The sequence below is a fragment of the Streptomyces sp. NPDC002845 genome, assembly GCF_053591955.1.
On record NZ_JBSFUU010000001.1, the window covers coordinates 1 to 57,671 of the forward strand.

The following is a 57,671-nucleotide window of genomic DNA, read 5'->3' on the forward strand; positions in this document are numbered from 1 at the left end:
ACGGTCAGCCCGCCACCCGTCGCGTACCGCATACCACCGGCATACCTGATGGATCATCAGCTGTCGCCAGGTCTACCTCAGGAATTTAAGATCAGGTACATCATCGAATAGGACTTTTGGGTTTCAGATCAACAGCAATCAACTGAATCATCCATGAGCTGCTGCACGGACTCACCGAGGTAGGATTGCTGGTAGGTGCCGTCAAGGAGGCCGACTTCACGCGCCTCATCAAGTCCGATCAGGCGAATACTTCCAGCCGCAGTTTCGGCAGCACCGAACTCGCCCAAGTCGACGCCAGGCCATTGCAGATCCGGCGCATGATAAATCTCCGGCTCCGCAGGAAATAGAGAGAGGAGACTCTCGTCATGAGCGACGACATTCCAGACTCCTGTCGAGACGAGACGGTCATCGGTGTAGACAGGGAACCGACGCGCCACTGAAGAATCCCTACTCTTGGGTTTTGGAACGAGATACTTCCCGCGCAGGAATCCAAGTGCAGTGCCAAAGCGGTTCCGCGCCACAATCAAGGCCATATAGTAGCTGCCCCCCTTGGCGGGGATGGCCAAGATATCGCCGATCTTGGGCTTGGTAATCCTCTTCTGGGGATTTACAGTTAGCCTCACCCATTCTTCACTTTCGACATCCTCAAGAGAAATTCTGGGATCGTTGAGTGTTGCAGCAAGAGCTGAGGCCATGCCAGATGTCGACAGTAGCTGACCGCTTGGCTCTCTCGCCAAGACATCCAGAAAAGCAGCTCCATCAACAAAGATGGAATCGTTGAGTTCATCCACGAGTGAGTCGCTGCGGCGCTCGTAGCTCCTATTCCCCTTTAGCTTCGCTTTGAAGGTGAGCGGAGCCGGGTAAATGCCATACGACGCCCACCCGAGGATCTCCAGAAGCTCTCCAAGCGATGGCAGCTTTCCTACTTGCTCGAAGAATTCAGTCGAGAGCGCCGTAAGCCGAGAGACGGAATCTTCCAGAGCGTCGGCAGAAAATGATGCGTCACTCACGGGCATCCTCCAAGCTTCTTCGCCTCGTAGGCTTCGTACTCCGCAAGCTTGCTACCGGCCAGCGGGTTCTGACGGTTACCACGATAGTTGCTGCCGTCGCGGCCGATGTTCGTGCCGTGCTGCTCGGAGAGTCGCTGCTCCATCAGACGAGACTCGCCGTACGTCCTTGTTCCGGGCACAACCCTCATTGTGTCGCCGTTGGCCGGATCGAACCTGTTGCGGTTGTTGCCATGCCGATACTGCACACCTGCCGGTGTATCACCGGGACCGAACATGCCGGAGTAATAGACGCTGCCACCACGATCAACAAGCACGTAATTGCTGTATCCGGAGCGATCGAGGTAATTAAACCTGTCGCCCCCTCCGGCGTTATGTACCAGGACCGGGGTGGCCCCAGCGAGGACATAGTACGTGTGCTACGCGGTACCCCTCTACCTGCTTCTTCGCAGGTCAGCGCGTGATTTGCGTTCCGCTGGTGTCCGTGGATGTGCGGGGAAATCCGTGGGTGTTGCCGTCGCTACTGCCGTCAGGAGTCGGGCGGCGGTGCTGGTGCCATTCTCGCTCCGCCGGTCACCGCGAATTTTGTCGGGCCACCGTGTATGCGGTGGGGCCAGTAAGCCCTGTCCCTGTGCCGTCGAGCATGTCCAGGACCTCGAAGCCGGCGGCCTCCGCGTAGCGTTCGAGCTCCTGGGGGAACAGGACACGTCTGCGGATCTCGTCTCGGGCCTCGTCGCCCGAGGGGAGCATCCAGTGCCGGTGCATGGTGTTGATCTGGGTACGCAAGTCCCACGTGTGGCGGATGGTGACGGTCGCGGATCCCGTCGGGGTGTCGACCATAGCGGTGGTCGGCTCGGCCTGGGTGATCGGGGCGACGGGGGAACACAGCACGAGCAGCGCTCCTGGCCGGGCGTGGGCGGCGAAGGTGGCGAAGACCTGGCTGATTGCCTCGTTGTCGTGCACGTAGGCCAGGCTGTTGCCCATGCACGTCACCACGTCCATGCGGCTGCCGAGTCGTGCGGTGCGCATGTCGCCGGTGCGGATGTCCAGCCCGGGCCGGGCCTGGTGGGCGTACTCGACCATGCCGGGCTGGAGGTCCACGCCGATGCACTCGAAGCGCTTGGCGAGGATCTCCAGGTCGCGGCCGGTACCGCATCCGAAGTCGACCAGGGTCCGGGCGTCCGGCCTGTGCAGCTCGATCAGGGTCTGGCACATTCCGGCGCTCGTGCTGTCGGACTGGACCACGTCGTAGAGTGCCGGATCGCGGTACAGGAGGTTGGTGGCTTCCACGTGCTCGGCTTCCGTGTCGGGGCTGGTCACATGAGGCTTCGCAGTCCGACCTCCAGGGCGAGCACATCGCACAGCAGATCGGGGACGACCGGCGCGGAGTCGGCGTTCCTCCCCGCCTTGGCGAGAGCCTTGCCGTCAACGTAGCCGAGGTCCATCAGGATTGACTCCTTCAGCATGTCGTCCAAGACCGGCAAGCCGTAGGAACGCAAACCCTTCTCCAGGACGGCCAGGAAGTTCTCCGGTTCGGTCGGCGCGGCCACCCACCCGGGCAGCCCGGCCCGCCGGATCCGCTCGCGGAACAACGCCTTGCCTCGCTTGTGCTCGTGCGGTAGCTGCTCCATGAACCGCACGATCCGCGGGTGCGCGAGCGGACTCACCGGCCAGATTCCGGCCTGAAGGAATCCGGGGTTGTGCATCCCGAACGCCATCAGGGTCGGTACGGGCAGCACTGGGATGGGGGCCAGGTGCTCGTTGACTTCGGCGAGCGCTCGGATTGCTTTGTCGCCGAGCCACGGCACGGGTTCCGGTGTCGGCAGTTCGGCCTGTGTCCTGGAGTGGTGGGCGTTGATCTCGTCCCCGCCGCTGCCCGTGAACATGACCTCGCACCGCCGGGCGGCTGCCTGCTCGCGCACGACATTGAACGCCTCCTGGTAGAAGGCTCCCGCCGGATCGTGCGGCCTGCGCAGAGCGCGCACGCCGCCAGGGCAGAAGGGTGGGTGCTGCATGGCGGGGGTGGCCGTGTCCCGGAAGCCGCAGTGCTCCACAAGGGCCCGACGCCGCTCGCGCTGCTGCCTGCCGGTGCTCCCTCCCACCAGCAGGCCGAAGCTGTACACCTCGGGGAAGCGGGCTGCTTTCACGGCCAGGGCGACGTTCCCGGAGTCCGCGCCGCCGGACAGCTCAACACCCACACATCCGGTTGCCGTCGGCGCCTGGCGGATCACGTCGGTCAGCAACTCGTCCAGAGCGGCGAGTGGATCAACGCCGGGCCGCAGCGTACGTGGCTCAAGTACGTGTTCGGCGGGGTCGGGGTAGTGGATGCTGAGTCCCGAAGGGGTGAACGTGGCCGTTGCCCGTTCGGTGAGGCGGTAGACGCCTTGGAAGAGCGTCTCGGACGTGTAGCGGTGCTGCCTCGTCAGCGTGCGGGCGACGACACGCGCCACCAGACGGTCGGCCCGCAGATGCGGTCGCAGCAGTGTCAGGTCCCACGAAGCGTGCAGTTCGCCGGCCTTCTCTGTCAGATAGAGCGGAGCTGTACCGAAGACACCCGCCGCCAGGCGGGCTTGTCCGGGCTCCATGGTGAGTTCGACGAAGTCGGCCTCGTCCCGCTTGCACTCCTTCACCCGGACCCGTACGCGCGGCGCTTGGTCGTCGTTGACCTCCATGACGAGAGTGGACACGTTCGCGGGCTCGATCCAGCTCTCGCCGTTGATCCAACGGCCGCCCTGTGATCTCCACTTGGGCTCCTGGAGATCGGCCAGGCGCAGACGCATCGACAGCATGTCGTCCCTTTCCGATGTCGTGCGGCGGGGCGGGGCCGCGTATGGCCCCGCCCCGCCTGGCGTCAGCCCTGGATCACTTGCTGCAGTGGTCGCCGTTGTTGTCGCCGCCGCCCGGCATCTTGTCGAGCAGCGCGGCTTCGACGGCCGGGACGCCGGTGATCAGGTCGCCGGTGAACAGCTCGTCCACGTTCATCGTTTTCTCCCTTACGGTTTTCAGTGGACTCCGCGGCGGATGCTGCGGAGTTGGACCCGTCCGGCTGCCGGACCCTTGCGAAGAAGGCAGCCGGACGGGGTGCCCACCGCTTCCGACGGCGGGCCCTCCCTCATCACAGGTGGGGAGCCTGGATGCGTGACGGGGAGGAGTCAGGTGGGGGTGGATGCGGCGGCGACGCCCAGGACGAAGCCGGCCGATCCCGAGATGATGATGATCAGGAGTGGTCCGACGTAGCGGCCGACGGCTTCGGCTATCCGGCTCACAGCCGCTCTCCGCGGCTGCGCTGGTTGGCCTCGCGTACTGCGACGCTCAGCTTCTCCGCGCCGTACTCGGGCGTGGCACTGCCGTGCTGCGGGCAGAGACACGGCGAGAACCGGTTCGAACCCGGCGGCAGGTCCGCGCCCTCGTAGGAGTCGATCCTCAACACCCCGTCCATGCCCCGCTCCTCGGTCATCCGAGCCAGACGGGCCCGTGCTTCGCTTCTCATCCCTCAGCCCTTCAGACGACGGCTGCGGCGAGGACTCGCCGTTGCCTGCTGTCTCTACGCAACCGCACGACCACGCTCAGCGGTACCGTTGCCGCAGCACCAGGACTTGAAAGCCATGAAAGTTCGCAAGGTCACGGGGAGTTGAGGGCATGGCCAAGCGTGAACCGAACGCGGCGCTCGGGCGCCTGCTCGCCGAGAGCCGCTGGACTCACCGCCAGTTCGCACGGGCGGTGAACCGCGTCGGTACGGAGACCGGGATCCCTCTGCGTTACGACGAGTCGGCGGTGAGCCACTGGCTGGGCGGCACCGTCCCTCGGGGTGCGGTGCGCGGATGCATCCTCGAAGCTCTCTCCCGCCGCCTCGGCCGCCCCGTCACCCATGCCGAGGCCGGGCTGCCCGTTCCACGCAATCGCTCCTCCGCGGCTGCGGATACCGTGGAAGGGGTGATCGACCTGGGGAGGCTGGATATGGACCCGTCCCGCCGGAGTGTCCTGGGTGCCGGCCTGTTCTCCGTGGCCGTCACCATTCCCGGCTGGCCTGATGTAGTCGGGCGTGCCGATGCCATTCAGTTTGGCCGCACGAGTCGCATCGGTATGAACGAAGTGGACATGGTCATCGCCATGACCGAGCGTGTTTCGGAACTGGACGACGAGTTCGGCGGTCGTCACGCACGCCCCATGGCGGCCTCGTTCATGGTCAACACCGTGGCCTCCTACCTGCGCGCCGACGCACCCGAGGACGTACGCAAGGCGATGCTGTCCGCCGCCTCGGACCTGCTCTACCTGACCGGCTACATGGCCGTGGACGAAGGTCTGCACGGTCTCGCGCAGCGCTACTACGTCAAGGCCCTGGAGCTGGCGGGCGCGGCCGAGGACCACCTGACGTACTGCACCACCCTGCGGGGCATGAGCGTCCAGGCGGTCGACCTCCGCCACGGGGCGAAGGCCATGGAGCTGGCCGACGCCGCTGCCGCCGCCTCCCCGAAGGCCGGCCCTCGGATGCTGGCCTTCCTCGTCGGCCAGCAGGCACACGCCGCCGCGCAGACCGGCGACCGTACGGGTGCGCTGCGCTGCATCCGGGAGGCCGAGGCGGCCATGGACCGTGCCGAGTCACGCGGTAAGGCGTTCGGCTCGTATGACCCCTCTTCGCTCAACTACCACGTCAGCCAGGTCCGTTACGAACTCGGTGACAAGGCCGGAGCCGTCGACGCCATGCAGCAAGCGGACCGGCTCCGCCCAAGCGTGTACCAGCGCACACGAGTACACCGTCGTGGCCTGTTGGCAGAGCGGCAGTTGGAACTCGGCCACCTGGAAGCGGCCTGCGCCACCTGGCACCAGGCCCTCGACGACTACCCCAAGGTGCAGTCCGGCCGCGCCGACGACCGCGTGAAGGCGATGTTCGGTCTCCTGCGCCCTCATCTGAAGAACGCGACGGCGCTCGACCTGTACGACCGAGCACGGACGATCGCACCACCGTCGCTGGTCGCCTGATCCCCGTCGCACCTTCAACCTCAGCCACAGAAAGTCAGCCACGACGGCGGGCGCGCCGAGAGATCACCCGCCACGTGTGCTTCCAGCAACCCCGCACCGGCCTCAACCACGCCTCTTCCTTCCGCCACAGCATCCGCCCCGCTCCGGCCTGGCCGCTCGGCAGCGGGATGGGCTGCTCGATCTGTGGCTTCGCCTGTGACCCACGCCGACGACGATCGATCGCGGCCTTCGGTTGCCGCAGCCTGACGTGGTGCTGTGCGGCGTTCGGCGGAGTCGGCCTGGCGGCGCCGCTGCGGTTGCTTCCGGGATCGGAGTCGGCTCGCTTGTCTGCCACTGCGCGCCGAGTGGCCGGTGGCCGTCGCCAGCGGGGCGGCAGACAGGAGCGGGCGGCGGCCACCGGCCGCCGACGCGCGGCGGCCCGCGCAAGCGGGACGCCCTTCTTGATCAAGTAAAGAAACTCTGAACAGCTCGCCCTGTCACCCCATCTGGCCAAGGTGCCAGGCTGACCGTCAGGGGCGCTGTTGCCGTCGCTTCTTCGACTCGGCCAGTGCGGCTTCGAGTTTCTCGCGCGGCGATGCGTCCGAGTCGGCGTCGTCGTCATGGAGGGGAGGCAGGAACAGGCCGCGTCGGCTCGTCTCGCGTTTGATTTTCCGGCGCTCGTTGAAGATCCGCTGGTGTTCCTCACGGATCGTGGCCCATCGCTGGTCGAGTTCCGCTTCCCGTGCCAGGAGCTCGTCATCGGTGAGGTCGGCGAAGTCGGCGGCGGCTGCGCGGGCCTCACGGACGATCTCCTCCCGTAGCAGGTAGTTCGTGATCGGCCCGTGGCGCTTGCCCGGCTCCGGGGCCTGGCGCACGAAGACACCGCGGCCCTTGACCGAGTACACGAGCCCTTCCTGCTTGAGGCTCCGGTAGGCGTTCTGCGCGGTGGAGTTGGCGACTTGGAAGCGCTCTTGGATCTCACGGGCGGGCGGGAGCTGGGAGCCCGGAGGATAGGTGCCCTCCGCGATGTCGCGGCGGAGGAAGTCGGCCACCTGAACATAGGGCGGGCGACCGTCGTCGTTACGGATGAGATCGGCCGGCCAGTCCGCGCCCGGCTCCTCTCCGTCCGCGTCCGCTACTGAGGTAGCCGGCGCATCGCCCTCGCTGGCCGTCGAGCTGACGAAGCTGCCTCGGCCGAGCTGGGAGTAGACCAGCCCTTCCTGTTTGAGGACCCGCAGGGCGTTCTGGACGGTGGAGCTGGAGACGCCGAACCGCTCGCCGAGCACGTTCGCCGAAGGCAGGCGCTCGCCCGATGTGAACTCGCCGGTCAGGATCGCGTCGCGCAGGGCGGCAGCGGCCTGGAGATAGGGGGGCCGGGAGTCCTCGTCCAAGGGCAGGGTCATGACCCCACGGTATCGCCTGCCCGGCAGGCCGCTACAGGTAGATGCCTGCACTTCCCGCCTGACCGCCTACCCACCTAATCGCTTCACAAGGTGATCGTGGTTGCAAGATCTACGTTCACCTCCCTATGCTCATGGCGAGTCGATCAAGCGGCTCCATCTCGAACGATGAGGATGTGATGGCATGGCCATGTCTCGAATCCGTGTTGCCCTGCTGCCGTCGGCGGTGTGCATCGCGGGCACCGAGCCGGTGCTGAAGATCAAGGACCAGCAGACCGGGGAGGTCGCCACCGACCGGGAGACTGGCGCATCGCTGTACACGGTGACCGTGATGCTCATGGAAGAAGGCCGGGCCGAGGTCCTGAAGATCACGGTTCCGGAGACGGGCCTGGCGGCCGGGCTCAAGCCGGGCGCGATGGTGCGGCCGGTGGAGCTGTTCGCGACCCCGTGGGCGCGGATCTTCAATGGTCAGCTCTCCGACGGCGTCGCCTACCGGGCCGCCCGCCTGGAACTGGTGACGGTGGAGGCGGCCCAGTGACCCGCTTCGAAAACTCCGTGCCGGAGCGGGAGTTGTATCCGCTCCGGCCCCTGCCGGGAACCGAGGGCAAGGCCACGTTCGCCGTCTCGGCCGCGGCGCTCGATCTGCTCAGCCTGAGCCCCGAGCAGGCGGCCCGCCTGGACCTGGGCTATGTGCTCCGCCTGATACGCGAAGAGGGGGCCTGACGTGGAGGCCGTGACGGGTTACGCGCCGGACGCCTTGCTGGCTGTGGTCGTGGTGGTCGGTGTGTGGCTGCTGGTGACGGTGGTGCGCTACGCACGGGCCGACCGGGGCACGAGGGTCAGCATGCGGCAGGCCGTCCGGGTTCGCTGGGGCTGGGTGCGCCTGGCTCGGATGGCCGGACTGACGGTCACCGACAAGACACCGGGTCTGCTCGCGCAGCTCACCGCCCAGAAGGACAGTCCCGCCCCCGCGCCCCGGGTACTGACTCCCAGGATCAAGGTGAAGCCGGACCGGTTCGGGGTGATTGTGCGGGCCTGGACGCTGCCGCAGGTCGGTCTGGAGGAGTACCAGAAGGCGGCACGCTTCCTGGCGGACGCCTGGCGGTGCACGCGGGTCTCCGTCCTGCCCGACGGACCCGGCAAGGTGGTGATCCGTGGCGTGCGCTCCGACCCGTTGACCACGCCGACCAAGCACCGGCCCACCGGCCGCCCTCCGGAGGACGTGGCGCGCTGGGAACTGGGCGTGGACGAGTACGCCGCACCCGTCTGCGTGTCCCTGGCCAACGTGCCCGGGGTGACGGTGGCCGGCACACCCGGCGCGGGCAAGACCTCGGGGATCAACAAGTTCGTCTGTGACCTCGCGCCGTCGGCGGCCGTGCAGTTCGTGGGCTTCGACGGGAAGGTGTCGCGAGCCTCGGAGGGCGACTACGCCGACCTGGTCAAGCGGATGTTCGCGTTCTGCGGCGACGACCTGGACGAAGCCAACGCGTTGTTCAAGCGCCTGGTTCAGCTGCGCCGACGGCGGTCGTCGGTGATCCGGGACGTGCTGGGCGTGAAGAACATGTGGCATGTCGGCCCCTCGCGGTTGTGGCCGCTCACGGTGGTGCTCATCGATGAGGCGCACTCGTTCTTCCGCGAGTACAAGGGCGGCGACGCCGAGACGAAACGTTTGGCTGCGCTGACGGCGGAGAACGCCCGGCTGGTGGAGGACCTGGTCAAGAAGGGCCGCAGCGTTGGCATCCTGGTGATCCTGATCAGCCAGAAGACCACCGGGGATGCCATCCCGACCTTCATCCGCGATGTGTGCCCAGTCGGGCTGTCGTTCGCGCAGAAGACGGTGGAAGCCGCGGTGGCCGCGCTGGGCGACGACATCCGCAACTGGCCCGATGCCAGCCCGGTGACGTTGCAGGACCCCGCCTATGTCGGGGTCGCGGTGATGGCGATGCAGGGACGCCCCGGCTTTACCCGCATCCGCACCCCGTACGTCTCCGACGCCGACGCCGCCCGTATCGCGGAAGCCACCTCGCACCTGACCGCCGACCCCGCCCTGTGCCTGGACGCTCTTCTCGACGCCACCGGCCACACGACCCCCGGCGACGAGGGGCCGGACGGTCCGGCCGTCCCCCTGGCCAAGCCCTGAACGCCCCCGATCCCCACGCCCTGAGAGTAGGTTCCGCGCATGGCGGAGGAACGGTTCACCCGGCGCACCGTGACCGTGGTCATGGCGGTCATCGCGGTCCTGGCCTTCGTCTTCTCCTTCGGTAACGTCTGGGCGCTCGCCCTGCGGCTCGGCGTCCCCCGCCCGATCGCCCCGCTGATCGCGCCCATGGTGGACCTGTCCGTCGTCGGCCTCCTGGTCGCGCTCCGGTTCCTGGCCCTGCGCGGCGTCCCCAAGGCGGAGCTGAAGGCCGGCACCCGGCTGCTCCACCTGTGCGGGCTGCTCACCCTCGCCCTCAACACCGCCGAACCCCTGCTGACCGGACGCTACGGACGCGCCTGCCTCGACACCGTCGCCCCGCTCCTACTCCTGGGCTGGGGCCACGTCGGCCCCACCTTCCTCGCCCACTTCCACACCGCCGCACACCGGGAGGACACCACCGCAACCATCACCCCCGCACCCCTCGCTGAGCCGGTGCCCACCTCGGCGCCCGCTCCCGAAACGGCGGCTCCGGCCCCTGAGCCGGTCCCCGCCTCGACACCTACGCCGCCTCCGGCCGCAGTGCCTACCGTGCTCAAGGTCCCCGACTCCGCCCCCGCCCCGGCCGTCACCACGGCGCCTGCCACCGGCTCCCGCCCGGCCCTGCCCGCCGCACTGCTGAGTGCGGCCCGGCGCATCGCGGACACCCACCACGCCGAGCATGGGGCGCCGGTCACCGCCGCCCAGCTCGCAACCCGCATGGGCATCGCCCTGCCGGTGGCCACCGCCGCCCTCGCCCAACTCTGAGCCACCCCGGCCACCGGCCGGATCACCCCTCCCCGAAATCCACGCCCACCCCATGGGCCTGGTTCGTCATGCCCTGAGCAGCACCAACACGCCCACAACCATGTTCGGTTGCTGCTCGGGGCCAATCCACCCCGACAGAAGGGACACGCCCCGAATGGTCACCCTGGACCTGCGCCACGTGGCAAGCCCCGCCGTGCGGGACCTGCTCCACCTGGTCAACCACCCCGAATTCGACCGCGCACAGCAGCAGATCGAACGCCTCGGAGGCTGCACCGAACCGGTCCGCCTGACCGGCCGCACCACCACCGTCGACACCACAACCGGCGAGGTACTGCGCTCCTACACCTCTTCCACCGAGCCCACGGGCAGTCTGCTCACCGCGTGTGGCAATCGCCGCGCCTCCCGCTGCCCGGCCTGCTCCCGCCTCTATGCCGCCGACACCTACCACCTCATCCGCGCCGGCCTGTCCGGTGGCAAGAACGTCCCCGACACCGTCCGCACCCACCCCCGCGTCTTCGTCACTCTCACCCCACCGTCCTTCGGCCCCGTCCACAACCGCCTCACCACCCCCGGCGGCGACATCCGGCCCTGCCGCTGCCGCAAGCTCCACGATGTTGACGACGCTCTGATCGGAACGCCGCTGAACCCCGCGACGTACGACTACGAAGGCGCGGTCTTGTTCAACGCCCACGCCTCCGCCCTGTGGGCCCGCTTCACCACCTACCTGCGCCGCGAGATCGCCGCCCGACTCGGCATGACCGAAAAGGCCGCCCACGCAGTCCTGCGGGTCTCCTTCGCCAAGGTCGCCGAGTACCAACAGCGCGGCCTGGTCCACTTCCACGCCGTCATCCGACTCGACGGCCCGGACGGCACCAGCCAGCCCCCGCCGCCGTACGCCACCGTCGCCGTACTCACCAAGGCCGCCCGCGCCGCCGCCGCGCGGGTCCGCATCACTGTCACCTCGGATGCGGTCGGGGAACGCGAACTCACCTGGGGCGAACAGTTCGACGTACGCGAGATCACGGCCTTCGGGACCGACGCCGAATTCACCGATCAGGCCGTGGCCGCCTACGTGGCGAAGTACGCCACCAAGTCCGCCGACGCCTCCGGCACCCTCGACCGCGCCCTCTTCTGCCGCCCCTGCCAGGGACGCGGCGCCACCGTGCTGCCCCACGGAACGCCGCTCCCGTGCACCGCGTGCGACGGCACCGGGCAGGCTCTGCCGCTGTCCCGGCTCGCCGTCGCCCGGCACGTGCGGCAGATGATCCGCACCTGCTGGGAGCTGGGAAAGCTGCCGGAGTTCGCCGACCTCAAGCTCTGGAAGTGGGCGCACATGCTCGGCTTCCGGGGCCACTTCTCCACCAAGTCCCGCGCCTACTCGACCACCCTGGGCGCGCTGCGCGCCGCCCGCCGCGCCTGGCGCACCGAACAGGCCCGCGCCCACGCCGGCCTGCCCGCCTCCGACCCGGACACCACCCTCGTCATCGGCCATTGGGCCTACCAAGGCTCGGGCTACAGCCCCGGCGGCGCGCTCCTCGCAGCCCACCTCTGGCACCGCAGGGAACTGGAACGCCGGTTCATCGCCGAAGGGGGCTGCGGATGAACGCGCAGGAACCCGCCCCGACCCGGCGGGGACTGAGGGCGTCGGAGGAACTGCTGACCGTGCCCCAGGTCATGGCCCGCCTCCAGCTCGGCCGTTCCGCCGTCTACGACCTGCTCCGCACCCGCCAGCTCGCATCGATCACCCTTGGCCGCGCCCGCCGCATCCCCGCCCACGCGCTGGCCGACTTCATCCACACCCGCCTCGAACAGGAAGCCGCCGCCTGATGACCACGCCCCGCGACACCCCCGCCTCCCGCCGCAGCCGTGCGAACGGCGACGGAACCGTTTACCAGCGCAAGGACAGCCGCTGGGAGGCCGCTGGATACGTCCTCGCCCCCGGTAACACTCGCAAGCGCGTACGCGTCTACGGCAGCACCCGCAAGGAAGCACTGGCCAAGCTCACCGAGAAGATCGCCGCCAGCAACCGCGGCCTCCCCGTGCCCTCCGCGCAGGGCAGCGTGGCCGCGTACCTGACGTACTGGCTGGAGAACGTCGCTGTCCACCAGCTACGCGAGAACACCCACACGCGATACGCCGCCTGCGTCGACCGGTACCTGATCCCCGGCCTGGGCAAGAAGAAGCTCACCAAGCTCACCGCCAAGGACGTCCGCACCTGGCTCAACCAGCTCCGCACCACCTGCCAGTGCTGCGCACGCGGCATCGATGCCCGGCGTGATGAGCCCCGTTGCTGCGCCACCGGATCATGCTGCTCCAAGCGGCTCTCTCCGCTGACCCTGACCTACATCCACTCCGTGCTCAAGTCCGCCCTGGAGCACGCCGTCCGCGAAGAGGAAATCCCGCGCAACGTCGCCCGCAACGTCCGCACCGGCACCCCACAGCCCCGACGCTTCGAACCCCTCACCACCGACGAAGCCCGCCGACTCCTCACCACGGCCCAGGGTCACCGGCTCCATGCCCTGTTCGAACTCGCCCTTCACACCGGACTCCGCAAGGGCGAACTCCTCGGCCTGCGCTGGGAAGATCTCGACCTTGATCGGGGCACCGCTGCCGTCCGCCGCACATTGCAGCGCACCAGCACCGGCGGACTCACCACGTTGCCCACCAAGACCCGTGCCTCCGAACGCCGCATCGCCCTCCCCACCCGCTGCCTCCACTCGCTGAAGCACAACCACGAGCAGCAGCAGCGCGAACGGGAAGCCGCAGGCACCACGTGGCAGGACAGCGGGCACGTGTTCGCCACCGCGCAGGGCAGAGCGATCGACCCGACCAACCTCACCCGCGCCTTCACCACGCTCCTCCGCAAGGCCGGCCTCCGCCGCATCCGCTTCCACGACCTCAGACACTCCACGGCCACCCTGCTCCTGGAACAGGGCGTCGAGCTCGTCGTCATCAAGGAACTCCTCGGCCACGCCCACATCGGAGTCACCGCCACCGTCTACGCCCACGTCCGACTTCGCCTCCAGCGCGACGCCATCGACACCCTCAGCATCGCCCTTGACGGCCCTGCCAACGACGAGTCGACCCGCGACGACGGCGACGACTCGCCGCTGTACGGAGCCACCGTCCACTGACGTTGCCGTCAACTACTGCCGTCACCCACCGCAGAAGCCCCGTCAGGACGCACCTGACGGGGCTTCAAGTTTGCTGTCGCTATCCAGCGCGAGGGTTGCGAGATCGGGCAGCGAGGCTACACCTCACCCTCCAACCAACGCTCGAATGGTGCGACCTCCGAAAGTTCGGAATTGATCGCCTTCAACCCTCTGGCGAAGTCTTCGGCCAATTGCGAGAGCATCGCGACTAGCTCACTCTGTGCAATGCTCTCGCGCTCCGGGTTCGGAGCCCAATTGGTCCGCGACTCGCAGTGAATCATCACGAGATCCCCGCTTGGGCGGAAGGTCAAAGTCCTCTCGATGCCCTGCGAGTAGAGATCTACCTCGACTTCGCGACGGTCACGCACACCCACCAGAAGCGACGGGAGCTGCTCCATGAAGGCAGACAAGTCATACGCGACATCGAGTGGCCACTCATCACTCCCGAAGCCGCCCAGGTGGAATGTGCTGCCTCCAGCGTCAGAGAGGACGCTACACGCCTCCATGACCAGGGTTTCGTAATCGTCACCCTGCTCCACACCCGCTGAAGCAGGAGATACAGCACCTGACGGCACGGCCGGATTGAATGACACGGAGAAGCTCATCTCTCCAGCCTCCTAGTTCGGGCCAATGATCGGAAATCCCGTTTTGTACAGCCCATTTGGACTCGGGACGATGGTAGCTGCCCGCGCTTTCACAATGCTCCCGTCAGGCATAATCACCTGCCCCATGCCTTCCGGAATCCGCACCGACCTGGGCCCGGCACCTTCGACATGGAGTCCCTTCAAAAACTCTGCCGCGGCATTATCGTCCAGCCACTGGCCTTGCTGATTCCCGGTGGTACGAGCGCGATCTGTCAGCTTCTTCGTGTTCTTCGCTCCAGCGCCATGAGTCTTGAAGGTATGACCCCACGTTTTCACGCTGTTGGCTGCCCAATTGGGGCAGTTGCTGTTGTGAACGAGCACCGGAGTCCCGCCCGCCAGCACATAGTACGTGTGGTGGTCGCTGATGGTGAGGTTGTGGACGGTGGCGGTGGCTGCTGTCCAGCGTTGGATGGCGGTGATCTGGACGTGGGTGCCGGTGCCGGTCTTCAGCCACTGGCCGGTTGTGAGGTCGGTGGCGTTGATCCATTCGCCGAGTTCGGGGACCCAGAAGGGGTGTCCGTCGGTGGCGGTGACCTCGGCCGTCTCCCCGCTCTCTCCGCTGTCACTGCTCGTGCTGATGGTGATCTTGACGAGGTGCTTGACGCCGTTGCCGGTGATTTCGGCGGTGACGGTCTCCACGCTGGTTTCGCCGGTTTCGGGGTCGGTGGCCAGGACCTGGTCGCCGTTGCGGATGTCTTCGATCGGTTTGGTGGTGCCGTCGGCCATCAGGACCAGCGTGCCCGGAGGGAAGCTGTTGTCGTTCTTCTTGCACGTCTTGGCGGCCTTGCTGAGCCTATTGAGTTTGGCTAGCTTGGCGAGTTTGGTCCAGGGAAGATCACCGAGAGTCGAAGCACACTCCATGGTGAGGCCGATGTCCGTCGCGCACTCTTTCCAGTCCCCGAAGTCCGGGAGCACCAGAGTCTTGACAAACTCCCAGGTCGAGATGGGGGACTCTGGCACCGGCTGGTAGCTGCTGGCGCAGTTTCCTACCGTGTAGGAGCAGACACCATCGGAGCCGTTGCCGGTCGTTGTTCCGGTTGTGGTGGTGCCGGTGCCGCCTCCGCTGCCGGACGGGGTGACGACGGATTCGATATTGCCGTTGTCGTCGTAGCAGTGGTAGTGGGTGCAGCCGGGGCCGTGGTCCGGGGTCCAGACGGAGTCCGGGTTGTCTATGCTGCAGCCGTCGCAGAACAGCCCGGAGGGGTCGGAGTGCGTGGTGGGGTTGTTGTTGGCGTAGGCGTACCCGTTCATCTGCAGCGGGTCGGTGAGGACCAGGATCGGGTCGGCGGACAGGAACCGTCCGGTGGCCGGGTCGTACTCGCGCGCCCCCAGGTGGACCAGGCCATGCGCGGTGTCGTCGTCGCCGCCCACGTAGCTGCGGTGGGAGCGCCAGTTGGTGTGCTCCGCCCGCTCGTTGCCGAAGGGGTCGGTCCTGGAGAACTTGACCTTGTTGCCGGGGGTGAGGGCCACGTTGGCGTAGGCGGTGCCGTGGTGGTCGGCGGCCTGGACGGACAGTTCGGGTGTGCCGGTGGCGTTGGCGTGGCGCATGACGGTGGGGGCGCCGGGCTGGCTGTAGTACCGCTCGGTGTAGGCGGGCGCTCCGGCCGCGTTCACCGCGATGGTGGCCTCGCCCAGGTACAGCGTCCGCTCCGAGGCGGACACCGCCATCAGGCGGGCGCCGGTGCCGTCGTAGACGTACTTCGTCTGCGTGTCTGGCACCCACGACTGCCGCTCTGCACCACTGCCGCAGGCGGCCAGCTGCACATGAGTGCTGTCGGCCGTGCCGGCGCCGGTCACGTCCAGGCACAGGCCGGACGCCACGTGCTTGAGCGTGCCCTCGGCGGTGGCCGTCCACCGCTGACCCGCCTCCCCGGTGCAGCCGGCGATCGTCACCGGCGTGCCGTCGGCCGTGCCCCCGCCGGAGGGTACGGCGCACATGCCGAGGATCTTCAGCGCACCCGTCGAGGGGTCCGAGGCCCCGGCGGCCGGGTCGATGCGGAACTTCTGTGCCTTGGAGCCGTTGCACGCGAACAGCTGCACCGGCGTGCCCGGGGTGGTGTCCGCCTTGTTCAGGTCCAGGCACTTGCCCGCCAGGCCCACCCACGCACCGGCCCCGTTCTCGCCGAACCCGGTGACGGTCTCGACCTGGCCGTCCCACGTCCACGACAACGCCTGCTCCATGCCGTCGGCCGAACGCGCCGTGGTCTGACCGGCGGCGTTGTAGCCCGCCGCCGAAGCTGTGGTGACCTGCGCCCCCGCCTCGGTCGTAGACGTACGCGACATGCCCGTCAGCGTGTGCGGCTGCGACCCGTCCGACGCCCCGTACTCATACGCCGTCGTCGCGTCCTTTGACGCATCCAGGCCCGGATCGTGCTCCACCAGCTTCGTCCGGTTGCCCAGCGCGTCATACGTGTACGACTGCCAGTAACCCGCACCCGCCGCCGTCACATTCACCGTGCCGTCCGCATACGAAGGCGCCGCCACCGTCTTGCCCACCGCCGCGCACGCACCCCCCGGCGCCGTCCACGCCTCGGTCAGCTGCCCCAGCCCGTCATAGGTGAAGCACTGCCGGTCCGTCACCCCCTCCACCCGGTCCGCGACCGAGGTGACATTGCCCGCCAGGTCATACATGTACGACCGCCAGCTGACCCGGTGACCGGTCACCGCCGTCGTATCACTGACCGACTCCCGGTCCACATAGCTGTCGGTCAGCTCACCGGTCGTCTCGTCGAACAGGTTCGTCGTCCACACCCGGTACGGCTGCTCCCCGCTCGCGGTACGCAGCACCTCCCCGTACGGCGAGTACGACGTCTCCGCCGTATACCAGTCGGCGCCCGAGGTCGTGATGGGCAGCCCGTCGGCGTTGTAGCGGACCACCACCTCCTCCTCCGGCAGCGTGCCCACCCCCGGCAGCCTCATCGACTCAAGCAGACCCATCCGCGAGTACGAGTAGCCGTAGGCGTACACGGCCTGAAGGCCGTAGGACATCGCCACCGACTCCGGCAGCCTCACCCTCCTGCCCAACGGCTGGTAATCCGCCGTGTAACCGGTCACCTCCGTCGTGTACGCCAACCCGTCCGTGAACCGCGTCGTCGACGCCGGCAGGCCCACACCACCGATCAGCGAGTCGTACACCGTCCTCGTCAGCGGCTCACCCGCCGTCCCGTCCAGACGCTGCTCGACCGGGCGCGACAGCTCGTCGTAGCCGGTCCACACCTTCACCCCGCGCGCGTCCGTCACGGTCTCCGGGCGGTTCAGGACGTCGTACGTCGTCTTCGTCGTGCCCGTGTCCGGGTCCGTGGCCGACACCTGCCGGCCCCGCGCGTCGTACGTCCACGACCAGACGTTGCCCTCGGAGTCCTTCGCCTCGACCTGGTCGCCGCGCTCGTCGTACTCGTACGTCGTCGAGAGGTACTCGGTGCGGGCCGCGTCCTTGAAGGTGTCCACCCTCACCACCCGGCCCAGCGCGTCCGTGTAACTGCGCTGCGACGCCGCACCCTCCGGGGCGATCACCGTCGAGTTGTCGTAGCCGTACTCGTACTTGGTCGCCTTGCCCGGCTTCTCCACGCCCGCCAGATACGGCGTCTCCGACAGCACCCGGCCCAGGCCGTCGTACGCGTACAGCGTCGCGTTGGCCACCTGGAACTCCGAGGCCAGCTCGAACAGGGTCTTCGAGGGCTCGCCCGTCTGGAAGTACGCGTTGTTGGTCTGCGCGATCGTGCCGTTGGCGGAGTAGAGGACGTCCGTGATCAACCGGCCGCCGCCGACCGCCGGGCTCTGCTTCTGCCGCTCACGGCCCAGGCCGTCGTAGATGACCGTGCTCGTGTCGTACGAACCGTCGTCCTTCAGCACCCTGGACACCACCGACACCGGCTGCCCGAGGGCGGTGTTGTACGTGAACTTCACCGCGGGCTCGGCAGACGTCGTCCGCGAGGCGTCGCCCCAGGCGGACTTCGTGCGGCCCAGCGGGTCGTAGGCGTACTCGGTGGTGTGGCCGTTGGGGTCCGTCTCCTTCAGCGCCGTGCCCCGGCCCGGCTCGATGACCGTCGACTCGCTGTGGCCGAGGGCGTTGGTCGTGGTCACCTTGTGCACCTGGCCCGTGCTCGGGCTGTACGCCGTGGTGTCCTCATGGCCCAACGCGTCAGTCGTGGAGGTGACCCGGCCGATGCCGTCGTAGCCGATCGTGCCGGTGTCGTCGTCCGACCTGTCGATGTCGCCCTTCGACTCGACCCTGCCCTGAAGGCCGTAAGTCCCGCTTTCCCTGTGTTTCCGCAGGTGAAACGGGGTTCCACTAGTCCCTGGAAGTCCGCTGGCGCACGCCGTTGACGGGTCTGGTTACCGTCGGATGGCTGCTACTCGACGCCGAGGATGCGGAGGCCGTGGTGGAGGCGGAAGTCCTCGTAGTCCTTGAGGTTGAGGGTGGCCAGTGGCAGGTCGTAGGTGAGAGCGCTGGCGGCGATCCACATGTCGTTCGTGGGGCGGGGACGGCCACGCTGTATCCCAGCTGCCGAAAGCCGTCCCCAGGTGGTGGCGACGGTTTCGTCACCGGGCAGGACCGGGATGTCGGCGAGTCAGTCGGCGAGTTCCTGGCGGCTGCGGGCGCCCCAGTGGCGGATCTCCATCCACTTGGTGAGCTCGCCGTAGGTCACGAAGGTGATCAGTGGCTTGCGGCCGATGACGCGAGTTGCCAGCGGACCGGTCAGCTTGCGCTGTGCAGCAGGGACGCGACGTCGGTGTCGAGGATGACGGGTTGCCTGCAGCGGTCTCAGGCTGCGTCTCGGCGACGCTCGGCGTACGTGAACGCGAGGAACTCCTCCAGTTCCTCGTCCGACTCGAACGTGTCGGCGGCGAGGTCGTCCAGGGAACGGATCGGCTGGGTATTCTTCGCCGCCAGCAACTCATCGACCGACAGGCGTGGCCTTGGCTGCGGGTAGCTGAAGTCTTCAGGGGCGGGCGTACTCATCAGGACCTCCAGCAGGGCGGGAACCGGCTCCACGGACAGCATACGGGCGCTCTCACCTGCTGACATCTGGGTTCGTTGCAGCCAGCGACTCATCGAACACGCGTGCCGTGGCGCTTCGCTGAAGGCGGCGTCGGCGTGGGCCTGGGCATGGCTGGCCTGATCTGCCAGTGCTGGTAAGTCGGGGGATTCCTGGTGGCTGCCAAGCCGTCCGCAGTGCTGGTCTGCGCAGCCAGGGGCCGGGTTCGGGCAAGCGGGGCGGCGCCGTAGCGGCCGGGCCCGCGACCCGGCTGCGCACGGGTCCGCGTCAGAGGGCCCGCCTTGAAACCGCATAGAAACAGAGATGGCCGACGCCGAGCGAGGACATGAACTGGCCGCTCTCCGCAAGGTCCAAGGCTTCACGCAGGTTCAACTCGTTGCGCCGCCCGCTGCTGCTGGCGATCGTCAGCCGAACCTGCGCAGTTGAGCCTCGATGACCTCGGCGGGAACCGCCGAGCCCTCTCCGGCTCCGCCTCGGGCGCTCACGTAACCGACCGTCCCCTCATCGCGCAGGACGACGGCCGCCATGGACGCCCGCGACCCGTCCCGCTCGACCTGGGCGCCGAGCGCCATGGCCTGGTCGGCTCCTTCGGGCGCCAGTTGTCTGGTCAACTCGGTGACGTGCCAGTCCTGCCCGTGCACGGTGGTGGTGAAGCCGGCGGCACAGGCGTCCACCGACTCGCTCAGGGTCTCCAGCGCGGCTTGGGCGGCCGTCCCGTCGTAGGAGGCGAGGGTCACCGTCACCCTCGTGTCCTCGCGGGCGTGGACAGCCCGGCGGACCTCGGTGGCCGACGGTTTCCCGATCACCGTGCCTGCCAGCGCGTACGCCACCGGAGCGCACGGCGCTTCGGACGTCTGCACATCCTGCTGCCCGGCCGCCTCGTCCGCGGTGGGGACCCGCACCGTGAACCCGTCCACGTCTCCTGCCGTCAGGGCCACCCCAGCCAGGCCTCCGGCGGGCACCGCCCCGGCGCTCGACTCCGTCACGGGCTTCTTCAGGCCCAGGTCCGAAGTCCCGCCTCCGCCCCCGCCCCCGCCGACCGCGCTGCAACCGGCGGCCGGCAGCGCGAGACACAACCCGAGGCCCGCCCCGAGCAGACGGCGACCCAGATGGGCCCTGCTCATCGCGTTCCTCCTTCCTTTTCTTCGGCCTGAACACGCCCTGAACACGCCCTGGACAGTCATCGGTCCGGTCAGCCGAAGGTGAGCATCCTGGTGCCCCACTTGCCGCCCGCAGTGATGGCCGTGGCCCCGCTGCCCAAGGTCGAGGCGCCGCCCTTGTAGATCTTGACGGTTCCGTCGCCGGCCAGGCTCCAGATGTCGGGGATGTCGTCGCCGGTGACGTCCGGCGTGCCGTAGAGGTGAGTGATGGGCATGGTGTTCTCGGACCAGCCCTCGGCGTAGATCTCGTCCTTGCCCGTCTTCGATGCCGCCGGACCGCTGGTGAGGGAGGCGAAGGTTGAGCCGGCGCCGGCGGAGTCCTTGATGCCGTAGCGGATGAGGAGACGGTCGTTGGCCTCGTTGCGCCAGACCAGGTCGGGGGCGCCGTCCTTGTCGTGGTCGCCGATGGAGATCACGTCCTTGTTCGCCCAGAAACTGGTGGCGACCTGCTCGGCGCTGGTGAAGGAGGCACCGGTGTAGCCGGTGAAGACCCAGAAGCCGCCGCCTTCGAGCGTGACGAGGAGGTCGAAGCGGTCGTCGAGGTTGTAGTCGCCCACGATCATCTGGTCGAAGGTGGCCGGGTCGGGGGAGCCGGAGGGCAGCCGGACCGTGATGCGGCGGGAGATGTCAACGCTGCCGTAACCGTCGCCCGGGTAGATGTACAGCTTGCCGTCGGGCATACGGGCGAACAGGTCGCTGATGCCGTCGCCGGGGTAGCTGTCGGCGCCGTGGGCGATGAGGGCGGGGTTGCCCGCGGAGTCCTTCCAGTAGCCGGGGAGATCGGCCTTGCCGAGCAGCGGGTTGCCCTTCTCGTGGGCCGCGTCCAGATACCAGTGCAGATCGCCGGCCGCGTTGGAGGGATACATCTCCAGATCGCCGTCCGAGTTGATGGTGAACAGGTCCGGCATGGCGTCACCCGTGACATCGCCCGGCTCGTCGGCCTTGTCGCGCGGCGTGACGTAGAAGAGGTACTTGGTGCCGAGCGAGGTGTTGCCCGCGCTGTCCATGGCCCGTACGTACAGCACGTTCGGCCCTGCGAAGGGGGGCTTGAGGTTCACCCAGGCGGTGTCGCCCGCGCTGACGGTCTTGTTCTTCGAGTAGCTCGCGTCGTTGAAGGAGTACTGGTACTTGGTGATGTCGTCGTCCTCGTCGGGGGCGAAGGAGAACCAGGCCTCGTGGCCGAACGTCTTCGTGGACCAGACCGAGCCGTCGTCGTCCGCCTCCGGGTACACCGTGGAGTTCACGATGGGTTCGTTGGGCTTGGAGCTGTCGTAGACGAACCGGCATGTCTTCGGGGCGGCGGTGGGTGCGTAGGCGGAGGCCGCTCCGAAGTCGTCGATGGCCCGTACCCGCCAGGAGTAGGTGTAGCCGTCGGTGAGCCTGCTCTTGGAGACGGTCACGGAGGCCTTGCCGCCGCCACCGGGGATGCCGGTGATGGTCTCCTTCTTGTCCAGGATCTTGTTGTCGATGTGGCCGGTGCGCCACAGCTGGAAACGCAGTTGCTTCAGGTCTCCGTCGGGATCGGAGGACTCGGCGTACAGCACCAGGTCGCGCTTGCCGATGTGCGCGTACGGGGCGGAGCGGTCGCAGTTGGGGCCGGGCACCTGGTCGAGGGAACTGGGGACCCTGGGTTTGCGGTTGTAGATGATCTCGATCTTCGGCGCGCTCTGGCCCTCGGCCCGGAACTTCTTCCACGCGTAGGCGGTTGTTTCGCTGGAGGCGCGCAGTCCGATGGTGAACATGGTCCAGCCGCCGTCGGCCGCCTTCTGCGCGACCGACTTCGCGTTGTACGTCACGTACGCGTCCGGGCAGGACGAGTTGTAGCCGTGGGCGAAGGACTTTGTGCCGATCTTCGTCTTCCAGGCGGGCTGGTTGTTCCAGGTGGTCCTGGAGGAGATGCCGCCGGTGTGCCAGACCTGCATCTCACGGGCCGAGCAGGACCACGAGTAGGTCTGCCGCAGCCTGATGCTGGCGGAGGTGACGGAGGCGCCCCTGATGCTCTTCTCCCAGCCGAGGCGGAAGAAGGAACGGGAGAGCCCCCAGGTGGTCGTCTCCAGGCCGACCCGGGCCTCGGTCGTACCGCTGTTGTAGTTGGCGCCGTCGTAGAAACTGGAGGTGGGGTACTTCTTGTACGCCGTGGTCCAGTTCCGGGTCTTTCCGTAGAGCGGAGGGTCGATGAAGATCGGGTAGACGGTGTCCTCGTCGGTCGTGAAGTCCGCGTCCGGGGTGATGCTCAGACCGGTCGAGGTCGTGCCCGCGGCGCTCAGCTCCGCGTCGGCCACGGCCATGTGGGCGCCGGGACCGGGGCCCGGGAGGCCCGGCAGGGCCAGTACCTCGTCGTCGGTGAGTGCGGTGCGTACGACGTCCGAGGTGACGCCCGAGGTGGTGGCGCCGCCCTTGTGCACAGCCTGGGGCGCGCTCCCGTACGCGACCGTGTCTGCTGAACCTGTGCCTGTCGAAGCCGCGTCCGCCGAGGCTCCGTCGCTCGGTGTCGGCTCCGGGGTGCTGGATGTCGCCGGGGTCTCCTCCGGTTCGCTCGTCGGGGTGGGGCCGGCGGTGTCGTAGCCGCCGGAGGCGTCACCGGGCTCCTCGGTGATGTCCTCGTCCGGGGCCTCGGAGTACGAGGGGGAGGGGGCGTCGCTGGGTTCGGCGGGCTCCGGGTCGTCTCCCTCGGTGGCAGCGGGGGTGCCCGCGGAGTCCCACATGTAGGGAGTGGTGGAGACGGCGATCTCCTCACCGTTCCGGTTCTCGCCGGTGACGACCTTGGTGACCGGGTCGAGGCGGAAGGTCAGGTCGGGGGAGGACAGGCCGTACGAGATCGTGGTGAGCGCCGGGTCGGCGGCGGCCTCGGGGGTGTGCACGACCAGGACGTGGCTGAACCCGCTGTCCTGGGCCGTCAGCAGCAGGTCGACGTCGGTGAACACGTCGCGGTAGAGGGCGCTCGCACCGTTGATCACCGGCTCCGGCAGATCCCCGGGCCAGCTGAGTGTGGCTTCGTGCCCGTCGCTGGTGAGGGTCGCCAGGGCGGTGTACGTGTCACTGCCGTCGGCGGTGCGGAGGGCACTCCCGGTACTTCCGCCGGTGCCGGCGACGGTGTACACGGCCTGGCGCATGGGAGCCCGGCCCAAGGAGGTCACGGAAGAGGCCGAGGACACCGAGGACACCGAGGAGTTATAGCCTGACCCGCCGCCGGCCGAGGAGTTACGGCCTGACCCGCTGCCGTCGGAGAAGACCACAGGGTCGGCGGCGGCCTTGGGTGCCCAGCCGCCGTCGACCCGGGTGAGTGTGGTGTCGATGGGCTTCCAGACGCCGTCCACCTTCGCCCGTACCGGAGCGCCGTGTACGACGAGCCGGAAGGTGCCATCGGGTCTCGCATAGGTCGTGGACGTCTCGCTGCGCAGCCCCGTCACCTCCACGCGCTTGCCGGAGGAGACGGCCCTGGCCTGGGCCCGGTCCTGGTCGAGCGGTTCGGAGGAGTCGCTCTTCGTCTCGGCGGGGGAATCGGAGGAGCCGTCGGAACCGTCGTCAAGGAAGGGCGGGACGGTGAGCAGCCCGATGCCCAGCGCGGCGGCGACCAGACCGGCGATGCCTGCCTTGGCCCGCCCGGACAGCTGGCCTGATGTGGCCAGCTTGGCCGGCTCGGTCGGCTGCTCAGTCGCGGGTGGTGGTCCGAAGCGACGACGTTCCACGGTGCTGGGTCCCCTCCCCCTGAACTCCCGGAGAACCGGGAATTCTGTGAATTCCCTGTGCTGACACTCCCGTGTCGCGCGAAATGGAGGGCGGAGGTCCGCCCCTCGATTTACCCGTGTTCTCGCCGCTTTCTCGTGCGCGCTGTTCTCGTGCGCGCTCCGGTCGGCATGTGCCCTCCGGACTTCTCACGGGCCGGGAATGCGAGCACAGAGCATCTCCTATGTGTCGGCATCGCGCCATGCCTCTGCCTTGCGGCGCACGCCGTGGCGATGGCAGCCGGTGCCACGGGCGGGTAGGACGGCTCGCGGGGCCACCGCCTGTCTCGCCGATCGAGCGAACCGGGCGAACAGGGGTGTTGCGCAACAAAAAAGCCCGCCCCTCACGGGATTGACGCCCGTTAACGTGCGGAATGGTCGAGCCCACCCCATGAAGGTCAAGTGTAGGAGTTGTGAACACCTTTACCTCATGTCCAATACCTCGCGAATATTGCACAGTGCAATAGATTGGCACGTGAGGTAAATCACCCGACTTGGGTAATTGTTGACTTCCCGTAAAGGCATCCCAGAACATTCAGGCTCATCAATTGCCGGAACTGTGTGCGCGGTCACTCGGAAATCCGCGGGGGTCGGCAGGCGAACGGGTGGGGGGCTACCGCTGTGTCGGGACCGCTGTCATCACTGCTTCCGGAGCCGTCATGGAGCGGCCGGGGGCGGCTGCTGAGCACGCGCTCCGCGCGCCGCAGACGCATGGGATCGCGTCTCGGCGTGATCGCCGCGATCGTCGTGGCCCTGCTCGTGGGCGCGCTCCCCGCCGCCTCGGCCCTGCCGCCGGTCGACGACGACCGCACCGGGGTCGAACTGGAAGACCTGCCCGAGGCCGAGGCAGCCAAAGGGGTGGACGGCGGCAAGAACGGTCAACTGGAGGAGCTGACCACCTCCGCGGTCGAAGACCCCACCGAGTACGAACCCCAGGCGGTCGCCGCACCCGAGGGCGGCACCGCCACCGAGAACCTGGCCGGTCTGGCCCCCGGCGACCTGGTCCGGGTCGGGGAGGGCGCCACGGAACTCCCCGTCGAGGTCGGTGCGCCGGAGGGGGCGACGGCGGAGGAGGCCGCGGCCCTGGAGGGCGACTGGCAGGTCGACCTCCACGACCAGGACGACATCACCGAGGCCGCCGCCATCGAGGTCGCGGGTGTGGCCCTGACCGTCACCCCGCCCGCCGAGGCCACCGGCGACGCGGTGATCGCCCTGGACTACACGGACTTCTCCGAGCTGTACGGCGCCGACTGGGCGGACCGCCTGGAGTTCGTGCAGTACCCGGAATGCTTCCTTGAGACCCCTGACGTCGAGGGCTGCTCCGAGCCGACCGAGGTCCCCACCGACAACGTCGTCGAGCAGACCGGCACCGACAGCGACGGCAACCCGGTCCTGGAGCGGCGCATCCTCGCCACCGTCGACACGGACGTACTGGCCGACGGCGGCACGGCTTCCGCGAGCACGACCGAGCCCGCTTCCTCGTCCGGCGAAGGCACGGTCACCGATGCCGTCTACCGCACGCCGACCGCGACGAGCGGCAGCACCGCCACCCAGGCCGCCGACACGGGCTCCAAACCCCACGTGCTGCTGGCCACCGACTCCGGCAGCGGCTCCAAGGGCGACTTCTCCGCGACCCCGCTGGTGGCCGCCGGGTCCTGGTCGGCCGGCGGCAACTCCGGCGCGTTCACCTACTCGTACCCGCTCCAGACACCGACCGTGCCCGGTGGCCCTTCGCCGAACGTGACCTTCTCCTACAACTCCCAGGTGGTGGACGGCCGTACGTCCGCCACCAACAACCAGGCCTCCTGGATCGGCGACGGCTGGGAGTACAACGCCGGCTCCATCTCCCGTACGTACAAGTCCTGCCGCGACGACGCCACCGACGGCAACAACGCGAGCCGCAAGACCAGCGACCTGTGCTGGGGCTCGGACAACGCCGTGCTCACCCTCGGCGGTACGACGACCGAGCTGGTCAAGAGCGACCAAACGGGTGAGTGGGTCGCCGCGAACGGCGACGGCTCCCGCGTCGAGCTGCTGAAGAACACCGGCCTGGGCAACGGCGACAACGACGGCGAGCACTGGCGCGTCACCACCCGCGACGGCACCCAGTACTTCTTCGGCCGGCACAAGCTCCCCGGCTGGACCGACGGGAACCCCACCACCAACTCCGTGCTCACGGTCCCCGTCGCGGGCAACCAGAGCGGCGAGCCCTGCTATGCCACGGAGTTCAAGAACTCCTTCTGCGCCCAGGCCTGGCGCTGGAACCTCGACTACGTCGTCGACGTCCACGGCAACGCCATGACCCTGTGGTGGGACCGGGAGAGCAACCACTACGCCAAGAACAACGGATACAAAGAGCCCATCTCCTACCACCGCGGCGGCTACCTGAAGAAGATCGACTACGGTCTGCGTACCGGCGCCCTGTTCGCCGCCCCGATCTCCCGGGTCACCTTCGACGTCGCCGAGCGATGCTTCAAGAAGGACGGCGACTGCACCGAGGCCAACTTCACCTCGGGCAACTTCGACCAGAACCGCATCTGGTACGACACCCCGGCCGACCTGCACTGCGCCGCGGCCAAGGAGTGCTACGTCCCCGTCCCCACGTTCTGGTCCCGCAAGCGTCTCTCGCAGGTCACCACCTGGGCCCAGCGCACCGAGGGTTCCACCGACCTGACGCGGGTCGACCGCTGGGGCCTTCAGCAGTCCCTGCCCGCCGACCGCACCGACGAGGGCACCGCCCTGTGGCTGGAGTCCATCACCCGCACCGGCTACACCCCCGACGGCGAGACCACCAAGAAGCTGAACCCGGTGCGGTTCGTCGCCAACACCTCCTCGATGCCCAACCGGGTCGTCCGGGGGGCCAATGACCCCAACCCGAAGTTCGACCGCCTGCGCATCACGCGGGTCGTCAGCGAGTACGGCGGCGAGACCGTCGTCACGTACAAGACCCCGGACTGCAGGACGAACGGCGCCTTCCCGAAGCCCGAGAGCAACAAGAAACCGTGCTTCCCGGTCTACTGGCACCCGGACCCGGACAAGGAGACCATCGACTGGTTCCACAAGTACGTCGTCAAGTCCGTACAGGAGCTGCCGGCTCTGAAGGGCGTGCCCTCGGTCATCACGGAGTACGAGTACCCGGAGAACGGTGCGGCCTGGGCGAAGAACCAGGCCGAGTTCTCCAAGAAGAAGACGCGCACGTACGACCAGTGGCGCGGCTACGCCCTGGTCACCACCTACACGGGTGACGACTCCTCGACCGCGTACATGTCCACCGAGAAGGGCATGACCAAGACCCGCTACTTCCGCGGCATGCACGGCGACCCGCTCCCGGGCGGCGCCACCCGCTCGGTGACGGTCACCGACGCGGCGGGCAACGACATCGCCGTGGACCGGGAGCCGTTCGCCGGCCGCGTCGCCGAGACGTTGACGTACACCTCGGCCGAGGCCGACACCTGGCTGACCCGTACCGTCGACAAGCCGAAGGCCGTGAAGCTGGCCTCCCGTGCCCGCGAGGGCGGCATCCCGGCGCTGAAGGCGTGGCGGGTGCTCACCCCCGACTCGCTGTCCTACAACCGGATCTCCGACAGCGGCACCGTACGCACCCTGCGGACGATCACGGAGTACGAGGACACCTACGGTCTCCCGGTCAAGGTCGAGTCGAAGGGCGACACCGCCAAGTCGAACGACGACACCTGCACGGTCATGTCGTACGTCCACAACACCGGCAAGCACCTGATCGGCCTCGACAAGCAGACCCTGACCACCGCCGGAACCTGCGCGGCGGCGGCCACGGCGAGCGCCGGTGACTGGATCTCCGGTTCGCGTGTGGCGTACGACGGCGGGGCGTACGGCGACACGCCGGCCACCGGGCTGGCCACCACCACCTGGGACATCAGCGGCAACGGCGGCGGCTGGACGAAGAACGGCACGATCGGTTACGACACCATCGGCCGGGTCACCTCCACGACCGACGCGTTGGGCCATGAGGACACCACGGCGTACAGCCCGAGCACGGGCCAGGTGTACGAGGTGGTCACGGCCAACGCCCTGGGCCACAGTGAGTCGACGGTCATCGAGCCGGGCCGGGGTACGGCGCTGAGGGAGAGGGACCCCAACGGCCACACCACCGGGTACGCCTACGACCCGCTGGGTCGCACGAAGTCCGCCTGGGGCAACGCCTCGCGGACGACGTCCGCCGAGCCCGCGGTGAGGTTCACCTACAACACCGTTCTCGGGCAGCCGGTGTCGGTGGTGTCGAGGGTGCTGAAGGACGATGGTTCGTACGACATGAGCACGGTGATCTATGACGGTCTGGGCCGTGAGCGGCAGAAGCAGGACCCGGCGGTCGGTGGGGGCCGGCTGGTCACGGATGTCCTGTACTCCGCCAACGGCACGATCGCGCAGACCAACAACGCGTACTTCCAGACGGGCGAGCCCTCGAAGACCCTGTTCGAGCTGGCCTCGGAGTTCCAGGTGGCCAACGCGACGCTGTACGCGTACGACGGCCTGGGCCGGGTGCTGTCGGAGACGCCGTATCTGGCGGGCGTGGAGAAGCCGGGCAAGGCGACGAGGTACGAGTACGGCTATGACAACTCGACGGTGATCGCCCCGGAGGGTGCGGCGTCGCAGCGCAGTTACACGGATGCGCTGGGCCGGGTGGTGAGGGTGGACACCTTCACGAACGCGGCCCGCACCGAGTCCGGGGCTCTTTCGACGACGTACAGGTACGACGAGCGTGGTGACCAGGTCGGGGCGGAGGACTCCGAGGGCAACGTCTGGTCGTGGGCGTATGACGCGCGGGGCCGGCAGGTGTCGGCGACGGACCCGGACACGGGCACGACGAAGACGGCGTACGACGTGCTGAACCGCCCGGTGACGGTCGAGGACGCCCGTGGGGTGAAGGTGTGGACGGGTTACGACGAGCTGTCGCGCCCGGTCGAGCAGCGCCTGAACGGCTCGGCGGGTGAGCCGCTGACGAAGACGGTGTACGACACGCTGATCGGCGGTGTGGGCCTGCCGGCGTCGACGACCCGGTTCACGGACGGGCTGGCGTACACGACGGAGGTGACCGGCTACACGGCCGGTTACCAGCCGTTGGGCAGGAGGGTGAAGCTGCCGGAGTCGGTGGCGATGTCCTACGGCCTTCAGGCGGTGTACTCCTACGGCTACTCGTACTCGCGGATGGGTCTGCTTCAGTCGATGAGGCTGCCGGGGGTGGGCACGCTGCCTGAGGAGGAGGTGGTGGTCCGCTACAACGAGGACGGACTGCCGATCACGACCTCGGGCGCCGACTGGTACACGGCCCAGACGTCGTACTCGCCGTACGGGGAAGTCCTGCGCACCGCGAGCGGGGAGCAGCCGCACCGGGTGTGGACGACGAACCTGTTCGACGAGACGACCGGTGAGCTAACGCAGTCGATTGTCGACCGTGAGTCGGTGAGCGACACGACGGCGGTGACCGGTCACCGGGTCAGTCGGCGGTCGTATACCTATGACCTGGCGGGCAATGTCACCTCGGTCGCGGACCGGGTGGACGGTGTGACGGACCGGCAGTGCTTCACCTATGACGCGCTGGGGCAGCTGACCGAGGCGTGGACGGCGTCGGCGGGCGCGTGCGCGGCGGTCGGCAAGACGGTGGCGGCACCTTCGTATGCGGACGGCACGGTGAATGTGACGGCGGCGGGTGCGGGTTACTGGCAGTCGTACACGTATGACGCGCTGGGCAACCGGACGAAGCTGGTCGAGCACGACCCGGGCCTGGATGCGTCGAAGGACGCGACGACGGCGTACTCCTACGGTGCGTCGGACGGCTCGCAGCCGCACACGCTGACGGGCATGTCGCATACGTCTGCGACTGAGGCGGGGGCGCAGGTCACCACGGCGTCCACGGCGGGCTACGACGCCGCCGGTCAGACCACGGCGCGTTCGGCCGACGGGGACGAGCAGGCGTTGTCGTGGACGTGGGACGGCCAGGTCGAGACCGTCACCGGGTTCGGCGAGAACGGGGCCGGGGCGTGGGTGGGCCCGGGCGGCAAGTGCCTGGACCTGAACAAGGCGGACACCACACCGGGCACACCGGTGCAGCTGTTCGCGTGCAACGGTTCGAAGGCGCAGAAGTTCCGTATCGATCCGGTGGCGGGTTCGTCGGATCCGTCGACGGGTGCGCTGAAGATCCTCGGCATGTGCGTCGTGCCGTCCGGCGGCGCTACGGCGGACGGCACGCCGGTGACGATCGCCGACTGCACCGGGGAGGCCGGCCAGCGGTGGACGGCCACCGCCGAGGGGACGCTCAAGCATGTGGCGTCGGGGCGGTGCCTGGCCGTGCCGGGCTCCGGCACGGCGGACAGCACGGGCCTGCAACTGGCCGCCTGCACGGGCGGCGAGCGGCAGTCGTGGGTGCCCGACACGCAGACCCGGTACGTCTACGACGGCACCGGTGCCCGCCTGATGGCGGTGTCCGCCTCGGAGCGGACGCTGTACCTGGGCGAGGCCACCATCGCCGTCAACGCGGCCGGAGCGCCCGCCTACACCGAGCGCTACTACAGCCAGCCCGGCGCCCCCACCGTCATGCGCCACACCAACGCCACCGGCACACCCGAACTGTCCGTCCAGGTGGCCGACCACAACGGCACCGCGTACGCGAACGTGACACTGGCGCCGGGCAACAAGGTCAAGTTCTCGAAGACGGACCCGTTCGGCAACGAACGCACCGAGCACACCAACTGGCGCTCCCACCGCAGTTACGTGGGAGGCGACGACGACACCGCGCACGGCCTGGTCCACCTGGGGGCACGCGAGTACGACCCGGCCACGGGCCGGTTCCTGTCAGCCGACCCGCTGCTGGACCTCACCGACCTGCTGTCCCTGAACGGATACGCCTACGCCAACAACAGCCCGCTGACCTACTCCGACGCCAGCGGCCTGAAGCCGATCATCACCGCCGACGGCAACGACGACCAGTACCTCAGAGACAACGACGCCTCGTGGACCGGGGGCAGCTCGGGCGGGTGGACGTTCCACGACCGTGACACCGCGACCGTCACCAAGGGCTCGGTCCGCACCACGACCACCATCATCCGCAGCATCGGCGGCGGCATCAACCGCACCAGCATTACCACCAGCGCCGAGAAATTCCAGTGCACCAGCCAGAAGCACAGCAGCGGCTGCTCATGGCAGCCGACAACCCAGGTAGACCCCGAAGCACTCCACAGATCCCTGGACACGCTGGGCTTCACACCCGGCCTCGGCGCGGCCGCGGACGTCGGCAACGCCCTCGCCTACGCCACCGAAGGCAACTGGAGCGAGGCCGGCTGGAGCCTCATCGCCCTGATCCCCGCCGCCGGGGACTTCATCGCCGCGACACGCAAGGGCAAGGGACTCATCACCTGGCTCTTCGGCAAAGGCGCCAGCACCTGCAAGAAGAACGACAACAGTTTCCCCCCGGGCACGCTGGTCCTGATGGCCGACGGCACCACCAAACCCATCGAGGACATCCGCAACGGCGACCACATCCTGGCCACCGACCCCGAAACCGGCGAAACCAGCACCGAAACCGTCACCGCCGAAATCACCGGCAACGGCACCAAACACCTCGTCAAAATCACCATCAGCACGAGTAGCGACAACGGAAAGAGCAAGGAGACGGCCGAGGTCACCGCCACCGACGGACACCCCTTCTGGGTCCCCGAACTCGACGAATGGATCGACGCCACCAACCTCACCACCGGCCAGTGGCTCCAAACCGGCACCGGCACCCACGTCCAGATCACCGCCATCCGGCGATGGACATCCCAGGCGACGACGGTCCACAACCTCACCATCAGCGACCACCACACCTACTATGTACTCGCTGGGCAGACACCGGTTCTGGTGCACAACTGCGGCGGACGTGTGAAGTCGGCTGACTGGCATCATATTTTTAACCGTCATTCAGCAAGCAGTCGCCACCCCGGCAAGAGTAAGTTCATGACGGACAACACCAGTACGATTCGGAGCCAGGTGGAGGAAGCCCTGAAGTATGGGACCCGGAAGCCCAATGGCCTAAAGGGTGGACATCTCCATGAGTACGACTTCGGAAAGACCGTAGGATACGATCGGAACGGTAAGTCCCTTACGGGAGTCCGAGTGGTTGTTCGCGGCAAGAGTATCGTGACTGCTTTTCCGATCAAGATGGGGAGCGACGCTCCGTGATAATTGCAAGCTATGTCCTGTCAGATGATCCTGTTGTGCTGCGTGAGCAGAAGCGGATAAATCTCGGGAAAGCCGACCTGGTGGACCTGTGCTACTCGTGCTTCGGCGGCGACCTGAAGCTCAGGGTGGGTGATGCCGACTTCAGCATCATGACAGGGGGTGGCGTGCAGATCCTCGACTTCGCCGTGGAGTTCTTCACGGCTGGCCGTACAATAGCGTCGGGCGAAAGCGGTCGAATTGCATTCGCTGGGATGGCTGACGAGATCCACCTGCGCCCGTCCTGCGGTTCAGTCAGGGTGAGCTGCAACTATACAGACGACAGCGCGGAGATCCTCGTAGAGGAGTTTGTCGCCGCCAGTCGCAGTTTCCTTTCGAAGGTTCTCGTGGATCTGGAAACTAGGTATCCGGCCCTTAAGGGGAACAAGAGCATCAAGAATGTGCACTCCTGGGTTTGAGGCCCTTGCTGTGAATCCGTAGAGATTCCGGTCCATTGCCGTAAGTGCAACATATGGTGACGGTCGCACCGTCTTCGACGATGCTTTGGATTTGGCGATTTACGCAGACCGCCCCTTGGTGTGCCTGCATTCCGAGCCGGGACTTTATCCATGACCCCGGTGAATCTCGATAGTAAATCGTGGCTCCGTCGGGTACGAGCGCGGCGGAGCCGCAAGGGCCGGGCGGTACGCCGAGGGCCTTGGCCAGGGTCCTCGGCGGTGAGGCGGGCGACGAGGGACGCCCGCCTCTGCGATCCCCAGTGGGCAGCAGTAACTCACCCAGGAGGTAGGTGCTCGGTCAGCCTGGCGGTGCGCCGCAGTGACGCCTCGAACCAGTCGGTCTCGGCCACGTCGATACCGGGCCTGGTGATGCTCACGCCGGGCAGCCTACGACTGTCCCGACAGTGGCCAGCTCGCACCATACGTACTTGCCGCGGTGGCCCTGTCGGGTCAGTGGCTGCCAGCCCCATGCGTCGGCGCAGGCTCGGATCAGTGCCATTCCCCTGCCGTCCTCCAGGTCGGTGACCTGGTCGAATGGCTGTGGTGGTTCGGGTGGTTCGGGGTCGGCGTCCCAGGTGTCGATGCGCAGGACGTCGGCCGACCAGCGCACGTGCAGGGCGGCGGGGCCTCTGGTGTGGCGTACGGCGTTGCTCACCAGCTCTGCTGCGAGGAGTTCGGCGATGTCGACGAGGTGGATCAGGCCGTGCAGGGTGAGGATCAGGCGGAGGGTACGGCGGCTGACGGTGACGGCGCGCAGGTCGTTGGGGATGGAGAGGGAGTACTCCCAGGAGTCGGGGGCTTCGGTTTCGGGCATGCGTGAACTCCTGTCGGGTGAGTGAAAGGGGAGTCGGGGATGCGCGGCGGTGGCGGGCGGTGGCAGTGCCGCAGCCGTCATGGCAGGACGGAGTGGTGCGCTTCCGGGGCTCCCGGCGTTCCGCAGCGTGTGCGTCGCATCACCGACGGTAGACCTAAGATTTCATCTATGGCAAGCCGCTCGCGTAATCTGACCCTCGAACGAGTCGCGCCCACAGGCGCGTTGAGCCAAGGAGCGGTCGATGACCTTGAGGCGCGAACCCACAGCACGTCAGATGCGCCTGGCGGTGGAGCTGCGCAGACTCCGCGATGCCGCAGGACTCACCGCCCGTGAGGCGGCAGCGCTGCTCGGAGTGAGTTCCGTTCAGATCAGCCACATCGAGTCCGGCCTCACAGGCGTGAGCGAGAAGCGGCTGCGACGCCTTGCGTCCCACTATGCGTGCACAGACAGCGCTTTCACCGACGCGTTGGTCGCAACGGCCACCGACCGGACGCGCGGCTGGTGGGAGGAGTACCGAGGGTCACTCCCTACGCCGTTCCTCGACCTCGCCGAGCTGGAACACCACGCCACGTTCCTGCGAGAGGTCCAGTTCCTGTACATCCCCGGCCCGCTTCAGACGGGGGACTACGCCCGCGCCGTCTTCTCCTACCGGGTACCTGAACTCCCCGACGAGGAGATTGAGTTGCGTGTCCGCCACCGGATGCAACGCAAGGTGATCCTCGACGGCCCCGCTCCCACTCCCTACGAAGCGGTCATCCACGAGGCGGCACTCCGCATCATGGTCTGCGACCGCGCCGCCTCACGAACTCAACTCGCCCTCCTCCTCGAACTCTCCGAGAGGGAACACGTCACCGTACGCGTCATCCCCTTCGAACTGGAGGGGTTCGCCGGCGCCGCGAGTGCCATGACGTACGCGGGCGGCTCCGTCCCCAAGCTGGACACCGTGGTACGCGATGCACCTCACGGCACGGCCTTCATCGACTCCGAAGCCCAGCTCGGCGCCTTTCGAACGCTCTTCCGTAAAGTGGAGGCTGTGTCGCTCGGCCCCGAAGGGTCGCGCGACTTCATCCACAGGTTGACGAAAGAGCTGTGAGGCACCCCATGGACACCCCCGACAACTGGCGGAAGTCGTCCCACTCGGGCCCTGGCGACGGCAATTCCTGCGTGGAAATCGCAAACAACCGCGCCCGAGTAGGCATACGCGACTCCAAGGACCCCGCCTCCGGCACCCTCACCTTCCCAACTGGAGCCTTCTCCCCCTTCGTCGAGGCCCTGAAGACCCACTCCACCGGAACCGGCTTCGACAGGTTGCGCGGCTGATCCACCTCAATTGCCCCGCACCGTCGCCGATTCACACACAAAGACCTGCAACGGCACCGTCGCCACCAGGGGCTGAAGCAGCGTCGGAGCCGCCGGGACCCGGATGAGATGGCCCGATGGGCCCCGCGCGCGGACCTGTTTGGGCACGGAATGGGTGAACTGGCTGACTTCACTGAGCTGTTGACGTTCGAGCCGGTCACCAACGATTGCCCGGGTGACGGTGGACCTCTCCACGCCGTACAACTCGGCTAGCGCGGCCTGAGGGAGCTGAGCCCCCCACGGATGGCGCACCCCGCAAACGCCCGCTGCCTTCTTCACGTGCAGCAGGCGCCCGCACCCGGGAGTCGCACCATGTAGATGTCGATCGGGTCCTGAACCTCCACAGTGAACCCGTGGCGCTCGTATAGACGTCGGGCGGCGCTGCCCTGCAGGACGTTCAGGCGGACGAGCGCGCCGTCGGCGTCGGTCCGGTTCAGCAGTGTTCGTAGGACGGCGGAACCGAGCCCGCGGCTCTGGACATCTGGGGCGAGATAGAAGTGCTCCAGCCATTGCCCGTCCTCGGACGGCCGCAGTGTGACGCAGCCCGCGAAGGTGTCATCGGTCAGGATGACCGAGGTGTGCTGCGGGGAGAAGGAGTCCCGTAGTCGTTGCCGGACCCGGTGTTCGTCGAATCGGCCCAAGCGCTCCAGGTCCGGGCGCATCACCAGGGCCCGCAACTCCGCGATCGCCTCGACGTCTGCCGGCTTCGCGGGGCGGAGGGCCCATTCCATGGGCCGGTCCGACTTGAGGCCCGGCGCCGTCCGGCCCGCCTCTGTCCCGCCCGCCTTTGTACTCGCATCCACGGCCGGATTATGGCAGCCGACTGCTGTGACGACGTGCGCGGCAAGATTGGTCATCGGCCGCGGGCGAGCAGTCCTTGGACATCATGATCACGTAGAAGCCACGATCGCGTGTCGGTTGGTCTTGGCTGGTCGACCGGCTGGAGAGCGGTTTCCTAAGGTGGCCGGGCGGTCGTCGTGATCGCCGCGGTCCGTGAGGTCCGGGTGCCGGGGGATATGGATGCTGCCGTGTGCCTTTGCGCGGGCCGTGTCATCCCTTCAGTCAGGAAGACGCTCACTCATGAGAGCCACCGTCATACGTCGTACCTCTGTTGCCGCCGCCGTGGCTGCCTTCGCTGTGCTGGTGACGGCCTGCGGGGGCTCGGACTCGGAAGGCGGTGACGGGAGCGGCGAGGCCACGGCTGCGGCCGAGCAGAGCGCACCCTCCGAGTCGGCGGTGGAGCCGCTGACGGCTGCCGAGTTGGAGAAGGCGGCGCTGGTCCAGGGGGACGTGGAGAAGTACACGATCTCCGAGCCCGGCAAGGGCCAGGTGCCCTCCCAGGACGATGTGACTACGGACAGCGAGGAGTGCTCGCCGCTGGCGCAGTCGCTGGTCGGCGCGACGGTCGCGGACCCGGCGGCCACCGTGTACCGCCAGGCGATCTCGGGGCTCGACGGCAGCGACACCTCGGTCGATGCCGCGCTCAACGTCACGACCACCTTGGTCCCGCTCTCCTCCTACGCCGACGCCGATGCCGCCGGGGCGGCGCTGAAGTCCCTCGATGACGCGGTCGGCGAATGCGCGGGCGGTTTCGAGGGCACCGCGGCAGGTGTGCCGCAGAAGATCACCGAGGTGGCGCAGGACAGTGCCGCCCCCGAGGGGTGGGACGAGGCGTTGGCCGTCAAGGTGAAGGTCGAACAGGACGGCGAGCCGGGTTCGTTGAAGCTCGTGGTCGTCCGCAAGGGTGCCTCGCTCGCGTCCTTCATTGCGTTCAACGCCGCCGCCGTGGTCTCCGGGGACGACTTCGACTTCCCCACCGAGCTCGTCGACGCCCAGCTCGCCAAGCTCGGCTGAGGGGCCTCGGAACGGCTGTCCGGCCCGGTTCCCGCATGGCTGCCGTGCGGGAACCGGGGCCTCCGACCCTTTGCCTGCTCTCCTACCCCTCCGCCACCACGACCGCCGAAGCCACCCCCGCGTCATGGCTCAGTGAGATGTGCCAGGACGCCACGCCCAGTTCGGCGGCGCGAGCCGCCACCGTGCCCCTCACCCGCAGGCGCGGCTGCCCGCTGTCCTCGACGTAGACCTCCGCGTCCGTCCAGTGCAGGCCCGGCGGGGCGCCCAGGGCCTTGGCGAGGGCCTCCTTCGCCGCGAAGCGGGCCGCCAGTGACGCGATGCCTCGGCGTTCGCCGCTGGGGAGGAGTAGTTCGCTCTCCAGAAACAGGCGTTCGGCCATGCCGGGTGTGCGTTCCATGGACGCCGCGAACCGGTCGATCTCGGCCACGTCGATGCCGACTCCGATGATGCTCATGGGGAGCACCCTATGGACCGGGCGCGGGGGCACCTCACTCCACCGTCACCGACTTCGCCAGGTTCCGCGGCTGGTCCACCTCGTTGCCCCGGGCCGTCGCCAGCTCGCAGGCGAAGACCTGCAAGGGGACCGTCGCCACCAGCGGCTGGAGGAGCGTCGGCGTCACCGGGATGCGGACGAGATGGTCGGCGTACGGGACGACCGCCTCGTCGCCCTCCTCCGCGATCACGATCGTGCGGGCGCCCCGCGCGCGGATCTCCTGGATGTTGGACACGATCTTGTCGTGCAGGACCGAGCGGCCGCGGGGCGACGGGACCACGATCACCACCGGGAGGTCCTCCTCGATCAGGGCGATGGGGCCGTGTTTCAGTTCGCCGGCGGCAAAGCCCTCCGCGTGCATGTAGGCGAGTTCCTTGAGCTTGAGGGCGCCTTCCAGGGCTACGGGGTAGCCCACGTGACGGCCGAGGAACAGCACCGTGTTCTTGTCGGCGAGCGTGCGTGCCAGCTCCCGTACCGGCTCCATGGTCTCCAGGACCCGCTCCACCTCGTGGGAGATGCGGGCGAGGTCCCGGATCACCGCCTGGATCTCGTCGCCCCACGTGGTGCCGCGGACCTGGCCCAGGTAGAGCGCCACCAGGTAGCAGGCCACCAGCTGGGTCAGGAAGGCCTTGGTGGACGCCACGGCGACCTCGGGCCCCGCGTGCGTGTACAACACCGCGTCCGACTCGCGGGGGATCGTCGAGCCGTTGGTGTTGCAGATCGCCAGGACCTTGGAGCCCTGTTCGCGGGCGTGCCGCAGTGCCATCAGGGTGTCCATGGTCTCGCCGGACTGGGAGATGGCGATGACAAGGGTGCGCGGGTCGAGGATCGGGTCCCGGTAGCGGAACTCGCTCGCCAGCTCCACCTCGCACGGGACGCGGGTCCAGTGCTCGATGGCGTACTTGGCGATCAGGCCGGCGTGGAAGGCCGTACCGCAGGCCACGATGACGACCTTGTCCATCTCGCGCAGCTCGGCCGTGCTGATCCGGACCTCGTCGAGCGTCAGCGAGCCGGACGCGTCGATGCGGCCCAGCAACGTATCGGCGACCGCCTTGGGCTGCTCGGCGATCTCCTTGAGCATGAAGTAGTCATAGCCCCCCTTTTCCGCCGCCGACGCGTCCCAGTCGACGTGGTACGACCGCACGTCGGCGGGCCTGCCGTCGAAGCCCGTCACCGTCACGCCGTCCCTGCGCAGCTCCACCACCTGGTCCTGACCCAGCTCGATCGCCGACCGCGTGTGGGCGATGAACGCGGCGACGTCCGAGGCGAGAAAGGCCTCGCCCTCTCCAACGCCCACCACCAGCGGCGAGTTCCGCCGCGCGCCCACCACCACGTCCGGCTCGTCCGCGTGCACCGCGACCAGCGTGAACGCGCCCTCCAGACGGCGGCAGACCAGGCGCATCGCCTCGGCCGGGTCGGCGCATGAGGAGAACTCCTCGGCCAGCAGATGCGCGACCACCTCGGTGTCCGTCTCGGAGGCCAGATCGTGGCCGCGCTCGGTCAGCTCGGCCCGCAGACAGGCGAAGTTCTCGATGATGCCGTTGTGGACGACGGCCACGCGGCCCGCGTTGTCGAGGTGCGGGTGGGCGTTGGCGTCCGTGGGCCCGCCGTGGGTGGCCCAACGGGTGTGGCCGATGCCGGTCGACCCGGTCGGCAGGGGGTGCTCGACCAGCTCCTTCTCCAGGTTGACCAGCTTCCCGGCCTTCCTGGCGGCGGCCAGGCCTCCATCGGCCAGTACGGCCACGCCCGCCGAGTCGTAGCCCCGGTACTCCAGCCGCTTCAGACCGGCCACCACGACGTCGAGCGCCGACTGCGGCCCCACATATCCCACGATTCCGCACATGAGCGGCAGCCTACGGTCCGATGCCCGCCGGAAACTCGTACCGCGTGCCCGAAATCGGAAATTCCCGCGGTCTGCCGGACGCGGTCTGCCGTCTGCCGGACCGCGTACGGCAGACCGCGGCCACGGGCACGGGCAGCAGCCATGGGCACGGGCATCGGGCACGGCCACGAGCACGGCCCTCGTCGGCGAGTTGCCGAGTGGCGACCGCACTGACCGCACTGACCGCACCGGGCCCTGTCAGCCCCCTCTGAGACACTGGGCGCGATGACTGAGACAGCACCACCGCGGAGCGCCCCCCTGCGCGCCCGTGCCGAGATCGACCTGGCCGCGCTGCGGGCCAATGTGCGGACCCTGCGCGCCCTGGCGCCCGGGGCCGCGCTGATGGCCGTCGTGAAGTCGGACGCGTACGGCCACGGGGCGGTGCCGTGTGCCCGGGCGGCGGTCGAGGCGGGTGCGACCTGGCTGGGGACGGCCACGCCGGAGGAGGCGCTGGCGCTGCGGGCGGCCGGGCTGGACGGGCGCATCATGTGCTGGCTCTGGACGCCCGGCGGGCCCTGGCGGGAGGCCGTCGAGGCCGGTCTCGACGTGTCGGTCAGCGGGGCGTGGGCCCTGAAGGAGGTCACCGAGGCGGCCGCGCAAGCGGGTGCACGCGCGCGTGTGCAGCTCAAGGCCGACACCGGACTCGGGCGGAACGGATGCCAGCCGGACGACTGGGCGGACCTCGTCGCCGGGGCGTTGCGGGCGGAAGCCGACGGGCTGATCGGCGTCACCGGGCTCTGGTCGCACTTCGCGTGCGCCGACGAGCCGGGCCATCCGTCCGTCCAGGCGCAGCTGGCGCGTTTCCGGGAGATGATGGCGTACGCCGAGGAACGGGGCGTACGGCCGGAGGTACGGCACATCGCCAACTCGCCCGCCACCCTGACGCTTCCCGAAGCCCACTTCGACCTCGTACGGACCGGGATCGCGATCTACGGGATCTCGCCCAGCCCGGAGCTGGGCAGTCCGGCCGACTTCGGGCTGCGGCCGGTGATGACGCTGAGCGCGGCGCTGGCGCTGGTGAAGCACGTCGCGGGGGGCCACGGCGTCAGCTACGGGCACCACTACACCACGCCCGGCGCCACGACCCTCGGCCTCGTGCCCGTCGGATACGCGGACGGCATCCCCCGCCATGCCTCCGGCACCGGACCCGTGCTCGTCGGCGGCAAGTGGCGGACGGTCGCGGGGCGGGTCGCCATGGACCAGTTCGTGGTCGACCTCGGCGGGGACGAGCCGTCTCCGGGAGAGGAGGCGGTGCTCTTCGGTCCCGGTGACCGGGGCGAGCCCACCGCCGAGGACTGGGCGCAGGCGGCCGGGACCATCGCGTACGAAATCGTGACCCGGATCGGAACCCGTGTTCCCCGCGTCTACGTGGATGACAGTGGATGACGAGACCTCCAGATGACGACGTCGGATGCCGACGTCCGGGTGAAGAACGAGCAAGACGGGAAACCCCGCACAAGACGGGAAACCACGCAGGGGTAAGCCGGTATGGACAAGCCGTTGAGGCACAGGTGAGGAGCGGGACGTGAGCGAGAGCAGCGCGGAGGCCGCCGAGGCCGTCGCGAGCGCGGCCTCGGCCGCCTCCGCCGCCGGGAACTGGCGCCGGGCCGGTGTCGTGGGCGCCGCGATAGGCGTGGTCGCCGCGGGCGCCGCCGCCGGTGTCGCCATCGAGCGGCTCACCGTGGGCCGCGGCATGCGCCAGAAGGCCCGGCTCGCGCTGGACTCGGCGGGACCGTACGGGGCGGTGCGCGGCACGCCAGGCACGGCGTACGCGGACGACGGCACCGAGCTGTACTACGAGGTCGACGAGGCCGACCCGGAGGCCGCGCTGACCACCAGGCGCCGCCGGCTCTTCGGCCGCAAGGCCCCGGCCCCCGTCACCGTCGTCTTCAGCCACGGCTACTGCCTGAACCAGGACTCCTGGCACTTCCAGCGGGCCGCGCTGCGCGGAGTCGTCCGGACCGTGCACTGGGACCAGCGCAGCCACGGCCGCTCCGCGCGCGGGGCGGGCCAGGTACAGGGCCAGAAGCCGGTCTCCATAGACCAGCTGGGACGCGACCTGAAGGCCGTCATCGACGCGGCAGTGCCGGAAGGGCCCATCGTGCTCGTCGGGCACTCCATGGGCGGCATGACGGTGATGGCGCTGGCCGACCACTACCCCGAGCTGATCCGCGACCGGGTCGTCGCCGTCGCCCTGGTCGGCACCTCGTCGGGAGGGCTCGGCGAGGTCAACTTCGGGCTGCCGGTCGCGGGCGTCAACGCCGTACGGCGCTTTCTGCCGGGTGTGCTGAAGGCGCTGGGCCAGCAGGCCGAGCTGGTGGAGCGCGGGCGGCGGGCCACGGCCGACCTGTTCGCCGGGATCATCAAGCGGTACTCGTTCGCGACCCGGGACGTCGACCCGGCGGTCACGCGGTTCGCCGAGCGGATGATCGAGGGCACGCCGATCGACGTGGTCGCCGAGTTCTACCCGGCGTTCACCGAGCATGACAAGACGGAGGCCCTGGCGCACTTCGCCGACCTGCCGGTGCTCGTCCTCGCCGGGGTCCAGGACCTCGTCACCCCGAGCGAGCACAGCGAGGCCATCGCCGACCTGCTGCCGGAGGCCGAGCTGGTGCTCGTGCCGGACGCCGGGCACCTGGTGATCCTGGAGCATCCCGAGGTCGTCATAGACCGCCTCGCCGACCTCCTCACGCGCGCGGGTGCCGTCCCGGCAGGGGCTACCGTAAGTGGTTATGGAAGCACCAGCAGCACCGCACGACCCGGCTGAGGCCCCCATGTCGCAGGCCACCGTCCAGCTCACCGTCAACTCCCCCGACCAGATGCGGGAGCTGGGCCGCCGCCTGGCCAAGCTGCTCCGCGCCGGCGACCTCGTGATGCTCGACGGAGAGCTCGGCGCGGGCAAGACGACGCTGACCCGCGGGCTCGGCGAGGGGCTCGGGGTACGGGGCGCGGTCACCTCTCCGACCTTCGTCATCGCGCGCGTGCACCCCTCCCTCGGGGACGGGCCGCCCCTGGTCCACGTCGACGCGTACCGCCTGGGCGGCGGGCTCGACGAGATGGAGGACCTGGACCTCGACGTGTCACTGCCCGACTCGGTGATCGTCGTGGAGTGGGGCGAGGGCAAGGTCGAGGAGCTGACGGACGACCGGCTGCACGTCGTCATCCACCGGGCGGTCGGCGACACCACCGACGAGGTACGGCATGTGACGGTGACCGGGCTCGGGGAGCGGTGGGCCGCGGTGGATCTGAGTGTGCTCTCCGCCTGAGGGCCGGCTTTGAGCTCTGACCTTCGTGAACGTTCCGAGAAGACGTTCCGACAATACGTCGGCAAAATGTTGCGCCGGGTGTCCCGGCCGTGGTCACATGGTATCCAGTCCGTAGTTAGGTCTACCTAACTACGCCCGCCCCCAGGTCCCAGGAGGCGTCCATGTCGGCTTCGGAACACCACTCGGAGAACCGGTCGGAGCACCGTTCCGAGAACAGCGGGGTGCAGCAGCGGCAGCCGTACGCGGTCGCCGGGGTGTCCATGCGTGACCTGCTCGCCTCGTGCGCGGCGGCGGACGCCATCTCCACACCGCCGCGGGCGCCGGAGCCGCGGACGCCGGAACCGGTCGTAGAACACCGCGAAGCCGCGTAGCCACGGCTGTCGCCGCTGTCGCCGCTCTCGTTACTGAACGACGACGACCTTCGCCCCGATCGTCGCGAACGCCCACATCGCGTCGCCGTCCGCGCGCGACTCGCGGATGCCGCCCGTCCTGCTGGTCGGGTCCGGCTCCGGGGTCGAGCCGTCGACGGCCGCGCTGAAGCCGATGGTGACGCCGTCGACGCTGGTGAAGCGGACGACGTGCTCGATGGGCACGCCGTCGGAGCCGGTGACCGAGTTCGAGCGGGACGTGACCGAGTAGGTGCCCGGGGCCGGGTCGACCGTGCTCGGGGTGACCTCGAAGGTGCGCTCGACCTTGCCGTTCGCGCCGACCAGCCAGACCCGGTCGGTGCCCAGCGCGTAGACGACGCGTTCGCCGCTGCCGGAGGCCTGGGGCAGGGCCGCCGGGTCCTGCTTCTCCTCGGGAGCCCGGGACTTCACACCCGCCGGGGACTGGGATACGGACGGCCTGCCCAGGTCGTCGGGCGCGTTCGCCGACGCCTGGTAGGCGAGGAAACCGACTGCGGCGACGGCCGCCACGGTGAGCCCGGCCACGAATCCCGAGCTGCTACTGGCCACCTTCTGCGCCCACCTCTCGTACTGCCCCTCGTACCGCGTACGTCTTTGCTGTGACGGTAGCAGCAGGTGTACGGCATCCCGGGCGGGCCGTGCCCCCGGCCGAAGCGCCGTAGGCTGTTTGCGTGCTCTTGCTCGCTCTGGATACCGCCACTCCCGCCGTCACCGTCGCGCTGCACGACGGGACGGACGTCGTCGCCGCGTCGAGCCAGGTGGACGCGCGCCGGCATGGAGAACTCCTGCTGCCCGCCGTCGACCGGGTCCTCGCCGAGGCGGGTACCCGCCTCGACGCCCTCACCGGCATCGTCGTCGGCACCGGCCCCGGCCCGTACACCGGGCTGCGCGTCGGCCTGATGACCGCCGACACCTTCTCACTCGCGCTCGGCGTGCCCGTGCACGGGCTGTGCACGCTCGACGGGCTCGCGTACGCGTCCGGGCTCGACGAGCCGTTCGTGGTCGCGACGGACGCGCGGCGGAAAGAGGTGTACTGGGCGCGCTATGAGGACCGCCGTACGCGCGTCACGGAGCCCGCCGTCGACCGGCCGGGCGACCTGGGCATCGATGACATCGGAGCGTTGCCCGCGGTCGGCGCCGGCGCGCTGCTCTACCCGGACACCTTCCCCGTCGCGCGCGAGCCCGAGCACATGTCGGCGTCCGCGCTCGCCTCGCTGGCGGTCGAGAGACTCGCCGCGGGGGAGGAGCTCCAGGCCCCCCGGCCCCTCTATCTGCGCCGCCCCGACGCGCAGGTCCCCAAGAACTACAAGGTGGTCACCCCCAAGTGACCGGAGCCGCACCTCCTCAGCTGCGCGAGATGCGCTGGTGGGACATCGATCCCGTACTGGAGCTGGAGAAGGCCCTCTTCCCCGAGGACGCCTGGTCGAGGGGCATGTTCTGGTCCGAACTGGCCCATGCGAGAGGGCCGGGCGCGACCCGCCGGTATCTGGTGGCCATGGACGACGACCGGCTCGTCGGGTACGCGGGGCTCGCCGCCTCCGGTACCGGATCTGACAGCGGCTTCGCCGCGGTTGCCGACATACAGACCATCGCCGTCGCCCGTGACCAGTGGGGCACCGGGCTCGGCGCGCGGCTGCTGACCGAGCTGCTGCGGATCGCGACCGCGTTCGAGTGCGCCGAGGTGATGCTCGAATGCCGGGTCGACAACGTCCGCGCCCAGAAGCTGTACGAGCGCTTCGGCTTCGAGGCGATCGGCTTCAGGCGCGGCTACTACCAGCCGGGGAACGTGGACGCCCTGGTGATGCGGCTGACCGACCCCTCCACTTCCGTGCACGGCCGACAAGGAACCGAGATCAATGGCTGACTCCAGGAACGAGCCCCTCGTCCTCGGCATCGAGACCTCCTGCGACGAGACCGGCGTCGGCATCGTCCGCGGCACCACCCTGCTCGCGGACGCGGTCGCGTCGAGCGTCGACGAGCACGCGCGCTTCGGCGGTGTGGTCCCCGAGGTCGCCTCCCGCGCCCACCTCGAAGCGATGGTGCCGACCATCGAACGCGCCCTGAAAGAGGCCGGTGTCTCGGCCAGGGACCTGGACGGCATCGCGGTCACCGCCGGTCCGGGGCTCGCGGGCGCGCTGCTCGTCGGGGTGTCGGCGGCGAAGGCGTACGCCTACGCGCTCGGCAAGCCGCTGTACGGCGTCAACCACCTCGCCTCCCATATCTGCGTCGACCAGCTGGAGCACGGCGCCCTGCCGGAGCCGATGATGGCGCTGCTGGTGTCCGGCGGCCACTCGTCCCTCCTCCTCTCCTCGGACATCACCTCCGACGTACGGCCGATGGGGTCGACCATCGACGACGCGGCGGGCGAGGCCTTCGACAAGATCGCGCGCGTACTGAACCTGGGCTTCCCGGGCGGGCCGGTCATCGACCGTTACGCGAAGGAGGGCGATCCTCGGGCCATTGCCTTCCCGCGTGGTCTCACCGGGCCGCGCGACCCGGTGTACGACTTCTCCTTCTCCGGTCTGAAGACCGCCGTGGCCCGCTGGATCGAGGCCAGGCGGGCGGCCGGCGAGGAGGTCCCGGTGCGCGATGTGGCCGCGTCCTTCCAGGAGGCCGTGGTCGACGTGCTGACCCGCAAGGCCGTACGGGCCTGCAAGGATGAGGGTGTCGACCACCTGATGATCGGCGGTGGCGTGGCCGCCAACTCCCGCCTGCGCGCCCTCGCCCGGCACCGCTGCGAGGCGGCCGGGATCGAACTGAGGGTCCCGCGGCCCAAGTTGTGCACGGACAACGGGGCGATGGTGGCCGCGCTCGGCGCCGAGATGGTCGCCCGGGGGCGTGCCGCCTCGGCTTGGGACCTGTCGGCGGACTCCTCGCTGCCGGTGACGGACCCGCATGTGCCGGGCCACGACCATGTGCACGAGGTCGGCGAGGGGAACCTGTACTCGTGACCGTCGCCCTGATGTGGGAGGCCCGCGCCACCGAGGGCCGCGGCGAGGAGCTCCTGACGTGGGCCCGGGCGCAGGAGCTGCCCCGCCCGCCCCTGCGCCGGGAGACGTTCCGCGCGCCCCGGGACCGCGTGCTGGTCATCACCTGGTGGGACGCCCCGTACGACGCCGAGCTGCCCGAACTGCCGGAGCCGGAGGGGGAGTTGGTGACCCGGGCGGTGCATCGGTGGCGCTTCGAGGCGGTGGAGGACCACCAGCCCCCGGCCTCACCCGACGTCCCCGGGGCCGGTGAGTGATCGGCGGTTCAGGCCGGTTCAGGCCTCCCGCGTCACCTCCGTCTCGCAGCGGAGCCGCCGGTCGTGGCCGAGCACCCGTTCCGGGCCCGTCAGCGTCAGGGTCGCCGTGTGCCGAACGTCCGTGCTGGACGCCGCCAAGCGCAGCTCCAGAGCGCCCGGTTCGACGATGCGGCGGCCGGTGCGGTCGGTGAAGGACGACAGGTCGGTGTGGAAGCGGAAGGCGACGCGGGTGGCCTCGCCCGGGGCCAGGTCGACGCGCTGGTAGCCGATCAGGCGCACGTCGGGCCGGGTCACCGACGCGACGGGGTCGTGCAGGTAGAGCTGGACGACCTCCGCGCCCGCGCGGTCGCCGGTGTTGCGGACGGTGACCTTCACGTCGTACGAGCCGTCCGTGCCGATCTCCGCCCCCGGGCCCTCGAAGTCCTCCCAGGCGAACGTCGTGTAGGAGCGGCCGTGCCCGAAGGGGTACAGCGGCGTCGGGTCCAGGTTGCTGGAGCCGCCCGCCAGGCCGAGGGGTGGCTGGAGGTAGGTCCAGGGCTGGCCGCCGGGGCGGGCCGGGACGCTCACGGGGAGGCGGCCGGAGGGGTTGGAGCGGCCCGACAGGACTCCCGCCACCGCCGGGCCGCCCTCCTCTCCGGGGAAGAACGCCTGGACCACGCCCGCGAGCCGGCCCTCCCAGCGGCCGAGCGCGTAGGGGCGCCCGGTGAGCAGGACCAGCACCACCGGCGTACCCGTCGCCGCCAGCGCGTCCAGCAACGCGCCCTGGACGCCGGGCAGCCGGAGGTCCTCCGCGTCGCAGCCCTCGCCTGAGGTGCCCCGGCCGAAGAGGCCCGCCCGGTCGCCGAGGACGGCCACGCAGACGTCCGCCTCGGCGGCGCGGGCCACCGCCTCAGGGAAGCCGCCGGTGTCGTCGTCCGAGGTGTCGCAGCCGAGGGCGTACGTGGTCTTCGCGTCGGGCAGTTCCGTGCGCAGGGACTGAAGGACGGTGGGGATCTCGATGCCGAGCGGGGTGTCGGGGTGGAGGGTGCCCACGTGGGACGGGAAGGAGTAGCAGCCCAGCATCGCCAGGGCGTCGTCGGCCCTCGGGCCCACCACCGCGATCCGGGCGTCCGGCGGGAGCGGAAGCACCTCGTCCGGATCGGTGAGCAGCACGACCGACTCCTCGGCCAGGCGACGGGCCAGGGCGCGGTTCTCCGGGGGGTCCAGGTCGACCGTCGTCGGCGGTTCCGGGGCCCAGTCCTCGTCCAGCAGGCCCAGCTCGCACTTCTGGAGCAGGACCCGGCGGGCCGCGCGGTCCACCAGGGACTCGGGGACCGAGCCCTCCCGTACCGCCTCCACCAGCGCGTCGCCGTAGCAGCGCAGGGTGGGCAGTTCGACGTCGACGCCCGCCGTCAGGGCCGCGTGGGCGGCCTCCGCGCGGGTGCCGGCGACACGGTGCTGGGTCTGAAGGAAGCCGATGCCGAAGTAGTCGGAGACGACCGTGCCGGCGAAGCCCCACTCGTCGCGCAGGAGGCGGCCGAGCAGATACGGGTCCGCCGACACCGGGACGCCGTCCGTCTCCGTGTACGCGGCCATCACCGAGCGGGCGCCGCCCTCGCGCAGGGCCATCTCGAACGGCGGCAGGGTCACGTCCGCGAACTCGCGTACGCCCGCGCGTACGGGCGCCTGGTTGCGTGCCCCCGCCGATGCCGCGTACCCCGCGAAGTGCTTCAGCGTGGCGACGATCCCGGCCGACTCCAGGCCCCGTACGTACGCCGCGCCGATCGTGCCGACCAGATACGGGTCCTCGCCGATGGTCTCCTCGACCCGTCCCCAGCGCGGGTCGCGGACCACGTCGAGGACGGGGGCCAGGCCCTGGTGGACGCCCACCGAGGCCAGGTCGCGGCCGATGTGCCGGGCCATCTCCTCGACGAGGGCGGGGTCGAAGGTCGCGCCCCAGGCCAGGGGGACCGGGTAGGCGGTCGCGCCCCAGGCGGTGAAGCCGGCCAGGCACTCCTCGTGGGCGAGAGCCGGGATGCCCAGGCGGTTCGCCCCGGCGATACGGCGCTGGGCGCGGGCCAGTGCCAGCGCGCCCAGCGCCGGGTCCACGGGGGCGGTGCCGAAGTTGCGGGTGAGCTGGCCGAGTCCTCGGGTGATCAGCTCGTCGAAGTCGAAGGACTCGGTCATGTCGTCCTGGTGGGGAGCGACCCCGTCGCCGTCCGTGGCGGCGCCCACCCACACGCCGTACAGCTGGGCGCTCTTCTCCTCCAGGGTCATACGGGAGAGGAGGTCGTCGACGCGGGCGGCGGCGGGCAGGGCGGTGTCACGCCAGGGGCTGGTCATGAAACTCCTGTCAGAGGAAGGCCGGGGAGTCCGGAGAGGCTGGGGTGTGTTCGAAGTGTGCCGTCACTTGCCGCCCACACCCATCAGGCCGCCCACCAGCGCGCGCCGGGCCACCAGGTAGACGGCGAAGATCGGGATGCCGGAGAGGACGACCGAGGCGAGCAGTGCGGGGATGTTGACGCCGAACTGGCTGACGTAGTTGAAGAGGCCGAGGGTCAGCACGCGCGGGCCGTCGGACTGGGTGAAGATCAGCGGGAAGATGAAGCCGTTCCAGGCCTGCAGCGCCGCGTAGATGACGACCGTGCTGATGCCGCCCTTGGCCATGGGGATCGTCAGCTGGAACAGCATCCGCAGCGGGGACGCGCCGTCCAGGGCCATCGCCTCGTACAGATCCTCCGAGACGTCCCGCAACGTGCCGACCAGCACCAGCACCGAGACCGGCATCGCGAAGGCCGCCGTCGGCAGGATGACCGCCAGCAAGGTGTCGTACAGGTTGAGTTCGGAGATCAGGAGGTAGAGGGGTACGACGACCGCCTGGGCCGGGATCGCCACGCCGAGGAGGAAGATCCGGAAGGCCGCGTTCGACCAGCTGTCGCGGGTGCGGACGGCGACGTACGCCAGGGGGATGGACAGGGCGAGGACGATGCCCACCACCGCGACCGCCACGATCGCCGTGTTGGTGAGCAGGTGGCCGAAGCCGGAGTTGAGGACCGTGTTGTAGTTGTCGAGGGTCGGACTCGTGGGCGGTTTCAGGGGGTTGCCGGTGAGCGCCTTGTCCTGGCCGGTCAGGGAGGCCGACAGCATCGCGTAGATCGGGACGATGACGACGATGAGCCAGAGGAAGGAGCCGGCGCCCGCCACCGGGTTGGCGCGCTTCGTCCAGTGCCGGCGGCGGCGCGGGTCCTTCGACGGCTGCCGGGCGCCCGGCTCCCGGGTCTTCGCGGGACGCGGCAACGTATTGTGTGACACCGCGTCACATCCCTTCGCGCGTGCTGCGCATGGTGCCGAAGCCGGTCAGCTTCACCAGGAGCAGGGACAGGCCGGTGGCCGCCAGCACCAGGAACGAGGCGATGGCGCTCGCGTAGCCGAAGTCGTAGCTCTTGAAGCCCGCCTCGTACATCAGGTACGGCAGGATCGCGGTGTCGGTGCCCGGTCCGCCCTTGGTCAGGATCAGGACTGTCTCGAAGTACGTCAGTGAGCCGACGACCATCAGGACCGTGGACGTCGTGATGGTGTGGCGCAGCTGCGGCAGCGTGATCGAGAAGAACTGGCGGTAGCGGCCCGCGCCGTCGATGGCCGCCGCCTGGTAGAGGACTGCGGGGATCTGGCGGGCTCCGCCCTGGTAGATCAGCGTGTGGAACGGGATGAACTGCCAGCCGCCGACGAACACGATCGCGAGGAACGCCCCGCTGGACGAGCCGAGGATGTCCTTCTGGATGATGCCGAAGTTCGGGTCGAGCAGCGCGTAGAAGAGCAGCGCGATGGCGGTGGAGGAGAGCAGGAACGGGACGAAGAAGATCGCGGAGAGCAGCGCGCGGTTGCGCTGCCGGCCCGCCGCCCAGACGCCGAGCAGCAGCGCCACGACGGTCTGGAAGGCCCAGCTGGCGGCCGTCAGCAGGACGGTGAGCCAGAGGGACTGGGTGAGGCGCGGGTCGTCGAGCAGCTTCCGCCAGTTGTCCAGGCCGACCGGTTGCGGGTCGCCGAGGCCGTCCCAGGAGGTGAAGGAGAGGTAGAAGGCGAGGCCCATCGGGACGACGGCGAAGAAGGCGAAGAAGAGGAGACCGGGCAGGGCCCAGGCGGCGTGCGGGCGCCCGACCCGGGTGCCCTTCACCCCTGTCGTCCGGATGGGCGGCCGTTCGTCGAGCGTGGCGCTCACTTCAGCTCCTTGCAGGCCGCCACGAACTCACCCGGCGACGACTGCCCGGCGAACAGCTTGCTGATCTCCGTGTGCATCTTCGTGCCCAGCCCGTCCCCGAGCGCCTGGTCCCAGGAGAGCTGGAACGCCGGGGCCTGCTGGACCATGTCGTACTGGAACCTGGCGTACTCGGGGTTGGGCGCGGAGTCGAGGAGTTGGGCCGCGTTCGATGTCGTCGGTACGTCGCCGAGGTCGATGAGGTCCTTGGCGTACGCCTCCGACGCGCAGTCCTTGAGGAAGGCGACCGCCAGGTCCTGGTTCTTGGTGCGCTTGTTGATCGACCAGTAGTTGGTGGGGTTGCCGACGACATTGCGGATGTCGCCGGTGCCGTCCTCGACTTCGGGGAAGGCGGCCCAGCCCAGGTTCGTCTTGGCGAAGTCCGGGAACTTGCCGAGCTGCGTCGAGTACTCCCACGAACCCATCAGATGCATCGCCGCCCTGCCCTTGGCGAAGACCGCGGGGGCACCGCCGTTGACGTACGACACCGAGGTGAACTTGGAGCCGAAGGCGCCGTCGTCGACGAGTTCCTTGACCATCTCGGCGGCCCTGAGCATCGCCGGGTCGGCCCACCCCTCGGCGTCGCCGTCCTGGATGCGCTTGAAGACCCCGGGTCCGCCGATGCGGTCGGCCAGGTACTCCAGCCACATCAGTTCGGGCCAGATGTCGGAGCCGCCGAGCGCGAACGGGGTGATGCCCGCCTTCTTCAGCTTGGTGTTGATGTCGAGCAACTGGTCCCAGGTGGCGGGCGGCTGGAGGTTGTGCTCGGCGAAGACGGACTTGTTGTAGAAGAGGATCACGGGCTGCATGCCGCGCATCGGTATGCCGTAATGGCGGCCCTTGAGGTCACCGGCCGCGAGCACCGAGGGCAGGAAGCCGTTCTTCAGCGCGGGGTCGTTCTCGATGATGTCGGTGAGGTCGACCAGCTGTCCGGCCTCCTCGTACGCCTTGATGGAGCCGCCGCCCCAGTTGAAGAAGACGTCAGGGGCGCTGGGCGAGCCCATGGCCGTACGGAGCTTGGGGGAGTAGTCGGAGCCGGGGACCTTCTGGAGCTCGACCGTGCCGCCGGCCGACTTCGCGGCGGCCGACTTGTTGAAGCGGCTGACGCCCGCCTCCTGGACCTTGACCGCGTCGTCGCCGTACACGAAGGCGGTGATGGTGCTCCCGTCGCCGCCCGAGCCGCTGCCTGAGCCGCAGGCGGTGAGACCGGTGGTCCCGGCGGTGAGGAACGTGGCTGCCCCCGCGCCGAGGACCCAGCGCCTGCTGAACGTCCGGGCGGCCGCGCCGTCGCCGGTGGACTGTCCGCTGCTCGACCCGCTACCCGATCCGCTGCCTGATCCGCTGCTCGACCGTCTGCTCGGCCCCATGACGACACCCCTTTTTTTCGGCTCGTTCACCTCCGGGGCGTTCCGGCCTGTATCGAGAGCACGACCGTGCTCGGCCCTTCCGGCCGCCGCGCGCTCGCACCCTCGGCACATCGACACAGGCGCGCCCCTCCGGCTCACTCGCGTCGCGAATGTTTCGGATGGTATTTCGAATGTTCCGGGAACGTATGGCCGTCGAAAGGGTTCGTCAAGGGGGCGTGCAGCGATTACGATCCCGCCCATGAAGCCCCCGAAGTCCGAGGAAACCTCGACAAGAGCACACTCCACGCAGACCGCGACGCTCGCCGAGATCGCCCGAGAGGCGGGGGTCTCGGCTCCGACTGTTTCGAAGGTGCTCAACGGCCGTGCGGACGTCGCCCCCGCGACCCGCACCCGCGTCGAGGAGCTCCTGCGCGAGTACGGCTACCGGCGCCGCCGCGCCGAGGCGTCCCGCTCGCCCCTCATCGACCTGGTCTTCCACGAGCTGGAGAGCGCCTGGGCGATGGAGGTCATCCGGGGCGTCGAGAACGTGGCCCGTGAGGAGGGGCTGAGCGTGGTGCTGTCCGAGAGCGCGGGGCGGCTGACCCCCGGCCGCACCTGGGCCGACCAGGTCGCCGCCCGCCGCCCGCACGGGGTCGTGCTCGTGCTGTCCGGGCTCGACGAGTCCCAGCGCGCGCTGCTGACGAGCCGGTCCATTCCGTTCGTGGTGATGGACCCGGCGGGGGACCCGGGGGACGACGTGCCGTCGATCGGCGCGACGAACTGGCAGGGCGGACTGGCGGCCACCCGGCATCTGGTCGAGCTGGGCCACCGGCGCATCGGCGCGATCAGCGGGCCCTCGCGGATGATGTGCAGCCGGGCCCGGGTGGACGGCTACCGGGCCGCGCTGGAGACCGCCGGGCTGCCGGTGGACACGGGGCTGGTCAAGGCCGGGGACTTCCACCACGAGGCCGGCTACCGGCTGGGCCTTGAGCTCCTGCGGCAGCCGGACCGGCCGACGGCCGTCTTCGCGGGCAACGACCTGCAGGCGCTCGGCCTGTACGAGGCCGCCCGTGAGCTGGGCCTTTGTATCCCGGAGGACCTGAGCGTGGTCGGGTTCGACGACCTGCCGGTGGCCCGGTGGGTGGGGCCGCCGCTGACGACCGTACGGCAGCCGCTGATGGAGATGGCCGAGGCGGCGGCCCGGCTGGTGCTCGACCTGGGGAGGCACGAGCCGCCGTCGTCGGCGACCCGGGTGGAGCTGGCGACGAGCCTGGTGGTGCGGAGCAGTACGGGGGTGCCTCCGGCATAGGGCACGGGTTGGTGTTGCTTGCTCTGTTGCTTGCTCTGAGTTGCCGCTGCCGTATTGACGGGTGATGTGACCGGCTCCACACTCTCCGAGGCCAATCGGTTGATATGCCGAAACTTTCGGAGGCACCCGCAATGAGATCTCTGAGAACAGGCTTACTCCCCGCGCCCCTGCTTTCCCTGCCCGTTTCCCTGACCATTTCCCTGCTCAGCGCCCTCGCCACGCTCGTCGCTCTGCTGGCCGCCGCTCCCGCCGCCCACGCCGCCGACACCCCGCTCCGCGACCTCGCCGACGCCAAGGGCAAGGTCATCGGCACCGCGGTCACCGGCTCCAAGCTCACCGGAACGTACGGCGACATCGCGGGCCGGGAGTTCAACTGGCTCACCCCTGGCAACGCCATGAAATGGGGCTCCGTCGAGCCCACCCGGGGCAACTTCGACTGGGCCGAGGCCGACCGGATCGTCGACTTCGCCGAGGCCCACGGCCAGGACGTACGCGGCCACACCCTCGTCTGGCACAGCCAGAACCCGAGCTGGCTGGACAACGGCACCTGGACCCCGGCCGAGCTGAGCGCGCTGCTCGACGAGCACATCGCGCTCGAAGTCGGCCGCTACAAGGGCCGGCTGGCCGCCTGGGACGTGGTCAACGAGCCCTTCAACGAGGACGGCACCTACCGCCAGACCCTCTGGTACAACGGCCTCGGCGCGGACTACATCGCCCAGGCCCTGACCGCCGCCCGCGCCGCCGACCCGAGCGCCAAGCTGTACATCAACGACTACAACGTCGAGGGCGTCAACGCGAAGAGCACGGCCCTGTACAACCTGGTCAGGTCCTTGAAGGAGCGCGGGGTCCCGATCGACGGGGTCGGGCTCCAGGCCCACATCATCCTCGGCCAGGTCCCCTCCACGCTCCAGCAGAACATCCAGCGGTTCGCCGACCTCGGGGTCGACGTCGCGATCACGGAGCTGGACATCCGTATGCAACTCCCGGCCACGCAAGCCAAGCTGGAGCAGCAGGCGGACGAGTACGAAGCCGTCGTCGCCGCGTGCGTCGCCGTGAGCCGGTGCACCGGGGTCACCGTGTGGGGCTTCACGGACTCCGACTCATGGATCCCGGACACCTTCCCCGGCCAGGGCGCGGCCACCCCGTACGACGAGAACTACGCGCCCAAGCCCGCGTACCACGCCATCGCGGCCGCGCTCGGCGGCACGACCACTGAGCCGCCGACGGACGCCTGCACGGCGACGTACAGCGTGGCGAACCAGTGGAACACCGGCTTCACGGGCGAGGTCAGGATCAGCTGCTCGGGGGCGTCCCTGTCGTCCTGGAACGTCAACTGGACCTTCGGTGCCGGTCAGCAGCTCCAGCAGGCCTGGAACGCGACGTGCACCCAGACCGGGTCGGCGGTGCGCTGCGCGAACGCCTCCTGGAACGGGGCGGTGCCGGACGGCGGTTCCGTGACGTTCGGGTTCAACGGGTCGTGGAGCGGGAACAATCCGGTGCCGACGGTGACGCTGGGCTGAGCCCCGCCTGCGAAGTCTGAGAATTTCCGAAGAAAACGCGGTCTGGGGTGTCTGCTCGCAATAATTCGGACTTACGTTCTTCTGTGTGACGGGCGTAGACGTGCACGGGGGAGACAACGGGGACGCGGGCAGACCCCTTGGCCGGCGGTCGACATGGCTGAAGGCCGCCGGCCTCACGCTGGCAGGGGCTCTGGTGCTCGGGGCCGGTACGGCCGGCTGGGCGTACTGGCACCTGAACGACAACATCAAGAGCGTCGACATCAACGGCGCGTTGGGGGACGACCGGCCGGCACGGGGGGTGACGACTCCGACGCCGTCGACCTCCGCGTCCGCTTCCCCGCTGCCCAGCGGCGCCCTGAACATCCTGGTCCTCGGCTCGGACTCCCGCAGCGGTGAGGAGAACGCGAGGCTCGGCGGTGGCGGCAGCGGCTCCGGGGCACGGTCCGACACGGCGATGGTCGTCCACCTCGACGAGGGCCGCACCGAGGCGACGATCGTGAGCATCCCGAGGGACACGCTGGTGACCCGCCCGTCGTGCCCGATGGAGTCGGGCGGTTCGACGTCGGTGGCGTACAACGCGATGTTCAACAGCGCGTACGCGGTGGGCGGCCCCGTCTGCGCGGTGAAGACGGTCGAGTCGATGACCGACGTCCGCATGGACCACTACGTCGAGATCGACTTCGCCGGCTTCGCGAAACTCGTGGACGCCCTGGGCGGCGTCACGGTCACCACCGACGAGGACATCGACGACGAGGACAGCCATCTGACGCTGGACGCCGGGACCCACCACCTGGACGGCGAACAGGCCCTCGCCCTGGCCCGCACCCGCCACGGCATAGGCGACGGCAGCGACCTCGGCCGCATAGGCCTCCAACAGATGCTCGTGAAGGCCCTCCTGCAACAGATCTCCGCCACAGACCTCCTGACCAGCCCCGCCAGGCTCTACTCGGTCACGAACGCGCTCACGGAGAGCCTCACCACGGACACGGGACTGGACTCGCTGACCGAGCTGATGAGCCTGGGCCAGAGCCTGCGAGGCCTCTCCGCGGACGACCTCACGACCGTGATGATGCCGGTGGTCCCGGCACCGACGAACCGGTACCGGGTGGTGGCGGACGAGCCGGAGGCGGGGGAGCTGTGGGAGTCGCTGAAGTGAGGTCTGGAAAAGATTCTCGAAGAAATCCGGCAGCCGTGTCGATTCGAGGGGCTCCCGATCGACGCATGGGTGAGAGGCCGGGAAGGACCCGGTCCCACTGACCCGAGGAGTCACCATGCCGCGCTACCTGTCCCTGATCCAGATCGACGAGTCGACCGCTCCCGCCGAGGGCCCCAGCCCCGAGCTGCAGGAGCGGATGGGGGCCTTGCTGGAGGAGATCACCAAGGCGGGGGTCATGCTCGACACCGCTGGGCTTCTGCCGTCCGCGCAGGGCACGCGGGTGCGCTGGGAGGGCGGGAAGCTCTCCGTCACGGACGGGCCGTTCACCGAGTCGAAGGAGGTCGTGGGCGGCTACGTGCTCATGCAGTGCAAGGACAAGGCCGAGGCCGTCGAGTGGGCGTCGCGGTTCCTCAAGGTGCACGGGGAGGAGTGGACGGTGACGTGCGAGGTGCGGGAGATCGCGGAGGGCTGAGGTTCTTGGCTGTGCGCCTGTAGGGGTGTCTGATGGTGGGCTGTGACAGCACAGCCCACCGCCGAGACCGCCACGACCACCGAGACCGCCAGGGCCGCCACGACCGCCGAGACGGTCACGACCAGCGAGGTCGCCGAGACCGCCAAGGTCGCCAAGACCATCGAAACCGTCTTCCGGATCGAGTCCCCCCGCGTCATCGCCGCCGTCGCCCGGATCGTCCGGGACGTCGGCATCGCGGAGGAACTCGCACAGGACGCGCTGGTCGCAGCCCTGGAGCAGTGGCCCGAGCAAGGGGTCCCGGACAACCCGGGCGCCTGGCTGATGACCACGGCCAGGCGTCGGGCGGTCGACCTCGTACGGCGCAAGGAGACATACGCGCGGAAGCTGGAGGAGGTCGGGCGGGACCTTTCGACCTCTGAGGCCCGGTACGACGAACCGTCCGATCCCGACGACATCGACGACGACCTGCTGCGCCTCGTCTTCACCGCCTGCCACCCGGTGCTGTCCGCCGAAGCCCGCATCGCCCTCACCCTCCGGCTGCTCGGCGGGCTCACCACCGCCGAGATCGCCCGCGCGTTCCTGGCCACCGAACCGGCCATCGCTCAGCGGATCGTGCGCGCCAAACGGACCCTCGCCACGAAGGGCGTCGCCTTCGAGGTGCCGTACGGCCCGGAACGGGCGGCCCGGCTGGAATCCGTACTGGAGGTCATCTACCTGATCTTCAACGAGGGCTACGCGGCCACCGCCGGCGACGACTGGCTGCGCCCCGCCCTGTGCGAGGACGCCCTCCGGCTCGCCCGCGTTCTGGCCGAGTTGATGCCCAAGGAGCCCGAAGTCCACGGGCTGGCGGCCCTGCTGGAGCTCCAGGAGTCACGCGCGGCCGCCCGCGTCGGCCCGTCCGGCGAGCCGGTCCTTCTCAAGGACCAGAACCGCCGCCGCTGGAACCGCCTGCTCATCGCCCGCGGCTTCACCGCCCTCGGCCGCGCCAACGCCGTCGCCCCGGGCGGCCACCCCGGCCCGTACGTCCTCCAGGCCGCCATCGCCGCCTGCCACGCCCAGGCCCATACGTACGAGGAGACGGACTGGCCGCGGATCGCCACCCTCTACGGCGTGCTCGCCGCCCAGTCCCCGTCCCCCGTCGTCGAGTTGAACCGCGCGGTCGCCGTCTCGATGGCGGACGGCCCGGCCCCTGCCCTGGACATCATCGACACCCTCGCCACCGAACCGGCCCTGCGGGACTACCACTTGCTGCCCAGCGTGCGCGGCGATCTGCTCGCCCGGCTGGGGCGCACGGAGGAGGCGCGGCAGGAGTTCGTACGAGCGGCGGGGCTGGCGCGGAACGAGCGGGAGCGGGAGTTGCTGCTGGGGCGGGCGGAGGAGTGTGGCTGAGAGACCGGGGCGCGCTCACTGGTTCCGGATGATCGGCGACGATGGCGACACGTCGCGAGCTGCTGCTTCGTGGGCGCGGGCGCCGCTGCGGCAACGTCGGCGCGAGCGGGTCGGTGTCACCCCAATGGGTGGCCCAGCAGCATCGTCGGTGCGTTGGCGACGCGGGTCAGGAAGACCGTCGCCGAGTTGGGGCCGTGTGGCTTGACCTTCTTGCGGAGTTCTTCCGGCTCGACGGCGGAGCCGCGTTTCTT

At 69.0% G+C, this 57,671-nt stretch carries 46 protein-coding genes and 2 pseudogenes (1 of these 48 running past the window's edge); 26 read left to right on the plus strand and 22 right to left on the minus strand.

Going from position 1 to position 57,671, the window contains the following annotated elements:
- Positions 1–128: 128 nt before the first annotated feature.
- The 5 genes from ACWD3C_RS00005 to ACWD3C_RS00025 all read right to left on the minus strand — a co-directional run bounded on the left by ACWD3C_RS00005 (position 129) and on the right by ACWD3C_RS00025 (position 4,497).
- The gene (locus ACWD3C_RS00005; protein ID WP_451138299.1) at positions 129–1,010 is read right to left on the minus strand and encodes a hypothetical protein; all 882 of its coding nucleotides are present in this window, start codon (positions 1,008–1,010) and stop codon (positions 129–131) included.
- Positions 1,007–1,324, minus strand: coding sequence for a hypothetical protein (locus ACWD3C_RS00010; RefSeq protein ID WP_451138301.1), 318 nt, complete (start codon positions 1,322–1,324; stop codon positions 1,007–1,009). The genes ACWD3C_RS00005 and ACWD3C_RS00010 overlap by 4 nt, the downstream gene beginning before the upstream one ends.
- A gap of 256 nt (positions 1,325–1,580) precedes the next feature.
- A complete protein-coding gene (locus ACWD3C_RS00015) occupies positions 1,581–2,327 on the minus strand; it encodes a class I SAM-dependent methyltransferase (RefSeq protein WP_451138303.1) in 747 nt (248 codons plus the stop codon).
- Positions 2,324–3,796: an asparagine synthase-related protein gene (locus tag ACWD3C_RS00020; protein ID WP_398227541.1), complete on the minus strand. Its 1,473-nt coding sequence runs from the start codon at positions 3,794–3,796 to the stop codon at positions 2,324–2,326. The genes ACWD3C_RS00015 and ACWD3C_RS00020 overlap by 4 nt, the downstream gene beginning before the upstream one ends.
- 473 nt (positions 3,797–4,269) lie before the next feature.
- Positions 4,270–4,497 carry a hypothetical protein gene (locus tag ACWD3C_RS00025; RefSeq protein WP_451138305.1) on the minus strand — a complete coding sequence of 76 codons (228 nt, stop codon included), beginning with the start codon at positions 4,495–4,497 and terminating at the stop codon, positions 4,270–4,272.
- A 149-nt stretch (positions 4,498–4,646) separates the two neighbouring features.
- Here ACWD3C_RS00025 and ACWD3C_RS00030 point away from each other — a divergent pair, with 149 nt between their 5' ends.
- A complete protein-coding gene (locus ACWD3C_RS00030; RefSeq protein ID WP_451138307.1) occupies positions 4,647–5,987 on the plus strand; it encodes a tetratricopeptide repeat protein in 1,341 nt (446 codons plus the stop codon).
- A gap of 509 nt (positions 5,988–6,496) precedes the next feature.
- Here ACWD3C_RS00030 and ACWD3C_RS00035 read toward each other — a convergent pair.
- The gene (locus tag ACWD3C_RS00035) at positions 6,497–7,369 is read right to left on the minus strand and encodes a GntR family transcriptional regulator (protein WP_451138309.1); all 873 of its coding nucleotides are present in this window, start codon (positions 7,367–7,369) and stop codon (positions 6,497–6,499) included.
- A 181-nt stretch (positions 7,370–7,550) separates the two neighbouring features.
- Here ACWD3C_RS00035 and ACWD3C_RS00040 point away from each other — a divergent pair, with 181 nt between their 5' ends.
- From ACWD3C_RS00040 to ACWD3C_RS00070, 7 genes are all read left to right on the plus strand, one after another.
- On the plus strand, positions 7,551–7,904 hold the full coding sequence (locus tag ACWD3C_RS00040) for an SCO3933 family regulatory protein (RefSeq protein WP_451138311.1): 354 nt from the start codon (positions 7,551–7,553) through the stop codon (positions 7,902–7,904).
- Positions 7,901–8,089 (plus strand): hypothetical protein, encoded by a 189-nt coding sequence (locus ACWD3C_RS00045; protein WP_451138313.1) that lies wholly within the window; start codon positions 7,901–7,903, stop codon positions 8,087–8,089. The genes ACWD3C_RS00040 and ACWD3C_RS00045 overlap by 4 nt, the downstream gene beginning before the upstream one ends.
- A 1-nt stretch (position 8,090) precedes the next feature.
- Positions 8,091–9,506: an FtsK/SpoIIIE domain-containing protein gene (locus tag ACWD3C_RS00050; protein ID WP_451138315.1), complete on the plus strand. Its 1,416-nt coding sequence runs from the start codon at positions 8,091–8,093 to the stop codon at positions 9,504–9,506.
- 39 nt (positions 9,507–9,545) lie between these two features.
- Positions 9,546–10,310, plus strand: a complete 765-nt coding sequence (locus tag ACWD3C_RS00055) for a DUF2637 domain-containing protein (protein ID WP_451138317.1) — start codon at positions 9,546–9,548, stop codon at positions 10,308–10,310.
- Between the two features lie 154 nt (positions 10,311–10,464).
- Positions 10,465–11,913 carry a replication initiator gene (locus tag ACWD3C_RS00060; protein ID WP_451138319.1) on the plus strand — a complete coding sequence of 483 codons (1,449 nt, stop codon included), beginning with the start codon at positions 10,465–10,467 and terminating at the stop codon, positions 11,911–11,913.
- Positions 11,910–12,137, plus strand: coding sequence for a helix-turn-helix domain-containing protein (locus ACWD3C_RS00065; protein WP_451138321.1), 228 nt, complete (start codon positions 11,910–11,912; stop codon positions 12,135–12,137). The genes ACWD3C_RS00060 and ACWD3C_RS00065 overlap by 4 nt, the downstream gene beginning before the upstream one ends.
- Positions 12,137–13,444: a tyrosine-type recombinase/integrase gene (locus tag ACWD3C_RS00070; protein ID WP_451138323.1), complete on the plus strand. Its 1,308-nt coding sequence runs from the start codon at positions 12,137–12,139 to the stop codon at positions 13,442–13,444. The genes ACWD3C_RS00065 and ACWD3C_RS00070 overlap by 1 nt, the downstream gene beginning before the upstream one ends.
- A 116-nt stretch (positions 13,445–13,560) precedes the next feature.
- Here ACWD3C_RS00070 and ACWD3C_RS00075 read toward each other — a convergent pair whose 3' ends face one another.
- The 6 genes and pseudogenes from ACWD3C_RS00075 to ACWD3C_RS00100 form a co-directional block, all read right to left on the minus strand.
- On the minus strand, positions 13,561–14,067 hold the full coding sequence (locus ACWD3C_RS00075) for a hypothetical protein (protein ID WP_451138325.1): 507 nt from the start codon (positions 14,065–14,067) through the stop codon (positions 13,561–13,563).
- A 345-nt stretch (positions 14,068–14,412) separates the two neighbouring features.
- Positions 14,413–14,865: pseudogene (locus ACWD3C_RS00080) on the minus strand (polymorphic toxin-type HINT domain-containing protein); the annotation flags it as partial.
- Between the two features lie 444 nt (positions 14,866–15,309).
- A pseudogene (locus ACWD3C_RS00085) lies at positions 15,310–17,094 on the minus strand (ricin-type beta-trefoil lectin domain protein); the annotation flags it as partial.
- A 1,777-nt stretch (positions 17,095–18,871) separates the two neighbouring features.
- On the minus strand, positions 18,872–19,111 hold the full coding sequence (locus ACWD3C_RS00090; protein ID WP_451138327.1) for a hypothetical protein: 240 nt from the start codon (positions 19,109–19,111) through the stop codon (positions 18,872–18,874).
- 399 nt (positions 19,112–19,510) lie between these two features.
- Complete coding sequence (locus ACWD3C_RS00095; protein ID WP_451138329.1) at positions 19,511–20,230, minus strand: hypothetical protein; 720 nt, start codon at positions 20,228–20,230, stop codon at positions 19,511–19,513.
- Between the two features lie 68 nt (positions 20,231–20,298).
- Positions 20,299–23,955, minus strand: a complete 3,657-nt coding sequence (locus ACWD3C_RS00100; RefSeq protein ID WP_451138331.1) for a DNRLRE domain-containing protein — start codon at positions 23,953–23,955, stop codon at positions 20,299–20,301.
- Between the two features lie 747 nt (positions 23,956–24,702).
- Between ACWD3C_RS00100 and ACWD3C_RS00105 the strand changes: the two genes are divergently transcribed.
- Positions 24,703–32,181: a ricin-type beta-trefoil lectin domain protein gene (locus tag ACWD3C_RS00105; RefSeq protein ID WP_451138333.1), complete on the plus strand. Its 7,479-nt coding sequence runs from the start codon at positions 24,703–24,705 to the stop codon at positions 32,179–32,181.
- Positions 32,178–32,636 carry a hypothetical protein gene (locus ACWD3C_RS00110; RefSeq protein ID WP_451138335.1) on the plus strand — a complete coding sequence of 153 codons (459 nt, stop codon included), beginning with the start codon at positions 32,178–32,180 and terminating at the stop codon, positions 32,634–32,636. Before ACWD3C_RS00105 ends, ACWD3C_RS00110 begins: the two co-directional genes overlap by 4 nt.
- 412 nt (positions 32,637–33,048) lie before the next feature.
- On the opposite strand, the gene ACWD3C_RS00115 is transcribed toward ACWD3C_RS00110, so the two are convergent.
- Entirely contained in the window at positions 33,049–33,489 is a 441-nt protein-coding gene (locus ACWD3C_RS00115) for an ATP-binding protein (RefSeq protein WP_451138337.1), read from the minus strand.
- A gap of 241 nt (positions 33,490–33,730) precedes the next feature.
- Between ACWD3C_RS00115 and ACWD3C_RS00120 the strand changes: the two genes are divergently transcribed.
- On the plus strand, positions 33,731–34,582 hold the full coding sequence (locus ACWD3C_RS00120) for a helix-turn-helix domain-containing protein (protein ID WP_451138339.1): 852 nt from the start codon (positions 33,731–33,733) through the stop codon (positions 34,580–34,582).
- A gap of 8 nt (positions 34,583–34,590) precedes the next feature.
- Positions 34,591–34,809: a DUF397 domain-containing protein gene (locus ACWD3C_RS00125; protein ID WP_451138341.1), complete on the plus strand. Its 219-nt coding sequence runs from the start codon at positions 34,591–34,593 to the stop codon at positions 34,807–34,809.
- Between the two features lie 314 nt (positions 34,810–35,123).
- On the opposite strand, the gene ACWD3C_RS00130 is transcribed toward ACWD3C_RS00125, so the two are convergent.
- On the minus strand, positions 35,124–35,579 hold the full coding sequence (locus ACWD3C_RS00130; protein WP_451138742.1) for a GNAT family N-acetyltransferase: 456 nt from the start codon (positions 35,577–35,579) through the stop codon (positions 35,124–35,126).
- Between the two features lie 349 nt (positions 35,580–35,928).
- Here ACWD3C_RS00130 and ACWD3C_RS00135 point away from each other — a divergent pair, with 349 nt between their 5' ends.
- A complete protein-coding gene (locus ACWD3C_RS00135; protein ID WP_451138343.1) occupies positions 35,929–36,702 on the plus strand; it encodes a hypothetical protein in 774 nt (257 codons plus the stop codon).
- Between the two features lie 82 nt (positions 36,703–36,784).
- On the opposite strand, the gene ACWD3C_RS00140 is transcribed toward ACWD3C_RS00135, so the two are convergent.
- Both ACWD3C_RS00140 and glmS read right to left on the minus strand, forming a co-directional pair.
- The gene (locus tag ACWD3C_RS00140; RefSeq protein ID WP_451138345.1) at positions 36,785–37,156 is read right to left on the minus strand and encodes a holo-ACP synthase; all 372 of its coding nucleotides are present in this window, start codon (positions 37,154–37,156) and stop codon (positions 36,785–36,787) included.
- Between the two features lie 34 nt (positions 37,157–37,190).
- Positions 37,191–39,038, minus strand: coding sequence for a glutamine--fructose-6-phosphate transaminase (isomerizing) (gene glmS / locus ACWD3C_RS00145; protein ID WP_451138347.1), 1,848 nt, complete (start codon positions 39,036–39,038; stop codon positions 37,191–37,193).
- A 264-nt stretch (positions 39,039–39,302) separates the two neighbouring features.
- Between glmS and alr the strand changes: the two genes are divergently transcribed.
- The 4 genes from alr (at position 39,303) to ACWD3C_RS00165 (ending at position 42,714) form a co-directional block, all read left to right on the plus strand.
- On the plus strand, positions 39,303–40,463 hold the full coding sequence (alr, locus tag ACWD3C_RS00150; protein ID WP_451138349.1) for an alanine racemase: 1,161 nt from the start codon (positions 39,303–39,305) through the stop codon (positions 40,461–40,463).
- 139 nt (positions 40,464–40,602) lie between these two features.
- Positions 40,603–41,844 carry an alpha/beta fold hydrolase gene (locus tag ACWD3C_RS00155; protein WP_451138351.1) on the plus strand — a complete coding sequence of 414 codons (1,242 nt, stop codon included), beginning with the start codon at positions 40,603–40,605 and terminating at the stop codon, positions 41,842–41,844.
- Entirely contained in the window at positions 41,810–42,343 is a 534-nt protein-coding gene (gene tsaE, locus ACWD3C_RS00160) for a tRNA (adenosine(37)-N6)-threonylcarbamoyltransferase complex ATPase subunit type 1 TsaE (RefSeq protein ID WP_451138353.1), read from the plus strand. The genes ACWD3C_RS00155 and tsaE overlap by 35 nt, the downstream gene beginning before the upstream one ends.
- Positions 42,344–42,504: 161 nt before the next feature.
- The gene (locus tag ACWD3C_RS00165; protein ID WP_451138355.1) at positions 42,505–42,714 is read left to right on the plus strand and encodes a hypothetical protein; all 210 of its coding nucleotides are present in this window, start codon (positions 42,505–42,507) and stop codon (positions 42,712–42,714) included.
- A gap of 30 nt (positions 42,715–42,744) precedes the next feature.
- On the opposite strand, the gene ACWD3C_RS00170 is transcribed toward ACWD3C_RS00165, so the two are convergent.
- Positions 42,745–43,299 (minus strand): hypothetical protein, encoded by a 555-nt coding sequence (locus ACWD3C_RS00170; RefSeq protein WP_451138357.1) that lies wholly within the window; start codon positions 43,297–43,299, stop codon positions 42,745–42,747.
- Positions 43,300–43,421: 122 nt separating this feature from the next.
- Between ACWD3C_RS00170 and tsaB the strand changes: the two genes are divergently transcribed.
- Genes tsaB through ACWD3C_RS00190 form a run of 4 tightly spaced genes read left to right on the plus strand, consistent with a single transcriptional unit; the run spans position 43,422 to position 45,994 of the window.
- A complete protein-coding gene (tsaB, locus tag ACWD3C_RS00175) occupies positions 43,422–44,078 on the plus strand; it encodes a tRNA (adenosine(37)-N6)-threonylcarbamoyltransferase complex dimerization subunit type 1 TsaB (protein WP_451138359.1) in 657 nt (218 codons plus the stop codon).
- A gap of 29 nt (positions 44,079–44,107) precedes the next feature.
- Positions 44,108–44,614, plus strand: a complete 507-nt coding sequence (gene rimI / locus ACWD3C_RS00180; RefSeq protein ID WP_451138744.1) for a ribosomal protein S18-alanine N-acetyltransferase — start codon at positions 44,108–44,110, stop codon at positions 44,612–44,614.
- Positions 44,607–45,701, plus strand: a complete 1,095-nt coding sequence (gene tsaD, locus ACWD3C_RS00185) for a tRNA (adenosine(37)-N6)-threonylcarbamoyltransferase complex transferase subunit TsaD (RefSeq protein ID WP_451138361.1) — start codon at positions 44,607–44,609, stop codon at positions 45,699–45,701. The genes rimI and tsaD overlap by 8 nt, the downstream gene beginning before the upstream one ends.
- The gene (locus ACWD3C_RS00190) at positions 45,698–45,994 is read left to right on the plus strand and encodes a hypothetical protein (RefSeq protein ID WP_451138363.1); all 297 of its coding nucleotides are present in this window, start codon (positions 45,698–45,700) and stop codon (positions 45,992–45,994) included. The genes tsaD and ACWD3C_RS00190 overlap by 4 nt, the downstream gene beginning before the upstream one ends.
- 18 nt (positions 45,995–46,012) lie before the next feature.
- Here ACWD3C_RS00190 and ACWD3C_RS00195 read toward each other — a convergent pair whose 3' ends face one another.
- The 4 genes from ACWD3C_RS00195 to ACWD3C_RS00210 all read right to left on the minus strand — a co-directional run bounded on the left by ACWD3C_RS00195 (position 46,013) and on the right by ACWD3C_RS00210 (position 51,595).
- Complete coding sequence (locus ACWD3C_RS00195; protein WP_451138365.1) at positions 46,013–48,316, minus strand: beta-xylosidase/alpha-l-arabinosidase; 2,304 nt, start codon at positions 48,314–48,316, stop codon at positions 46,013–46,015.
- 63 nt (positions 48,317–48,379) lie between these two features.
- Positions 48,380–49,270, minus strand: a complete 891-nt coding sequence (locus tag ACWD3C_RS00200) for a carbohydrate ABC transporter permease (RefSeq protein WP_451138746.1) — start codon at positions 49,268–49,270, stop codon at positions 48,380–48,382.
- Between the two features lie 19 nt (positions 49,271–49,289).
- The gene (locus tag ACWD3C_RS00205; RefSeq protein WP_451138367.1) at positions 49,290–50,192 is read right to left on the minus strand and encodes a carbohydrate ABC transporter permease; all 903 of its coding nucleotides are present in this window, start codon (positions 50,190–50,192) and stop codon (positions 49,290–49,292) included.
- Positions 50,189–51,595, minus strand: a complete 1,407-nt coding sequence (locus ACWD3C_RS00210; protein WP_451138369.1) for an ABC transporter substrate-binding protein — start codon at positions 51,593–51,595, stop codon at positions 50,189–50,191. The genes ACWD3C_RS00205 and ACWD3C_RS00210 overlap by 4 nt, the downstream gene beginning before the upstream one ends.
- Before the next feature lie 238 nt (positions 51,596–51,833).
- On the opposite strand from ACWD3C_RS00210, the gene ACWD3C_RS00215 reads away from it, so the two are divergent.
- The 5 genes from ACWD3C_RS00215 (at position 51,834) to ACWD3C_RS00235 (ending at position 57,420) form a co-directional block, all read left to right on the plus strand.
- A complete protein-coding gene (locus tag ACWD3C_RS00215) occupies positions 51,834–52,883 on the plus strand; it encodes a LacI family DNA-binding transcriptional regulator (RefSeq protein ID WP_451138371.1) in 1,050 nt (349 codons plus the stop codon).
- Between the two features lie 131 nt (positions 52,884–53,014).
- Positions 53,015–54,403 (plus strand): endo-1,4-beta-xylanase, encoded by a 1,389-nt coding sequence (locus ACWD3C_RS00220; protein WP_451138373.1) that lies wholly within the window; start codon positions 53,015–53,017, stop codon positions 54,401–54,403.
- 85 nt (positions 54,404–54,488) lie between these two features.
- Entirely contained in the window at positions 54,489–55,559 is a 1,071-nt protein-coding gene (locus ACWD3C_RS00225) for an LCP family protein (protein ID WP_451138375.1), read from the plus strand.
- A 115-nt stretch (positions 55,560–55,674) separates the two neighbouring features.
- Positions 55,675–56,031 (plus strand): YciI family protein, encoded by a 357-nt coding sequence (locus ACWD3C_RS00230; RefSeq protein ID WP_451138377.1) that lies wholly within the window; start codon positions 55,675–55,677, stop codon positions 56,029–56,031.
- Positions 56,032–56,190: 159 nt separating this feature from the next.
- Positions 56,191–57,420 carry an RNA polymerase sigma factor gene (locus ACWD3C_RS00235; protein WP_451138748.1) on the plus strand — a complete coding sequence of 410 codons (1,230 nt, stop codon included), beginning with the start codon at positions 56,191–56,193 and terminating at the stop codon, positions 57,418–57,420.
- Positions 57,421–57,536: 116 nt separating this feature from the next.
- Here ACWD3C_RS00235 and ACWD3C_RS00240 read toward each other — a convergent pair whose 3' ends face one another.
- On the minus strand, positions 57,537–57,671 hold the final stretch of the coding sequence (locus ACWD3C_RS00240; protein ID WP_451138379.1) for a class I SAM-dependent methyltransferase. The gene runs 1,050 nt beyond the window's last position; the window shows 135 of its 1,185 coding nt (coding positions 1,051–1,185); its start codon lies off the right edge, out of view — the gene reads right to left on this strand; it ends in the stop codon at positions 57,537–57,539.

Coding starts and splice junctions, on each gene's coding strand:
- tsaD (WP_451138361.1), top strand. CDS start 44,607: ATGGCTGACTCCAGGAACGAGCCCCTCGTCCTCGGCATCGAGACCTCC.
- ACWD3C_RS00165 (WP_451138355.1), top strand. CDS start 42,505: ATGTCGGCTTCGGAACACCACTCGGAGAACCGGTCGGAGCACCGTTCC.
- ACWD3C_RS00230 (WP_451138377.1), top strand. CDS start 55,675: ATGCCGCGCTACCTGTCCCTGATCCAGATCGACGAGTCGACCGCTCCC.
- alr (WP_451138349.1), top strand. CDS start 39,303: ATGACTGAGACAGCACCACCGCGGAGCGCCCCCCTGCGCGCCCGTGCC.
- ACWD3C_RS00065 (WP_451138321.1), top strand. CDS start 11,910: ATGAACGCGCAGGAACCCGCCCCGACCCGGCGGGGACTGAGGGCGTCG.
- ACWD3C_RS00060 (WP_451138319.1), top strand. CDS start 10,465: ATGGTCACCCTGGACCTGCGCCACGTGGCAAGCCCCGCCGTGCGGGAC.
- ACWD3C_RS00055 (WP_451138317.1), top strand. CDS start 9,546: ATGGCGGAGGAACGGTTCACCCGGCGCACCGTGACCGTGGTCATGGCG.
- ACWD3C_RS00120 (WP_451138339.1), top strand. CDS start 33,731: ATGACCTTGAGGCGCGAACCCACAGCACGTCAGATGCGCCTGGCGGTG.
- ACWD3C_RS00135 (WP_451138343.1), top strand. CDS start 35,929: ATGAGAGCCACCGTCATACGTCGTACCTCTGTTGCCGCCGCCGTGGCT.
- ACWD3C_RS00070 (WP_451138323.1), top strand. CDS start 12,137: ATGACCACGCCCCGCGACACCCCCGCCTCCCGCCGCAGCCGTGCGAAC.
- ACWD3C_RS00130 (WP_451138742.1), bottom strand. CDS start 35,579: ATGGAATGGGCCCTCCGCCCCGCGAAGCCGGCAGACGTCGAGGCGATC.
- ACWD3C_RS00025 (WP_451138305.1), bottom strand. CDS start 4,497: ATGAGAAGCGAAGCACGGGCCCGTCTGGCTCGGATGACCGAGGAGCGG.
- ACWD3C_RS00030 (WP_451138307.1), top strand. CDS start 4,647: ATGGCCAAGCGTGAACCGAACGCGGCGCTCGGGCGCCTGCTCGCCGAG.
- glmS (WP_451138347.1), bottom strand. CDS start 39,038: ATGTGCGGAATCGTGGGATATGTGGGGCCGCAGTCGGCGCTCGACGTC.
- ACWD3C_RS00195 (WP_451138365.1), bottom strand. CDS start 48,316: ATGACCAGCCCCTGGCGTGACACCGCCCTGCCCGCCGCCGCCCGCGTC.
- rimI (WP_451138744.1), top strand. CDS start 44,108: ATGCGCTGGTGGGACATCGATCCCGTACTGGAGCTGGAGAAGGCCCTC.
- ACWD3C_RS00140 (WP_451138345.1), bottom strand. CDS start 37,156: ATGAGCATCATCGGAGTCGGCATCGACGTGGCCGAGATCGACCGGTTC.
- ACWD3C_RS00075 (WP_451138325.1), bottom strand. CDS start 14,067: ATGAGCTTCTCCGTGTCATTCAATCCGGCCGTGCCGTCAGGTGCTGTA.
- ACWD3C_RS00020 (WP_398227541.1), bottom strand. CDS start 3,796: ATGCTGTCGATGCGTCTGCGCCTGGCCGATCTCCAGGAGCCCAAGTGG.
- ACWD3C_RS00215 (WP_451138371.1), top strand. CDS start 51,834: ATGAAGCCCCCGAAGTCCGAGGAAACCTCGACAAGAGCACACTCCACG.
- ACWD3C_RS00040 (WP_451138311.1), top strand. CDS start 7,551: ATGGCCATGTCTCGAATCCGTGTTGCCCTGCTGCCGTCGGCGGTGTGC.
- tsaE (WP_451138353.1), top strand. CDS start 41,810: ATGGAAGCACCAGCAGCACCGCACGACCCGGCTGAGGCCCCCATGTCG.
- ACWD3C_RS00095 (WP_451138329.1), bottom strand. CDS start 20,230: ATGAGCAGGGCCCATCTGGGTCGCCGTCTGCTCGGGGCGGGCCTCGGG.
- ACWD3C_RS00115 (WP_451138337.1), bottom strand. CDS start 33,489: ATGCCCGAAACCGAAGCCCCCGACTCCTGGGAGTACTCCCTCTCCATC.
- ACWD3C_RS00210 (WP_451138369.1), bottom strand. CDS start 51,595: ATGGGGCCGAGCAGACGGTCGAGCAGCGGATCAGGCAGCGGATCGGGT.
- ACWD3C_RS00125 (WP_451138341.1), top strand. CDS start 34,591: ATGGACACCCCCGACAACTGGCGGAAGTCGTCCCACTCGGGCCCTGGC.
- ACWD3C_RS00220 (WP_451138373.1), top strand. CDS start 53,015: ATGAGATCTCTGAGAACAGGCTTACTCCCCGCGCCCCTGCTTTCCCTG.
- ACWD3C_RS00105 (WP_451138333.1), top strand. CDS start 24,703: ATGGGATCGCGTCTCGGCGTGATCGCCGCGATCGTCGTGGCCCTGCTC.
- ACWD3C_RS00035 (WP_451138309.1), bottom strand. CDS start 7,369: ATGACCCTGCCCTTGGACGAGGACTCCCGGCCCCCCTATCTCCAGGCC.
- ACWD3C_RS00090 (WP_451138327.1), bottom strand. CDS start 19,111: ATGCTGTCCGTGGAGCCGGTTCCCGCCCTGCTGGAGGTCCTGATGAGT.